At 45.1% G+C, this 57,671-nt stretch carries 48 protein-coding genes (2 of these 48 cut by a window edge); 17 read left to right on the top strand and 31 right to left on the bottom strand.

The window, feature by feature from the left end:
- From ACRD7P_RS00440 to ACRD7P_RS00350, 19 genes are all read right to left on the bottom strand, one after another.
- Positions 1 to 1,874, bottom strand: partial view of an Ig-like domain-containing protein gene (locus ACRD7P_RS00440; RefSeq protein ID WP_430905490.1) — the 5' portion only. It extends 1,975 nt beyond the left edge of the window; 1,874 of the gene's 3,849 nt are visible here — the first part of the coding sequence; the start codon lies at positions 1,872 to 1,874; its stop codon lies beyond the left edge, outside the window.
- Positions 1,875 to 2,056: 182 nt separating this feature from the next.
- Positions 2,057 to 6,379, bottom strand: coding sequence for a hybrid sensor histidine kinase/response regulator transcription factor (locus ACRD7P_RS00435; RefSeq protein ID WP_430905489.1), 4,323 nt, complete (start codon positions 6,377 to 6,379; stop codon positions 2,057 to 2,059).
- A 317-nt stretch (positions 6,380 to 6,696) separates the two neighbouring features.
- On the bottom strand, positions 6,697 to 7,719 hold the full coding sequence (locus tag ACRD7P_RS00430; protein ID WP_430905488.1) for a GntR family transcriptional regulator: 1,023 nt from the start codon (positions 7,717 to 7,719) through the stop codon (positions 6,697 to 6,699).
- A gap of 140 nt (positions 7,720 to 7,859) precedes the next feature.
- Positions 7,860 to 8,321 (bottom strand): monoheme cytochrome C, encoded by a 462-nt coding sequence (locus tag ACRD7P_RS00425; protein ID WP_430905487.1) that lies wholly within the window; start codon positions 8,319 to 8,321, stop codon positions 7,860 to 7,862.
- A gap of 229 nt (positions 8,322 to 8,550) precedes the next feature.
- Positions 8,551 to 9,774 carry a sulfite oxidase gene (locus ACRD7P_RS00420; protein ID WP_430905486.1) on the bottom strand — a complete coding sequence of 408 codons (1,224 nt, stop codon included), beginning with the start codon at positions 9,772 to 9,774 and terminating at the stop codon, positions 8,551 to 8,553.
- The gene (locus tag ACRD7P_RS00415) at positions 9,761 to 12,091 is read right to left on the bottom strand and encodes a DUF349 domain-containing protein (protein ID WP_430905485.1); all 2,331 of its coding nucleotides are present in this window, start codon (positions 12,089 to 12,091) and stop codon (positions 9,761 to 9,763) included. The genes ACRD7P_RS00420 and ACRD7P_RS00415 overlap by 14 nt, the downstream gene beginning before the upstream one ends.
- Positions 12,092 to 12,477: 386 nt before the next feature.
- Positions 12,478 to 13,248 carry a shikimate dehydrogenase family protein gene (locus ACRD7P_RS00410; protein WP_430905484.1) on the bottom strand — a complete coding sequence of 257 codons (771 nt, stop codon included), beginning with the start codon at positions 13,246 to 13,248 and terminating at the stop codon, positions 12,478 to 12,480.
- The gene (locus tag ACRD7P_RS00405) at positions 13,220 to 14,239 is read right to left on the bottom strand and encodes a DUF368 domain-containing protein (RefSeq protein ID WP_430905483.1); all 1,020 of its coding nucleotides are present in this window, start codon (positions 14,237 to 14,239) and stop codon (positions 13,220 to 13,222) included. The genes ACRD7P_RS00410 and ACRD7P_RS00405 overlap by 29 nt, the downstream gene beginning before the upstream one ends.
- A gap of 4 nt (positions 14,240 to 14,243) precedes the next feature.
- Positions 14,244 to 15,161 carry a DUF368 domain-containing protein gene (locus ACRD7P_RS00400; RefSeq protein ID WP_430905482.1) on the bottom strand — a complete coding sequence of 306 codons (918 nt, stop codon included), beginning with the start codon at positions 15,159 to 15,161 and terminating at the stop codon, positions 14,244 to 14,246.
- 100 nt (positions 15,162 to 15,261) lie between these two features.
- Positions 15,262 to 16,659, bottom strand: coding sequence for a tetratricopeptide repeat protein (locus ACRD7P_RS00395; protein WP_430905481.1), 1,398 nt, complete (start codon positions 16,657 to 16,659; stop codon positions 15,262 to 15,264).
- A 97-nt stretch (positions 16,660 to 16,756) separates the two neighbouring features.
- Positions 16,757 to 17,938 (bottom strand): aspartate aminotransferase family protein, encoded by a 1,182-nt coding sequence (locus tag ACRD7P_RS00390; protein ID WP_430905480.1) that lies wholly within the window; start codon positions 17,936 to 17,938, stop codon positions 16,757 to 16,759.
- 482 nt (positions 17,939 to 18,420) lie between these two features.
- Positions 18,421 to 20,136 carry an OstA-like protein gene (locus ACRD7P_RS00385; protein ID WP_430905681.1) on the bottom strand — a complete coding sequence of 572 codons (1,716 nt, stop codon included), beginning with the start codon at positions 20,134 to 20,136 and terminating at the stop codon, positions 18,421 to 18,423.
- A gap of 423 nt (positions 20,137 to 20,559) precedes the next feature.
- The gene (locus ACRD7P_RS00380; protein ID WP_430905479.1) at positions 20,560 to 21,138 is read right to left on the bottom strand and encodes a hypothetical protein; all 579 of its coding nucleotides are present in this window, start codon (positions 21,136 to 21,138) and stop codon (positions 20,560 to 20,562) included.
- Positions 21,139 to 21,264: 126 nt separating this feature from the next.
- Positions 21,265 to 24,414 carry a PVC-type heme-binding CxxCH protein gene (locus ACRD7P_RS00375; RefSeq protein WP_430905478.1) on the bottom strand — a complete coding sequence of 1,050 codons (3,150 nt, stop codon included), beginning with the start codon at positions 24,412 to 24,414 and terminating at the stop codon, positions 21,265 to 21,267.
- Between the two features lie 61 nt (positions 24,415 to 24,475).
- The gene (locus ACRD7P_RS00370; protein WP_430905477.1) at positions 24,476 to 25,747 is read right to left on the bottom strand and encodes an adenylosuccinate synthase; all 1,272 of its coding nucleotides are present in this window, start codon (positions 25,745 to 25,747) and stop codon (positions 24,476 to 24,478) included.
- Positions 25,748 to 25,782: 35 nt separating this feature from the next.
- Complete coding sequence (locus tag ACRD7P_RS00365) at positions 25,783 to 26,232, bottom strand: Fur family transcriptional regulator (protein WP_430905476.1); 450 nt, start codon at positions 26,230 to 26,232, stop codon at positions 25,783 to 25,785.
- A 217-nt stretch (positions 26,233 to 26,449) separates the two neighbouring features.
- Positions 26,450 to 28,654 carry a RelA/SpoT family protein gene (locus ACRD7P_RS00360; protein WP_430905475.1) on the bottom strand — a complete coding sequence of 735 codons (2,205 nt, stop codon included), beginning with the start codon at positions 28,652 to 28,654 and terminating at the stop codon, positions 26,450 to 26,452.
- A gap of 121 nt (positions 28,655 to 28,775) precedes the next feature.
- Positions 28,776 to 30,044, bottom strand: a complete 1,269-nt coding sequence (locus ACRD7P_RS00355; protein WP_430905680.1) for a M48 family metallopeptidase — start codon at positions 30,042 to 30,044, stop codon at positions 28,776 to 28,778.
- Between the two features lie 102 nt (positions 30,045 to 30,146).
- Positions 30,147 to 30,962, bottom strand: coding sequence for a TrmH family RNA methyltransferase (locus ACRD7P_RS00350; RefSeq protein WP_430905474.1), 816 nt, complete (start codon positions 30,960 to 30,962; stop codon positions 30,147 to 30,149).
- A 67-nt stretch (positions 30,963 to 31,029) separates the two neighbouring features.
- On the opposite strand from ACRD7P_RS00350, the gene ACRD7P_RS00345 reads away from it, so the two are divergent.
- The 7 genes from ACRD7P_RS00345 to ACRD7P_RS00315 are packed head-to-tail and all read left to right on the top strand — an operon-like array spanning position 31,030 to position 35,470.
- Positions 31,030 to 31,848: a DUF6503 family protein gene (locus ACRD7P_RS00345; RefSeq protein WP_430905473.1), complete on the top strand. Its 819-nt coding sequence runs from the start codon at positions 31,030 to 31,032 to the stop codon at positions 31,846 to 31,848.
- A gap of 36 nt (positions 31,849 to 31,884) precedes the next feature.
- Entirely contained in the window at positions 31,885 to 32,127 is a 243-nt protein-coding gene (locus ACRD7P_RS00340; RefSeq protein WP_430905472.1) for a MoaD/ThiS family protein, read from the top strand.
- A complete protein-coding gene (locus ACRD7P_RS00335) occupies positions 32,127 to 32,546 on the top strand; it encodes a molybdenum cofactor biosynthesis protein MoaE (RefSeq protein ID WP_430905471.1) in 420 nt (139 codons plus the stop codon). Before ACRD7P_RS00340 ends, ACRD7P_RS00335 begins: the two co-directional genes overlap by 1 nt.
- Positions 32,547 to 32,562: 16 nt before the next feature.
- A complete protein-coding gene (moaC, locus tag ACRD7P_RS00330) occupies positions 32,563 to 33,036 on the top strand; it encodes a cyclic pyranopterin monophosphate synthase MoaC (RefSeq protein WP_430905470.1) in 474 nt (157 codons plus the stop codon).
- A complete protein-coding gene (locus ACRD7P_RS00325) occupies positions 33,020 to 33,625 on the top strand; it encodes an NTP transferase domain-containing protein (RefSeq protein ID WP_430905469.1) in 606 nt (201 codons plus the stop codon). The genes moaC and ACRD7P_RS00325 overlap by 17 nt, the downstream gene beginning before the upstream one ends.
- An 8-nt stretch (positions 33,626 to 33,633) precedes the next feature.
- Positions 33,634 to 34,710: a ThiF family adenylyltransferase gene (locus ACRD7P_RS00320; protein ID WP_430905468.1), complete on the top strand. Its 1,077-nt coding sequence runs from the start codon at positions 33,634 to 33,636 to the stop codon at positions 34,708 to 34,710.
- Positions 34,694 to 35,470, top strand: a complete 777-nt coding sequence (locus tag ACRD7P_RS00315) for a sulfite exporter TauE/SafE family protein (protein WP_430905467.1) — start codon at positions 34,694 to 34,696, stop codon at positions 35,468 to 35,470. Before ACRD7P_RS00320 ends, ACRD7P_RS00315 begins: the two co-directional genes overlap by 17 nt.
- Positions 35,471 to 35,682: 212 nt before the next feature.
- Here ACRD7P_RS00315 and ACRD7P_RS00310 read toward each other — a convergent pair whose 3' ends face one another.
- The 3 genes from ACRD7P_RS00310 to ACRD7P_RS00300 form a co-directional block, all read right to left on the bottom strand.
- Positions 35,683 to 36,969, bottom strand: a complete 1,287-nt coding sequence (locus ACRD7P_RS00310) for an amidohydrolase family protein (protein WP_430905466.1) — start codon at positions 36,967 to 36,969, stop codon at positions 35,683 to 35,685.
- 31 nt (positions 36,970 to 37,000) lie between these two features.
- Complete coding sequence (locus ACRD7P_RS00305; protein ID WP_430905465.1) at positions 37,001 to 39,952, bottom strand: amidohydrolase family protein; 2,952 nt, start codon at positions 39,950 to 39,952, stop codon at positions 37,001 to 37,003.
- Positions 39,953 to 40,256: 304 nt separating this feature from the next.
- Entirely contained in the window at positions 40,257 to 41,324 is a 1,068-nt protein-coding gene (locus ACRD7P_RS00300) for a DUF3810 domain-containing protein (protein ID WP_430905464.1), read from the bottom strand.
- A gap of 96 nt (positions 41,325 to 41,420) precedes the next feature.
- Here ACRD7P_RS00300 and ACRD7P_RS00295 point away from each other — a divergent pair, with 96 nt between their 5' ends.
- The 3 genes from ACRD7P_RS00295 (at position 41,421) to ACRD7P_RS00285 (ending at position 44,906) form a co-directional block, all read left to right on the top strand.
- Positions 41,421 to 42,884 carry an aminoacyl-histidine dipeptidase gene (locus ACRD7P_RS00295; protein ID WP_430905463.1) on the top strand — a complete coding sequence of 488 codons (1,464 nt, stop codon included), beginning with the start codon at positions 41,421 to 41,423 and terminating at the stop codon, positions 42,882 to 42,884.
- A 1-nt stretch (position 42,885) separates the two neighbouring features.
- Positions 42,886 to 44,052, top strand: coding sequence for a hypothetical protein (locus tag ACRD7P_RS00290; protein ID WP_430905462.1), 1,167 nt, complete (start codon positions 42,886 to 42,888; stop codon positions 44,050 to 44,052).
- Positions 44,053 to 44,138: 86 nt separating this feature from the next.
- Entirely contained in the window at positions 44,139 to 44,906 is a 768-nt protein-coding gene (locus ACRD7P_RS00285; protein ID WP_430905461.1) for a M48 family metallopeptidase, read from the top strand.
- Positions 44,907 to 45,060: 154 nt separating this feature from the next.
- Here ACRD7P_RS00285 and ACRD7P_RS00280 read toward each other — a convergent pair whose 3' ends face one another.
- The 3 genes from ACRD7P_RS00280 to ACRD7P_RS00270 are packed head-to-tail and all read right to left on the bottom strand — an operon-like array spanning position 45,061 to position 47,873.
- Positions 45,061 to 46,176, bottom strand: coding sequence for a peptidylprolyl isomerase (locus ACRD7P_RS00280; protein WP_430905460.1), 1,116 nt, complete (start codon positions 46,174 to 46,176; stop codon positions 45,061 to 45,063).
- A 30-nt stretch (positions 46,177 to 46,206) separates the two neighbouring features.
- On the bottom strand, positions 46,207 to 46,800 hold the full coding sequence (gldI, locus tag ACRD7P_RS00275; protein WP_430905459.1) for a gliding motility-associated peptidyl-prolyl isomerase GldI: 594 nt from the start codon (positions 46,798 to 46,800) through the stop codon (positions 46,207 to 46,209).
- Positions 46,801 to 46,850: 50 nt separating this feature from the next.
- Positions 46,851 to 47,873: a DHH family phosphoesterase gene (locus tag ACRD7P_RS00270; protein WP_430905679.1), complete on the bottom strand. Its 1,023-nt coding sequence runs from the start codon at positions 47,871 to 47,873 to the stop codon at positions 46,851 to 46,853.
- A 293-nt stretch (positions 47,874 to 48,166) separates the two neighbouring features.
- On the opposite strand from ACRD7P_RS00270, the gene ACRD7P_RS00265 reads away from it, so the two are divergent.
- Positions 48,167 to 49,231, top strand: coding sequence for an alkaline phosphatase D family protein (locus ACRD7P_RS00265; RefSeq protein ID WP_430905458.1), 1,065 nt, complete (start codon positions 48,167 to 48,169; stop codon positions 49,229 to 49,231).
- Positions 49,232 to 49,427: 196 nt separating this feature from the next.
- On the top strand, positions 49,428 to 49,847 hold the full coding sequence (locus ACRD7P_RS00260; RefSeq protein ID WP_430905457.1) for a nucleoside-diphosphate kinase: 420 nt from the start codon (positions 49,428 to 49,430) through the stop codon (positions 49,845 to 49,847).
- 202 nt (positions 49,848 to 50,049) lie between these two features.
- On the opposite strand, the gene ACRD7P_RS00255 is transcribed toward ACRD7P_RS00260, so the two are convergent.
- The 5 genes from ACRD7P_RS00255 to recF all read right to left on the bottom strand — a co-directional run bounded on the left by ACRD7P_RS00255 (position 50,050) and on the right by recF (position 53,058).
- On the bottom strand, positions 50,050 to 50,475 hold the full coding sequence (locus ACRD7P_RS00255) for an SRPBCC family protein (protein ID WP_430905456.1): 426 nt from the start codon (positions 50,473 to 50,475) through the stop codon (positions 50,050 to 50,052).
- 87 nt (positions 50,476 to 50,562) lie between these two features.
- Positions 50,563 to 51,132: a Crp/Fnr family transcriptional regulator gene (locus tag ACRD7P_RS00250; RefSeq protein WP_430905455.1), complete on the bottom strand. Its 570-nt coding sequence runs from the start codon at positions 51,130 to 51,132 to the stop codon at positions 50,563 to 50,565.
- Positions 51,133 to 51,137: 5 nt separating this feature from the next.
- The gene (locus ACRD7P_RS00245) at positions 51,138 to 51,434 is read right to left on the bottom strand and encodes a DUF721 domain-containing protein (protein WP_430905454.1); all 297 of its coding nucleotides are present in this window, start codon (positions 51,432 to 51,434) and stop codon (positions 51,138 to 51,140) included.
- Positions 51,434 to 51,979, bottom strand: coding sequence for a hypothetical protein (locus tag ACRD7P_RS00240; RefSeq protein ID WP_430905453.1), 546 nt, complete (start codon positions 51,977 to 51,979; stop codon positions 51,434 to 51,436). The genes ACRD7P_RS00245 and ACRD7P_RS00240 overlap by 1 nt, the downstream gene beginning before the upstream one ends.
- Positions 51,979 to 53,058 carry a DNA replication/repair protein RecF gene (recF, locus tag ACRD7P_RS00235; RefSeq protein WP_430905452.1) on the bottom strand — a complete coding sequence of 360 codons (1,080 nt, stop codon included), beginning with the start codon at positions 53,056 to 53,058 and terminating at the stop codon, positions 51,979 to 51,981. Before recF ends, ACRD7P_RS00240 begins: the two co-directional genes overlap by 1 nt.
- Positions 53,059 to 53,186: 128 nt before the next feature.
- Between recF and ACRD7P_RS00230 the strand changes: the two genes are divergently transcribed.
- Positions 53,187 to 53,954, top strand: coding sequence for a tetratricopeptide repeat protein (locus ACRD7P_RS00230; protein ID WP_430905451.1), 768 nt, complete (start codon positions 53,187 to 53,189; stop codon positions 53,952 to 53,954).
- Positions 53,954 to 54,436: a 6,7-dimethyl-8-ribityllumazine synthase gene (gene ribH / locus ACRD7P_RS00225; RefSeq protein ID WP_430905450.1), complete on the top strand. Its 483-nt coding sequence runs from the start codon at positions 53,954 to 53,956 to the stop codon at positions 54,434 to 54,436. Before ACRD7P_RS00230 ends, ribH begins: the two co-directional genes overlap by 1 nt.
- Positions 54,437 to 54,514: 78 nt before the next feature.
- Here the strand turns inward: ribH and ACRD7P_RS00220 are convergent, their stop codons facing one another.
- Positions 54,515 to 54,733 (bottom strand): hypothetical protein, encoded by a 219-nt coding sequence (locus ACRD7P_RS00220; protein WP_430905449.1) that lies wholly within the window; start codon positions 54,731 to 54,733, stop codon positions 54,515 to 54,517.
- A 170-nt stretch (positions 54,734 to 54,903) separates the two neighbouring features.
- Here ACRD7P_RS00220 and ACRD7P_RS00215 point away from each other — a divergent pair, with 170 nt between their 5' ends.
- The 3 genes in view from ACRD7P_RS00215 to ACRD7P_RS00205 are tightly spaced (each overlapping or abutting the next) and all read left to right on the top strand, a layout consistent with a single transcriptional unit that may run on beyond the window.
- Entirely contained in the window at positions 54,904 to 55,203 is a 300-nt protein-coding gene (locus ACRD7P_RS00215; RefSeq protein ID WP_430905448.1) for a riboflavin synthase subunit beta, read from the top strand.
- A complete protein-coding gene (mutL, locus tag ACRD7P_RS00210) occupies positions 55,203 to 57,071 on the top strand; it encodes a DNA mismatch repair endonuclease MutL (protein ID WP_430905447.1) in 1,869 nt (622 codons plus the stop codon). The genes ACRD7P_RS00215 and mutL overlap by 1 nt, the downstream gene beginning before the upstream one ends.
- Positions 57,072 to 57,671, top strand: the 5' portion of a protein-coding gene (locus ACRD7P_RS00205; protein ID WP_430905446.1) for a rhomboid family intramembrane serine protease. 147 nt of this gene lie beyond the right edge of the window; the window shows 600 of its 747 coding nt (coding positions 1–600); it begins with the start codon at positions 57,072 to 57,074; its stop codon lies beyond the right edge, outside the window.

The raw sequence follows: 57,671 nt of genomic DNA, 5'->3' as shown, positions 1-57,671 counted from the left end.
TTTCCCAATACAGGTTTCAATACCAAGTGAACGGCAGAGGCCGGCAAAGTACTGTTTACCTTGGTAAAGGATTGTCCCTTATCGGTAGATTTGAACAAGCCGCCTTCGATCCAGTGGTAAAAATAAAAGGTACTTGGCGAAATGGCATCGGCGCAAATATTTTTTCGATTATGATAACGAACCGGGTGTCCGTTCCGTTCCGGAATACCCTGCGATTTTTGCCAGCTGACACCTCGGTTGGCGGTGTAATACAGGTTTGTCAGATTTTCTTCCGAGGGTGCCACACCGGTAAAAAGTCCGGTGTTGTTCATTAGGATGTTATTTGGGTCCGTACTCGAAACGGCAATGGAACCATAACCTTGTTCCAACTTGTTCTGTTCTTTTTTGCCGGGCCAATCGGGCATGGATGCAAAACGGGTCCAGGTACGGCCACCATCGTCCGACCATCCGCTTGTTTCATGCTCTTTAAAGAAATTTTCATTGGACATGATGACGGCCATAAACTGGGGTGTTCCGGCACAATAATCGCCGTCCCAAGCCGATTGAAATTGATCGTCCGGAAAATGCCTATTCGGAAACTCATCTTCGTCCTCGATAACAAAAATGGGTCGGTCCATACTCAGTTGTACCAATTTTTGCCCTGGTGCTTTTATAACGTCTTTACAGATCAGTTCCTCAATCCCCACGTTTCTTGAAATCCAGTTTACTTCACCGGCCGTCATCCCGTAGTCGGCATAGTATACCCCTGTTCCGTTGGACATCCATAGCCTTCCGTTGACTTTTGGATCATGGACCACTTCGCCAACGGATAGAAAATTTTCTTCATCTGCCCAGGCCAACCAAGGAATGTCATTTGCGGTAATACTCTTCTCGTCATCGGTCGCTATCCATCCGCCATCACCTTGATTCTTGGAAGCATATAAGGTACCGGAAATGTTGGTGATCACTACATTATTGGTATCGAATGGATCGACGGAGACATCGATGAGGAAGTTCGAAGGAGAGGGTAGGGTAGACCAGTTGCCATTTTTAAAACGAAACACCCCGCCATTGTAAGTGGTATAATAAAACGTTCCGTCGGCGTCTATTGCGGTATCGGTTATTTGATAACTGCTACTCGGTGCCGACATTTTTCCCCAATTGGAACCCCCATTGGTACTGCGGTAAATACCGAGGTCGCGCACCGCTACATAAATGGTCGTTTTTTTTCCATTGGTGGTTGGGCTGGAAGCATCGATTTCGATACCGGTTATACCAAAAGGTGCCGTTCCGTCGGGAATAGCATTGATCTTGGTCCAATCGTTCCCGGCATTGGAAGTGAGGTAAAGGCCGTTTTCATTGGAACCATAATATACTACGTCCTTGTTTACGGGGTCTACGGTTATACGCTCCCCGACAAGCTTGGAATCTTGACCGCTTTCATTGGAGAGGGTTTTTACATTAAGTGTGGTAGGGGTCCATGTATCACCTTTATTGTTGCTGCGGTACATAATGTCGTTATACATCATATACACTCGATTCTCGTCCGAAGTAGCAGGGCGGATACTTGCCACCCCTTTAAACGTTTTCGATTCGTCCGGTTCAAAAGCCCGGCCCAAGCCTACTTTTGAAGCGGGCATGGAGGTAACCGATAATAGCTGTTTCCATTCGGTGGAATTGCCCTGTAAGTCCAATCGGTAGGCACCGCCCACATCGGTCCGGCAATAGGCATAACGCCCATTTTTTTGAATGTCCATTCCGGTAACCCAGCCACCGGCACCAATTTTTACCCGTTTCCAGGTATAGTCCTGTGCGGTTGCCGAAAATGCCATTAGAAACAGAAGGATCCATGAGCATTGTACCGTTTTAAGAAGAAAGCTTTTTTTTGTTTTCATTGGGGTGAATTTTAGGTTTTCTACAAGTATTGCTGTTTCGAAAACCAATGTAGTGGATGCCCCCGTACAAGCAGGACAATTTTAAAACGGAATAGGACAATTTTGGAAAGAAGGTGTTGTAAGCCCTTGTTTATAGGGTAGTTCGGGGCCAAAATACATCCTTTTGTAAACTGTTTGATCCCTTAGCCCAATGTAGGGTCTGCATATTCCGTGGGGTTCACCCCGAACGTTTCCTTGAATACTTTTGCAAAATATGAAGAGTTGGAAAAACCGGTTTCATACATGATTTCGCGAATGGTACCCTGGTTGTTTTTGAGCAGAACGGCGGCACGTTTCAAACGTACATGCCGTATAAATTTACTGGGAACCAGATCTGTCAACGCGTTTAATTTTCGATTCAACACCGGTTTGCTCATTCCCATTGTCTTACAAAATTGAACTACGTTAAAAGTACTGTCCGAAATATTGGCCTCCACTGCCGAAATTGCCTTTTTTAAGAACATGGCATCTTTTTCATGTAGCGCAATTTCCGACGGCAGGGTAAGCACCTCTCGCCTCAATCGTTGTTTGAGTTTGTTCCGGGTGTTTAGGATGTTACCGATTTTAAGCAGTAACATATCGGCATGGAATGGCTTGGTCAGGTAATCATCGGCCCCTGCACTCAAACCTTTAAGTTTGGCCGTATTGGCGGTTTTTGCAGTCAAAAGGAGTATGGGTATATGGCAGGTGTCCATACTGGACTTTAGTTTTTCGCACAATTGAAGGCCCGTCATATTGGGCATCATAACATCGCTAATAACAAGGGCTACGTTCGTTTTTTTTAATTTTTCCATAGCCTGAAAGCCATCTGCCGCAACCATCACCTTATAGGTCTTGGTTAGGAGGGAGGCAATGTAATTGCGCATGTCCTCATTGTCCTCGACCAGTAAAATATTGGCCTGGGAAAGCTTTGATGTGGTGATGTCCGTAGCGGTTGGAATATTTGTCCCGTAACTAGTAGTAGGACCATTTAATATCGTTTTCGTTTCCGTGACAGGCATTTCCCCTTCGGTATAGGCAGCTTGGTCGATCGGGATGCGTACGCTAAACGTGGTGCCCTTTCCCAGGCAGCTTTCAAGTGCAATAGTCCCCTTGTGCAGTTCCACCAACTCCTTGGTCAAAGCCAGTCCGATTCCGGCCCCGTCCGGATTTTTGGAAGCAGCGTTTTGCGCTCTATAATACCGGTCGAACAGCTTGGGTATGTTTTCCGTGGCGATACCGATTCCCGTATCCGTTACATTGATATGGAGCTTGCCTCGCGTTTGGGATACCAACAGTTTTACCGTTCCTCCAGGCCTGGTGTATTTTATGGCGTTGGATAAAAGGTTGTTCAGTATTTTATGCAATTTTTCAACATCGATAAAACCGAAGGTCACGGAAGCGTCGATACTAATATCGAAAGCGATTTGGTTTTTTGTTGCTAAAGGACGAAAACTGGTGCTAATTGTTTTTATGGTCAAAGGGAGGTTACAGTGTGTAATCTGTAACCGTACGATTCCCGACTCCAACTTTCGGATGTAGAGCAGTTCATTGGTTAGGCTGAGCAAGCGATTGGCGTTACGTTGTACGATCGAAAGTTGATTTCGAATATTCGAGGAAAGGGCACCGTTTTTTAACAGTGTGGTCACAGGGCCTAAGATAAGAGTTAACGGCGTTCTTAGTTCATGCGAGATGTTTGTGAAAAAATGCAATCGGCTTTCATTGGCCTGTTGTAGGTCGGCAGCAAGTTGTGAAATTTCCTCTTTTTGCTGAAACAGGGTTTCGGTTTTGGCCTCTAGTTGTTCGGTACGCATGGCAACCTCTCGTTGCAACAGTAGTTTTTGGTCGCGAAGGGCCCTTGTCCTATGTTTAAACCAAAGATACCCTAGGGCAAGTGCACCGGCGAGAAGAAGAAAACGAAACCAAAGGGTACTCCAAAACGGGGGACGAACATGAAGATGGAAAGCGATGTTTTCCGAAGAAGCTTCTGCATCACCATTTTCGCCAATGATCTCAAACGTATAGTCGCCAGGGTTCAAGTTGGTGTATTCTACGAATTGTTGCCCCGAAAAGGCCGTTTTCCATGTGTTTTCAAAACCGACAAGACGGTATTTTAAAACGTTTTTTTCGGGGGCCGCATGGTGTATTATAGTAAACCGAAAAGTAACATCGTTTTGGTCATGGGCGAGTTCTAAAGTCCGCTTTACGGCAAGGGTGTCCGGCAAAATGGTCAACACCCCGTTCTTATCGGTCGGAGCGGTTCTATTTCCGGAAACAGAAATCGCATTTAATATGACCCTTGGCTTGTAGGGATTGCTTTCGATGCCGTTGGGATGAAAATGTGTTACCCCTTCCGGTCCACCAAAAAACAAGCTGCCGTTTTTTGCTTTATAGCTGGCGCCCCGGTTAAATTCATCATCGGCAAGTCCATCCTCAAAGGTGAACACCCTTTTGGCACCGGTTTTAGGATGAAACCGGATGAGCCCCTCGTTGGTTCCCAGCCAAAGAAATCCCTTGTCGTCCTCCTCAATGGTGTTTATGGTATAATAGCTACCTGGGCCGTTCAGGTGGAAGTGCTCAAAAGTATTGTCTTTACTATTGAAGCGATCCAAGCTGCCCCCTTCGGTGCCTATCCATAATTGATTTTCAGTGTCTAAGTGAAGAGCGTTCACCAAGTTCGACGAAATACTTGAAGAACGGTTTTCTTTATGTAGAAACTGTTGCACCTTACCGGTTTTCGGGTGATAGGCTACCAAGCCTTCCTGATTGGTAGCGATATATAGCGTACCATCTTCTCCTTCTTCCAGGGCATTGCCAAAACCGTTGAATAGGGTTTCAAACCCCGTAGGTACTATTTTTTCGAAACCATCCGTTTCTGGCTTGTACAGGGCCAACAACCCGCTGGTAGCGGTAAACCAAAGACTTCGGTCTTTCCCTTGTATCATATCCCGGACCGACCAAAGTGGAAAGGCCGTGGAATCGTTCAAACGATACCGATAATGTTTGAACCGGTTCGTTTGCGGATGAAGGTAACTCACCTTATAGTCATAATATCCCACCCAAAGTCGTTTTTCGCTATCCTCCAGAAGACTCCCGATAATGTTACCGGTCAAGGTTTCCGTACGCTTTTTATCGAACAAACGGGTGTTGGCTTTGGAAGGGTGCTTGCGTACCAATCCTGTATTGGTACCGACCCATAACGTACCGTCCTCCGTTTGATGTATTGCATAAATGTCCTTCCCGGGAGTGGGGGCAGTGCCATCGTTTCCCAAAGAAAGTTTGCGAAATGGCTTTGCGTTTAAATCGCATTTTAGCATGCCGTCCTTGATGGTTCCCAACCAAAGAAAATCATTGGAATCGATGTAAACGGCAGAAATTTGATTCCCCTTCAAGCCAATTTGGTCTGGGCTATTTTCGTCATAAACCTTCATTTGATCGGTTAGGGGATGGTAGACAAAAAGACTGGTAGGGGCCGCTCGATTGATAAAATAGACCCTTCCCCAGCGATCTTCAACGATTGTATTTATAAAATTGTGACCGGTAACGTCCAAAAAGCTATCGGAATCCAAAAAACAGCGGATGCCCTCTTTTGAAATTTTGGCAACACCTTTTTCATATCCTACCCATACCGTACGATTGGCACTGCATTTAATTTTTTGGATACCGGTCGCCGTTCTGTTTTTAGCAAATTTTAGCGTGCGTTTGAACCACAGTTTTTTGCCATCGGAACCTTTGGGTATTTTGGTAATTTGATTGAGTCCGAAACCCGTACCGATAAAAATTTGACCATCGGTTGATTGCGCAATTGCGGTAATCTTGTTGTTTGATAGTGAATGATCGTTGTGCTGATGGTTGTAATACTGTTCGAAACGACCCGATTTTTTTCTGAGCAGGTTCAGCCCATTTTCCGTGCCGATCCAAAGGTTTCCCGATGAATCAAGGAGCAATGCGTTTACTTCGGAACTCGAGATGCCCATGGCCTTGTTCGGTGTCACGGGTACTTGTGTTACATGCCTATGGTCTTCTTTGTCGATTTTAAAAAGGCCATCGGAGGTGCCAATCCAGATATCTTCGGAGTCCTCGGTAATTGCTTGTACTATAGCTGCCTTTGCGTCTATGGTTTTGGCATCCCCATCCATGTTGGTAAGCCGTTTGGCCTTTGTACGGTATAGCGAAAAACCGCCATAGGCATAGGAAATGACCAGGTCTCCGTCCGATGTTTTATAGAGTCCCGAAACATCCGCTTTCAACAACGCATTTTCCACGGTCCGATCCGGTAAAAAGGTATCGAAATAAAGACCGTCAAAAGTGTTCAGACCGTACTCGGTACCGATCCACAAATACCCATTGTCATCTTCTTGAAAACATTTTACCAAGCTGTGGGACAGGCCGTCTTTAGTCCCATAAGGTTTGAATACAAAATCTTGTGCCATTCCTTGCTGAAGGAAAAACAAAAAGACAACCAAATAAAAAAGAGATTTTCTCATTTGCGATATCAACTTTTCACGAAAAATTGAATTGGAGTAGTATACATACGTTAAAAACCGTTAAAAGGTTCGTTCGTATCGTTAATGATGGCATTGTTCGGTAGTGTTTGAAACCCTTTCCTACATTGACCAGTATGGATAATTTCTATTTCGTAATGGTGAGAAATCCCCATTACCGCAAAATCAACTTGTGTGGAGAAAACGGAGGCTTTACAAATCGGAAAAAGACGATATCCTTTCCGTCCAAGTATTGCTTCAAGATCGATAAGCTTGCGTATTTGCTTATGGAATGCCTTTACATGCGCTAACAGGTACTTTTACAAGGACTTCCGGGGAATTACATAAAAAGGGTTTTTATATTGCTCTTTCTTATTGTCGAGTATGAGTTGAGCGGCCTGCTGGCCCAACTTTTCAAAATCGGTAGAAATTACTGTAATACCGTCCAACAATACCTCTTTTATGGGGGTGTCGTTATAGGAAATGATGCCGACATCCTTACCGAGCCGATAATCGGTAGCCTTTATTTTTTTGATAAGGGTTACCAAATCTTTTTCCCTTAGATTAATGTAAACGGTGTGTTTTTCTATAATCTCGTCAGCAATGGCATCAATAATTTTAAAATCATAGGCGTAGGTTCCGCAGAATTTAAAAAACCCCTTTTTGATCTCAACGGGATGATAGGTTTTTTTGGGAACCAACAGTTTTAGTTGTTGGTATTTCTTTAGCTGGGGGTTCAATTGCTCCAAGGCGGCGTAAATATCGTGTTCAAAATCTTGGTAAACACTTGCGGGAACGGACTTGAACGCGGCAATATGTTTATCCAAAATCAACAGTTTTTCCTCGGGGATCTCATTGCGAACAAAATCCAGCACATCTTCACCACCCTCTTCAAAATGGCAAATGATGGCGTAATGCGAATAATTACGGGTCTTACTGGCGGTTATTAAGTTTTTGAACTGTCTGTAGTTGTTGTCATAAATAAAGAAGTCTATCGTAGCTTGGTCGCCGAGCGCTTTTGAAAATGCATCGTAGATGATTTTTTTATGTGCGCTGAGTTTATTGAACAGCAAAAACACCTTGGCTTGTAACTTTAAATCGTCATTGGTCACGTAGTATCCTTTTCCGGGAACCGAATCGATAAGCTTCATGGTTTTTAAATGGTCATAAGCCTTTACAATGGTATCGCGGGAAATATCGAACTCCAACCATAGGTCGTTGACCGAGGGCAGTTTATCGTTTACCTTCATTTGCCCGTTCCCCAAGGCAGATAGGACCGAGTTTACGATCTGTTGATACTTGGGTATTTTGGAATTTTCGTTTATTTCAATGAGGTGTAACATGTTCAGCGTTCGATTGCATTTCGAATATACTCATATTGCGGCAGTAACGTACTGCTGTAATAGCTTTAGATGATCGTATTTTGGCAACAGGCTACTATTTCCAAAGACGAAATGATACAAATACTCGGTTCAAAATAAGGTCATTCCAACGGATACCATTCCTCCTGTTGTAGCGGTTGCCTGCGGGCGGTTTTTTTGGGAGGATAATTAGCGGTCAAATAGGAAAGGATGATTTCTTCTTGCGCACCCAGGTCCCAAAGGTTTTGGGTTTCCTGCATCCATCGTATCGTTGAAACCCATGCCTCGCGTCCCATCCGGTTTTGGATGATCAATTGTGCCGAATGGCAGGTAGTACAGTTATTGACTACCTCGGTAAATCCGTCGGCCACTATGAGACCGGTGGGCGTATGAATACCGTCCACAATGTTCGTATCCTGATCTAAGGTCGGGGGCAGTTCTTCAGTACGCGAAACAAAGGTGTTTTTTTGATGGATGACCAGGCCGATGGTAAGCAATAGGAATACAAGGGCGATCCATCGGAACGGAAAACCGTTTGTCCCCTTTTCTTTGGAATCCCCTCCTTTATTTTTTTGGCCGTTCATTAATAACGATCGTTGGTTAAAAAAATACACTGTAGTACTAGCCTTTGCCCCGAGTGGTTGGAGCTATAAATTTTCAACAAGTCGGCGGTCGCAGGTTACAGTCAGTAGTTTAACGGATTACAAATCGTATTACCGGCAACTATGTACCGCTACTTTAATGCCATGTGGAAAAAACGTTTTCTTCTTTTCCCATAAGTCGATACCTTTTAAATGCATCGTAGTGGTTTGGTCAAGCGGTTACTTTTACGGCAATTCGGTGACAGGCGTTGTTGAGGTACCCCTTGGGATTCCAGCCCGGAACCACCATGGGTTGGCTATTTCCCTTGGCGTCCGTAGCCCGCGCCCATACTTCATAATAGCCTTTTTTAGGGAAGCTGACAGCGGCCGAAAATTGTTGCCAAGCCAAACGATTGACGGGTTTTTCCAACATGCACTCTTGCCAATTGGCCCCAAAGTCAATGGAGTATTCCATTTTTGAAACCTGAAGTTCCCCTGCCCATGCATGCCCTCGAATGCTGAATTTTTTATCCATAGGAAACATGGCCCCGGTTTTTGGATAGGTGATCAATGATTTCACCGGCATCGATTCGATAATACAAAGGTCCTTGTCCGCTACTTTTGCTCCCGGCGCAACAGGTTCGCAGGGCACCCGATAAGAGGCGCCCGTCATTTTGGCCCCGTCATGTACTTGATCTCGTATACGTAACTTTTGGATCCATTTTCCGGATGCGGATGCCGGCCAACCACCGGCAACAAGGCGCAACGGATATCCATGGACGTTCGGGATCGGTCCACCATTCATTTCATAAGCGAGCAAGGTTTCTTTTTGAAGTGCTTTTGCCAAAGGGATACCGCGGGAAATGGGTTCTTTGTCGGGGTCTCGGCTCAAATGGATGTCAGCGGCATGGTAGGCGATGTAGACCGCATTCTCTTTAAACCCGACATCATCAAGGATGTCGCTCAAGCGAACCCCCGACCATTGTGCACAGGAAACGGCACCTACCGTCCATTGGTTTCCTTTTGCCGGAGGGGAGAATTCACTTCTGCCGTTGCCGCCGCACTCCAAAGTAAGTTGATAGGTATGTTTGGTAAAGCGCGACTTCAAGTCTTTTATGGTATAGTGTTTTGGCCGTATTGCTGCGGCACCCGTCACCTGTAGTTCCCATTTTTCAGGTACTATCGTTTCGGGAAGTAGCCCGTTGTTCCGAATGAACATTTTTGAATTTGGAGTGATCTTATTGTCCAACAGATGCGCCTGGGCTTCCATATTAAGTGGCCTTTCGTTCAATACCGTCATCTCCGAATGTTTTTCGAACAATTTAAAAGGATCGGTGGTCCGAAGTGCTATCGGGACATAATCCGCAGGCATGTGCGCTCCGAATACGATTTCGGTACCTATCGCAGCGGCCATGGTACCCAGCAACACATCCGATACAAAACTACGCCTCTTCATTGGTGTCTTCCGGGGCGGTATCCGCTTCGTTTGTCCCCTCTTCTTCGGTTTTGTGCAACTGATGCACCATGATGTTCAATTTTTTGAGTTTCCCTTGCCAGGTTTCCAACGCCTTTTTATGACGGTCGATATTTTTGATGACATCTTTTACCAAAGGATTGTCTTCCGAGGCATTGGAGAAGAATTGAAGGTTGTTTTCCAGCTGTCGAATTTCGTTTTTGCTCTCCGTAATCTTTTTACGGACAAATTGGCGTTCGTTTCCAAGGGCCCGCTCTTGATCTTCGGAAGTGGACAGTTGATTGATCTTATTCCCATATTGCAACAGTTCGGCCTCTTGTTTGCTCAATCCGATTTTTCTAAAAAGTGCATCCAAGATTTTCTGGAATTTTTGATCAATGTTCTTTTGTTTGTAAGGTACCCTGCCCAGACCTTTCCATTCGGAAACGAATCCCTTGATACGTTCCAGGTCTTTTTCCTTTTCCCCTCCGAGTTCGAATGCGCGTAAATTTTCGAGAAAAGCCAGTTTTTTCTTTAGGTTTTCTTCCTCCTGTTGGTGCGCGCTGTTTTTTCGAGCATGTAGCCGGTCAAAATAGTGGTTACAGGCATTTTTGAAATCTTTCCAAATGCTATCGGAGTACTTTCGGGGAACATGCCCTATTTGTTTCCATTCGTTCTGGATGCGCTTCATTTCTTGGGTAGCGGTATCCCATTCATCGCTATCCTTGAGTTCATTGGCAATGGCCAGTAACGCCCGCTTTTTGTCCAGATTCTGTTGTTGTTCCTTTTTTAGGCTCTTGTAAAAGGTGTTTTTATTATGGTTGAAGGTCCGTACCGCGTCCTTAAAGGCGGCCCAAGTTGCTTCGTTCGCATGTTGGGGTACTTTTCCCGCAGCAAAAAACTGTTCCCGTAATTGAGCGACCTCTTTAATTTGCTGTTGTAGTCCACGATGGTTGGTAGCGGCATTGGACCCGATTTCCTGTATTTTAGAAATGAGTTCGTTTTTAAGAATCAGGTTATCCCCGTAACTGGCTTCCAGTACCTTATGATATTCCTGTCGGCGTTGGTGGAGAACCTTGGTAGCATTGCTGAAACGATCCCAAATGGCATCTCTATGGTCCCTATCGACCGGGCCGATATCTTCTTTCCAAACTTTATGGAGCATTTGGAGCTCTCGAAAGGCCTTTCCTAAATTTTCCTCCGTTGCCAGGGCTTCCGCCTTTTCGACCAACTTGGTTTTTTCTTCCAAATTGTGCTTGAAATCCAAATCGCGCAATTCCCGGTTCAAATGCAGAAAATCATAAAAGATCTCCATATGATGCCGGTAGGTACGCCACACATCATTATACTGGGTTCGTGGGACCGGCCCGGCATTTCTCCAGCGCTCCTGTATACTTTTGAAGTTGGCGTAGGTAGTATTGATATCTTCCTCAACGTTTACCAACCCCTTCAGCTCCTCAATGATCTCCAGTCTTTTGGAAAGGTTTTCCTTGAGAGTGTTTTCCAGGTTTTTGTAATACTGGTTTCGTTTTTCACGGTAATCCGAAAATACTTCGTTGAATTGCCTTTTGGTGACCGAATTGTAATGAAAGTCGATTTCGTTCCCACCATTGGCCACAAAATCCTGTTTTTTACCGTCTATGAACTCTTGGAATTTCTGATCGAATTCATATTTAATGCCGTCCACATGCTTTTTTATTGCCTGGACTTTTTCGTTTCGGACTAATCGCTGTAGTTCTCCCACCAAATTTTCCATGGACATGGAATGGTAGTCCAAAATGGGGATTTGATGCCGTTGTTGGTTTTCCGCATCTTCGGCGTCCTCGGCGTTTTCCTCATCTATCTCTGCAAGTACGGCCTCTTCTTCCTCGGGTTTTTTCTTTTCCGTTGGTGCTATGGCCGTTTCGGAAATTTCGGCATCACTCGTTTCTGCGGATCGGGTAGCGTCAGGTTCGGGAGCAGCTTCCTTTTTCACTTCGGTTTCAACCTCTTGGGAAACGACCGGATCACTAGTGGTTTCCGTAGGGTTTTCGACCGTTACCTCTTGGTCCTTGGCGGTATCCGCGGAGGGCGTTTCCTGGGAATCATTTGTAGCCGTTGCCGCCTCTGAGGAATCGACATCGTTAGAATTTTCGGCGTTCTCCGGTAGCGTCGTTGTCTCTGTTGCCACTGTGGGTTCGGAGGTTGCCGATCCTTCGGAAGGTTCGGTCAGTTCCTTATCGGAATTCCCCCCTTCTTTTACTATATTTTCCGGTAGCTCGTTGCTTTCGTTTGCTCCATCGGAGGCATGTTGTACCTCTTGCTCTTTATCTTCTGGCATTTTAGTTGTATTTACCGGTTGTTGTTTGTGCCTGTTGCCGTAATGTCCCGTTCGTTACCTGTGCGTTCTATTTGAGCATAATGGGCTTCATGCGCAGTATTCATTAGCGTTACCGCTGAAATGAATTCGTTCAGATCGGAACAAAAACGAACGTTGATACGTTTGTTTAACCCAAGATAGTAACAACCCTGCTAATGGCAAAGTGATTGTAAAAGTCTTTTTTCTTTTGTATATCCGGTAGGGGAGCCCTAGAAGCGACCGGTATGGAAATCTACCGACCGGGTCAACACTTCATGAAAGCTATGGGCGGGTCAACGGCGCTGTTTTGGTAGCGTTTCCAAAAGGTATTTCCTATTGAGATGGTAGGAAGGTTAACGAAGTATTTTTTATCGATTTTCATCGAATCGTTCGGTCCATATCTCCCAGGCTTTTTCGGCCTGTAGTTCCAACATACGAAGTCCGTTGCTAATAGTGGCGCCGCGTTGTTCCCCTTCTTGTAAAAAAGCCGTTTTCTCGGGGTTGTAAATCAAATCGAACAAGAGGTGGTCTTCAGTGATGTCGTCATACGGTAGGGGCGGTTTTTCGGTTACGTTCGGTTGTGTGCCCAATGGTGTTGCATTGATGAGTACCAGATGTTCTTTAATGACATCGGAATTCAGCTGTCCATAACCAAATTGTCCGGGTTTTGGATTTCTGGATACGAACGAAAAGGAAATGCCCAAATGGTCCAATACGTAGGCAACGGCCTTTGAAGCCCCTCCGGTGCCTAAGATCAATGCTTTTTGATGATGTTTTTTAAGCTTTGGTTCCAGTGCTTTTTGAAACCCATAAGCATCGGTGTTGTAGCCAAGCAATGTGGTTCCTGCTACTTTTATGGTATTGACCGCCCCGATCTGCAGCGCTTTTTCATCGATTTCGGTAAGGTAGGGGAATATGGCCTCCTTATAGGGAATGGTGACGTTGAACCCCTGAATGTCACCTAAATCGTGCTTTAGACGCTCAAAATCGGAGATATCCGGGAGGTCAAAGTTTTCGTAGGAGTGCCCGTCCAGACCCAGTTCCTGAAATTTTTTCGTGAAATGACCTCGGGAAAAGGAATATCCGATGTTCTTCCCGATCAAACCGTACCTATGGCGTGCTGCTTCTTTTTTTTCCATACCAATCCAAAACTAATAAGATTCCTATTCCAATACCCACGCAAACAAAGGCCCACCAGGTTTCACTTGTGGTAAAGTCGGGCAGGTATCGTTCGTAATTCAATATCACCGCTTTGCCATTGGTGTCCACCTGCATCGCTCCGTTTTCCGCTGTTTTGTATATGGTTTTTTTCCAAGGCCAAACCACGCCCAAGGATCCTGTGATAAAACCAAGTATGGTAATGGTCGTCAGGTGTTTGTAGCGCTTCAGTACAAAGGACAGTAGATGCGATAAACTAACGAGACCGGTAGCGGATCCGGCCGTGAACACGGCCAATATGGTAAGGGTATTCAAGCGCGTTTCATTGGAAACATAACTAAAATCGCCCCGAAACACTTCCGAAAAGGTATCGTAAAGCGCGTTTACGGAATCCACCAACAGCAGTACATAATTACCCAACAGAATCAAGATAAACGAACCGGACAGTCCCGGAAGGGTCATTCCAGAAACGCTGATCATGCCGCAAAGAAATACGAACCATAAATTATCATTTTCAGTGGCCGGACTCAAAAAACTTATGGATACTCCCACCAAAAGCCCTATCAACCCTGCGGGTATGGTACGTTTGTTCCAATGTTCAAAATCCTTTCCGATATAATAGATGGAGCCTAAGATCATACCAAAAAAGGCGGACCATACGAAGAGCTCTTTTTTTGCCAAAAAATAATCCAAGAGTTTGGAAACACTGAAATAGCTGACCAGCATCCCAAAGATGAGTAGGGTGAGAAACGTGCCGTTCACGTAACGGTAAAAACTTCTTAAGCGACCGTTGGCAAGAAGCTTGAACGCTTTTAGGTTGATGCGCTGCAAGGAGTAAATGAACTCCTCATAAAAACCACCGACAAAGGCAACGATTCCCCCGGATACTCCGGGCACCTTGTTCGCGGCGCCCATGCACAATCCTTTCAGGACAAGAAAGCACTTGTCCATAATGCTCCTTGGTTCGTTCATAGAGTTACTTTTTGGAAGCCAAACGTTCCAGCATAAAAATAAGGGAAAAACCAAAGAGGGCCGCAATAACGGCAAAGAGTATTTTAGGCTCGCCGTCAAAAGCGGTGGGCAGAATGTTCTGTTCCCGAATGACGATTACTTTATCCCCGTAGGTACGGGTTTCCAGTACTTGTTTCCAAGGCCAAATTTTATTTAGTGAACCAAAAATAAAACCGGTCAACATAGCCAAGGTGATATTTTTATAATGCTTGAACATCCATTTTAGCAGTCGGGCAAAGCTTAAAAGCCCAAAAATAGCCCCTGCAGCGACCACGGCAACGGTTTTCAGCTCATATTCGTGAACGGCATCCAAAATTGTTTTGTACGAACCCAAGAGCACCAGTATAAAGGCACCCGAGATTCCGGGCAGTATCATGGCACAAACGGCGAGGGCCCCGGAAAGAAACAAATAAGGTAGGCTATCAGCATTTTCGTTCGCGGGCAGGGTAGTTATGTAGTATGCGGCGAGTGCCCCCAAAAGGAGTACGACAATGGTGGCGATATTCCATTTTTTCACTTCTTTCCCGACAAAAAAAATACTCGCCAAAACAAGTCCGAAAAAGAAGGACCAGAGGAGGATCGCCTCATGCTCTAAAAGCCAGCTGACCAAAGTTGCCAAGGAAAAAAGGCTTAGGAAAATACCCGCAAAGAGCGCTACCAGAAAATTACCGTTCAACTGTTTCCATGCCGCTTTTAAACCATCGTTCTGCAATACTTTAAAGGTATCCAGGTTGATTTGGTTGATAGCGGAAATTAGTTCTTCGTAAATACCGGAGATAAAGGCTATGGTTCCACCGGAGACCCCCGGAACAACATCGGCCGCGCCCATTGCCATGCCCTTAAGTGCAATAAAAATATAATCAATCGGTTTGCGCGTTGCCATAATACAGGTTGTTTACAAAAAGTTGGTTGGTACGGTGCCCTATGGAGCGCTGCAAATATCTTTATTTTAGAAATAAAACCGTATCGAAACCCCCATAAAGTTACGAGGCTCTTTTTGATGCGGAATGCAACTCTAGCACCCAACTTTCTGTAGCAAATTGCGGAAACGCTTGATGAAACCCTTCAAATTTTTCAAGGTTTTGTTTTAACGCTTTCATCAAATGGATACGGCCGTTTATACGATCGTCCTGCAAGAGATGGATTCCTGCCATTTGATAGGAAAGTTCCGCCCGGTCGGGATAAAACTGTTGCCCTTGGAGCAATATCTCCAGTGCATCGGAATGCCTTCGGTCCAACACCGTAACGTCGGCCCATGAAAGCCAAGTGTCCAGCTCGTAATTGCCAAGGTCTACCGCATGCTTATATGAAAAATCGGCATTGTCGTAGTCCTTGAGCGCCGTATGGATCTTTCCGCATTTTTTCCAGTAGTTCGGATTGTCACCATCGATATTTAGGGCCTTGTTAATGTAGTATATGGCTTTCTTATAGTTCTTTTTTTTGTAGTAAAACTCGGTGATGACCAACCACCCCTTATCCAGTAAGGGATCCTCATGAACGGTTTTGTAATAGTGGTATTTGGCCATTTCATCATTTCCCTCCTTTTCATAGCATCGCCCGATGCGCAAATAGGCATGGGAAGTGGGGTCTTCCAGTTTTAAGGTCGTTTCATAGTTTTCGATCGCCTCTGCAAATTTTCCTTGTTTTTCGAGCACCTTTCCCTTTTCAAAATAGGCGCCGATAAAGGTATCGTCGGATATGATGGCAAAATCAAAGGACGTTAAGGCTTCGGGGTACATTTTTTTGGAATAGTACTGCTTTCCCAATTGGTGCCAAGCGACTTCGCAATACGGATTTTTATCCAAATAGTCGTTAAGATAGGTGATGGCGCCATCAAAATCCTCTAAAAATTCAAAACAGTAAATGACGTTGTAGAGGGATGAATAGTCCTGTTGGTCAAAGGCGACACATTTCATAAAGTTGTCCTTGGCGAGTTTAAAGTCGTCCATGAACAAGTACTCCATGCCAAGCAAGGAGTGAATATCGAAGCTGTCCGTGGTAAGTTCCAATGCTTCTTCCAATAAGGCTACCGCAGCTTCGTGGTTGTCCTTTTTAGAGTAAATATTGGCACGCTGAATGTAAATTTCCTCGTTATTGCTATCCAATACTTGCAATTCGTCCAACAGGCGTTCCGCCAACTCCAGATTGTTCTCGAAGACCAACACTTCAACGTCCAACAATTTTAAGGCAATGGAAGCCGGGTGCTGCTGAAGTCCGATTTTAATGGCTTTTTTGGCCAGGGCGATTTTCCCATGGTTGAGGTAATAATGGATAATTTCTTCAAAATCTTCCGCATCAAAAAAATAGACATCGTCTGTTTTGAGCATCGATTCGAATTTGGTAACAGATTCACCAGGTCTCTCTTCGGATTGGAATGCCATAGGAACGTTTTGGTTAAACTATAGAATTAAAAGTAGTCTATTACGCCTATTTTCAATGGCTGATAAGGGCTATATTATTAACAAATTAGTTAACAGTTTATTGCTCATATGCTGTTAAAACCGTTGTTATAATACGACACCCTTTTTCAATTTCTTCCTGGGAAACGGTTAGGGGAGGAGAGATGCGTACCGCTCTTTTTTCAAAGAGCAGCCAAAACAAAAGCACCCCTTTTTTTGCACATTCCAAAACAACATAATCCGCCATTTCTGGAGTTTTCATGATCAGTGCCAGCATGAGCCCTTTACCCCGTATTTCTAGGATGGATGGGTGTTGCAACAGTTCCCGAAATTGCTTTTCTTTTTCGAGGGTATCCGAAATGAGGTTTGACTCGGTTATGGTTTTTAGGGTGGCAAGACTGGCCGCGGCGATAACCGGATTGCCGCCAAAAGTGGTGATATGTCCCAATTTTGGATGGTCTTTTAAACTATCCATGATCTCTTTGGAAGAGGTGAACGCCCCTACGGGCATGCCGGAGGCCATTCCTTTTCCCATGACCAATATATCGGGTACACAGCCGTAGTGTTCAAATGCAAAAAGGTTTCCCGTTCTACCGAATCCCGGTTGAATTTCATCAAGGATGAGCAGGGCACCCGTTTCGTCGCAACGTTTTCGGACTTTTTGAAGGTAATCGGCCTCGGGACAGATAAAGCCGGCACCGCCTTGAATGGTCTCCAAAATAACGGCCGCCGTTTTTTCGGTAATGTTTTCCAGTGCGATAGGGGCATTGAAGTGGATATAACGGACATCGGGAATCAGCGGGCGAAAAGGGCTTTTTCTTGGTTCGTAATCACTTACGCTCAAGCTTCCCATAGTATTGCCGTGATATGCCCGGTGTGCGGCAATGAGTTCAGAACGCCCCGTATAGCGCCGTGCCAGCTTTAAGGCGCCCTCGATCGCCTCTGTACCGGAATTTACCAGATAAGTCGTTTCCAAAGGTTCGGGAAGCAGGGAAGCCAGTAATTCCGCATAGCGAACGGCAGGTTCCTGAACGTATTCCCCATATACCATAACATGCAAATAGGTTTCCGCTTGTTCTTGAATGGCTTTTACAACATTCGGATGGCAATGGCCTAAACTACAGGCAGATACTCCGGCGACAAAATCGAGATGTGCCTTGCCATCGGTATCGTAAATATAACTTCCGGAAGCATGGGATATCTCCATCGCTAAGGGATGGGGGGTCGTTTGTGCCTGATGGGCAAAGAACTCTTTTTTCATCGAACAACTTTTGGTTCCAAAAGGGTCGCTTTCATTGGTCACGATCGTTAGTTGAAAGGTTGCACCTTGGTACTAATACTATTTTAACTTTGAAATAGCACTAATAAAAGGTTTCTTTTTCAGCTGTACTTCGTTAAAAAGCCGGGGACGGGCTTTTTGCCTTGAACAACTAAAAAATAATTCAATTTCTATACATGCCATTTCAAAGTTAAAATGGTATACGCTTTCCCGTTTGCTCTGGGCAATTGCTTTTTATAACAAGTTCTCCGTCGCAAATGCCATACAAACCAGCCTATCGCCGACAGGTAATCGGTATTTTGGTACGTTACGGAAAAGAATTTCATTCTTTGGTTGTATGCCTTTTAAATACAAAACAGTTTCGTACTGCAAAGCGGATAATTGGTACCGTTATCCGTTCCCTTTTTGTATGATTTTAAGTCATAACGCTTCGCGGCTTTCTTAATCGTCATGCTAATAGTTGCCTAGGGACTTGGGGCTTGCACCGATTTTTTTATGTTCTTCTTTTTTCTGATGCCGCTAGGCTTTCTTGTTTTCTCCCGAATATCGGAATCTCTTGGTTTAATATTGTTTACCGGGTCTATGGGGTTCAGCGCACGTTGGTCTTCCTCTGCGTCGGTGTCTATCGGATTGTTAACGCCTTTGATGACTACCAGTTCGATGTTGTTATCGTCCTCGTCAAAAATATCGTCCTTCGTTAATATACGTTCATCGCCACGCCAGATAAATCCTTTGAGTTTCGGATTTTCTTCTTCCAAGAGGTCCTGTGGGGTGATGTCCCCATCGGGATTGGTGAAAAATGTGAGGTCTTCCACATCGTTATTGGCCATGATGATGTTGATTTTACTACACACCGTTTGGTCTACGCCGATAAGATCTAGTTCATCGTACATATAATAAATGACCTCTGTATTCTTTATCAGGTCGATGTACTTGAGTTCGTTGTCGATGAATTTTCCAAAAAGGTCTTTTCCCTTGGCTTGGTTGAAACCGATTTTTCCAATGGTATCTTGGGATATGATAAACGCATTTTCCAACACTTTTAAGGAATCGAGTTTTTCTGTTTTTAAATCGGACAAGAGGTGAATACTATCCCCGGTCATTTGGTTTTCGCCGTTCCATAAAATGGGGTTTCTGACCAATTGGGTAATTCCCGTGCGTTGTTCGGAATGAATGGAATCGCATTTACCGCTGAGGTCCGTCTTATAAAATTTTGCGTTGCGGAACGCCCTTAGAATACGAAGCTCGGGCGGACCGGTCACCATTAGCGTATCGCCATGCATATAGAGCGAATCCAATTCGACAAGGTTTATTGATACGGCCCGTTTCGTTGCAAAAACGGAGTCCTTGGCCTTGTACACTTCGGCGTAATGCGCGCGAATGATACCTTTGTTCACCGTGTCGGTGACTACTATATTGTTCGTAGCGGAAGCGAACTCGGTAATTTTATCAAAATAAACGCTATCCCCTTCAATGATGCGGTTGTTGTAATCGATACGGGTGTTTTTAATGCCATAACCGCTTTCAATATTGGTGTCGTAAAAACCACGCTCGCAATACATCCGGTACGTTTGCCCGATAATGGTCGAAGGCCCGTACATATAGGCATTTTTCGAATTGGTATAATAATCGAGCTGTTCCGAATCCAGGGTAAATTCAGGATTGTCGATATGGACGCTGTCCAGAAATTGCGCCTTTTTAATTTCCATAAAATACCTTCCGATCTCGCTGGTAAGCGTGTTGGTCGAGTCGACTACCGTACCGAAATCCTGATAGTACGATTCTTGCTTTTCCCGATCAAAGTATAGGGTATCCGTGGTTATCGTAGTGGTCTTGTTTTCCAAGATTACATCTTCGTATGCCTTTGCGAGTTGGATTTCGCCATCGTAATCGATTTTGCCGCTGGTCAATTCTACGGAGTCTCCCTGCTGCAAACGCACATTGCCAATGGCCCGTAAGCGATTTTCTTTTTGATAGTGTATGGCAATATCGCACCAAAGATCCGCGCCCTGATGGCGGAATTGTACCTGTTTTTGGTCCTTACTGAAGATAAAAGCTCCGGGAAACCGTATTTCGTCCTTGGTGAAATTGGCACCGTACACCACGCGTATTTGTGTGGTATCCACCTCTTGTTCCGAAGTTTCTTGTGCCCATCCCAAGTGGGCGGTGAGCAATAGCATTAGAAAAACATACCCGGTTCTCAACGTCTGGATTTTGTTCAAAAATACCACTTTTGACGGCAGAACCTATTCATTTTTGGATAGAATTGGCAATCGGGGTATGGTATATGCGGCAAAGAATGGTACCGATTTATGGAGGTGTTTCGTGTAAGGTAATTTAAAAATCAGTGGTCGTTCTTTAGGGTAAAAAAAACCATGAACCCATTTAGACTTTTTGGATTGAAGCGAAAATTAGTGATTTAAAGGCCTGTTAAAGACTTTTTTGAGTTTCATAGCAGGGCTACGAGAGGAAAAAAGGTAAAAACAGGGTTGTAAAGGACAATTTTTTAGCCAATTAAAAAAGTCTAAATGAGTTCCATTTAAGATAAAACGTCTTCCTTGCGGTGAAGCAGGGAAGACGTTCTTTAGGAATTTACAAAACGATTAATCCATTGTGGCATACTTGCTAATGGTTTCCAGCAGTTCCATATCTACTGGTTCATTGAGCAAAAACGGATGGATTTCTTTTGGATTTATAGCAATATGAGGAAAGAAAGAAATAATCTTTCCCTTTTCTACTATAAAGATTCCGTTGGTTTTATTTTTCCCATTGTTTACTCCGTAATATACGTTTTCCATGTGCCCATAACTCACGGGTAGTCTTTTTTCATTTTCGAAAAGCTCCGGATGTAGGGCGAATAAATCATTATGCGAGATAAAAAAGTTTATCTCGTATTTGTCCGGGTCTAATCCTATAGACTCTTTTGTAGACTTTTTGATATACAATAGAAGATTTTCGAAATACGGATTTCCTTTCAGGGATTTATGGATATTTACGTATTTATGAAAAACATCCATCGGTAAAGAGTCGCTTTCGCTAAGAATAAACTCATTTCTAAAGTTACGCAGCAACAGCGTATCGTTGGTAACAACTTCTTCCTGACCACTTACCGTTGCAAAAGCGAACAGCAACAGGATACCGAGATACCTTAGGAATTTTGGAAAATTAATTGCTTTTTTCACAGGTATAGATTGACCTCTGTTAGTTGTGGTCCCCTCATTTTACCAGGCGAGGGTTGATGACATTTCCTTTTAAGAGTGCTGATTATTTTCAGTGATAACGTTTCATATCGATATGCTATTCGGTCGTTATTCCATAGGATGCAGTTCCAAAAGTTCGTCCGGGGTCCAAAATCCTTTTTTATCCTTTGTAGCATCCCGTACGGTTTTTACGGTTTCGGGGGTAACCACAGTGGCCTTATTGCCAAAGGCATTTCGCACGTAGGTCAATACGGCGGCAATTTCCTCGTCCTTTAAAATATCCCGAAAGGCCAGCATGGGTACTTGTCCTTCATAATGGTTGCCGAATACCTTCATTGGGCCATATAGTCCGTTCAAGGTTAGCTTGATCAATCGTTCCTGGCTGCCGACCACCCATTTTTGGTTTACCAAGGTGGGATACCCGCCGGCTTGAAGCCCCCCGCCATTCTCTTGGTGACAGGTAACGCAGTAGCCTTCCGTTTCGTAGATTTCCTTTCCCTTTTTAAACTGTTCAAAGTCGTCTCCCTTCAAGTGGGATGCCAGAACCACGGCGGCATCTTTTTCCTTAAAGGTACCGGATAGTGTCGCATGGGCAAATTCATAGGAGGCTTTCATCCAATCGTCAAGGGGGTGCGCCGCTGCGGACTCCAAAATATTCAGTCCGGTTTCCGAGGGCAACCATGATGCGGCTGCGATTACTTCCAATCGCACACGGCCATGGGGGTCGTTCGCCGCTTTTTTCATCAAGGTATTACGCTCCGCGATGTCGTGGCCGGCATAACGCAATACCCGTACCGCTGCGGCGCGGGCCCTATGGTCTTTGGCGGAAAGCATTTCCTTTAAAACAGTAAGGTCGACCTCGTTCATCCCCCAGGATACCCATAAGGCCTCAAGAAGGTGGTGTTCGTATTCGGAGTCCGATTTGTCCAGAGTGGCGACCCATTCCCGCAGTTGTTGCATCACGGTTTTTTTGTCCTTTCCCCTCAGGGCCCTTCTACTACGGTAACGGCTGCGGTACTCCGGTAATTTCAGATTGTCCAACAGTTCCGGGATACTGGCACCCGCAACCTTCGGTGGGGTCACCAATGGCCTTGATGGATAAGTAACCCTGTAAATGCGGCCGTGTACGTGATCGCGTAACGGATCTCTGGCGTTATGTTGCATATGGCCGACCAGAACATTATGCCAATCGACAAGGTATAACGAACCGTCCGGTGCGAATTCGATATCCACGGGACGAAAGTTGGCGTCGGTACTGGTGAGCAGATCTTGACGGTGCTCGGTACGGTAACCGGTTCCGTTCTCCTGTACCCGATGTTGTTTGATACCTAAAAACCCAATGGTATTGCCCAAAAGGATATCGCCTTGTACGTTTTCGGGAAAATGCTGGCTCGAAACAAATTCAAGGCCCGATGTCGGCCGAACGCGGTGGGCTTCCTCAATAAGATCTTCCGTCATGGGAGACGAAACTCCGTAAACCGGGTTTAAGGTGCTGGGCATCATCCAACGCATTTTGGTGGTAGAGGTTTCCAAGAAAAAATCCTGCCCCCAATGGTCAAAAGCGATACCCCAGGGGTTCGGAATACTGATTTGGGCGTTGCGCTCCAATCGGTTGCTTTGGGGACTAAAACGATAAAAGCCTCCATTGGTCGCACGTACCGTTCCGTAGGGGGTTTCTACATTGGAATGTAAAAAGGTACCCTCCCCCATATAAATGGCCCCGGAAGGGTCTGCACAGAAGGCGGAAATCGCATGGTGGGTGTCATGGTCGTCAAAACCGCTCAATATAATTTCTTCCCTATCGGCTTTATCGTCCCCATCCGTATCGGTATATAACTTTAAATGGGTCCCTTGGCTTACATAAACGCCTTCCGGAGCAAATTCGAAACCGATCGGTAGGTGCAGGTTTTCGGCAAACACCGTCTGTTTGTTGGCCTTCCCGTCGCCATCGGTATCCTCCAGTATGAGTAATTTATCGTTTGGTCTAGGGTCTCCTGGCCGGTAGTGCGGGTATGATGGCATTACGGCCACCCAGGCCCTTCCCTTGTCGTCAAAAGCGATTTGTACCGGATTGGCCAAATCGGGAAACTCTTTTTCCGAAGCAAAAAGATCGATGTGGTACCCCTCCGCCATGGTAAACGTTTTTAGGGATTCCTCTCCGTAAAGGTAGCGTACGGCCTGATTGGGGTCGCCCATGGTAAAATTTGTTTCTACCGGTGGTAACGCTGTGGTATTTTTGTCGGCCGCGGCAACATCATAGGCGTTGTTTTGGGCAATAGACCAGATTGCGGTATCCCTAATTGCCGTCATTTCCCGTATTTTTTTGATTTCAAACGGGTAGTTGTCCGGACCGTAAGGAGCATGTCTGCGACCATAAACATGAACGCCGTTGGGCATTTTATAGTCGTTTTGCCAATAAAAATTCTTGTCGCTGACGGCTTTTGATAAGCGGTCGAGCGGTATCGAACTGCTTGTTTCACGTGCGCCAAAGATCACATCGGCCAATTGTTTGGCCAATTTTTGATAGCCCTTTGAATTCAATTGAAGACCATCGATCGTAAACGGACCATCTTTTTCGTACCATTCTTTGGAACTATGAAATACATCAACAAAAGGAACCTTATGGGTGTCACAGACCGCTGCCATTTTTTGGGTATAGCGTTCCAATTCCTTGTTGCGCGCAACACCGTCGGGCAGGTCCCTTACCGCGGAAAGATCTTCAAAGGCGGTCGGGGAAACGATTACCAATTCGGGCGGAACGGAGCCATTGTATTTTTGGGATCGGGTATGCACTATAAAAGCTTCCAGTTCTTTCCCAAAATTCTCCAGTCCGTCCGCACCGGCATACGGCGCATTGTTACCAAAAAAAGCGAGTACGATATCGGCGGAAAGTCGTTGCAACCATTCATCGGGTTTTTCGAACAGCCCTTCGCTACCGGAACTTATGGCCAGTTCGTTCTGGAAACTTTTAGCCCCTTCAAAGGCCCAGGCGTCCATACGCGCGGAATGTGGTCTAAAGCCGGGTGTATCCCCACCGTCGCACATGTTTCTTATAAAAAGATTATGGTTGGGATAACGAAGATGCAGTTCGGTCTCAAAATGACCGTAGTTCCCCATTCGGGAACCCAAATTATTTCCTAACAATACAATTCGACTGCCCTTTTCCAAAGGGACCATCTCTTTTTTAGAAGTATCACAACTCGCTAAAAGCACAAGCACCAATAGCTGTAAAATACAGTTGGGAAACGAAAATCTCATAAGGTATGGGTTTCAATGTTTTCTTTGGTTTCGAAGAACTTGAAAACCACCCATAGTTATTCTAACGGTGTATGGTCTGCGTACGGTCCGGACCTACGGAAACAATTTTTATGGGTACTTCCAATTCTTTTTCCAAGAAAGCAATATAGGCATTTAAACTATCTGGAAATTGGTCGATATGATCCATTTTTGTCAAATCCTGTTGCCATCCGTTCATTTCGGAATAAACCGCCGTTACATTTTCGGGTTCAATGTTATAGGGTAGGTGGGTAATCTCTTTTCCCTTGTAAACATAGGCGGTACATACCTTTATGGTGTCAAAGCCGCTCAACACATCGCCTTTCATCATCATCAAAGCGGTTACCCCGTTCACCTGCACGGCATATTTTAACGCTACCAGATCCAACCAGCCACAACGTCGCGGTCTACCTGTCGTTGCGCCGAACTCGTTACCGACGCGTCCCATGGTTTCCCCGTCCGAATCGAACAGTTCCGTGGGAAAAGGCCCGCTTCCCACTCGCGTGGTATAGGCTTTAAAAATACCGAATACTTCCCCGATTTGATTGGGGGCAATACCAAGGCCCGTGCATGCTCCTGCAGCGGTAGTGTTACTAGAGGTTACAAAGGGATAGGTCCCAAAATCGATATCCAAAAGGGACCCTTGGGCGCCTTCCGCAAGTATTTTTTTTCCGTTTTTACGCGCTTGGTATAGGTATTCCTCGCTATCGATGAACGTCAGTTTTTTCAAAACCTCCACGGCTTCAAAAAAGTCTTTCTCCAAATCTTCCAAGTCGTACTCAAGTTGTACATCATAATAGGCGATCATGGATTCGTGCTTGTCCGCCAAAGCGCGGTATTTTTCTTCCCAATCGCTCATCTCCAGATCACCGACCCGTATGCCGTTACGGCCGGTTTTGTCCATATAGGTAGGGCCGATACCCTTTAGCGTGGATCCGATTTTAGCCTTTCCCTTTGAAGCCTCGGAAGCGGCATCCAACAACCTATGGGTAGGCAATATCAAATGTGCTTTTCTGGATATCAAGAGCGTTTTGGTAATATCAAGCTGAAACTGTTCCAAATTATCCAGTTCCTTTTTAAAGATAACAGGGTCAATAACTACGCCATTGCCCACCACGTTAATGGCATTTTTATGAAAAATTCCCGAAGGTATGGTGTGGAGTACATGTTTGATCCCGTCGAATTCCAACGTGTGACCGGCATTGGGCCCGCCCTGAAAACGTGCGATAATATCGTAGTTGTTGGTAAGTACATCAACTATTTTTCCTTTTCCTTCATCTCCCCATTGCAATCCTAAAAGTAGATCAACTGCCATGTTATTAAACGTATTTTTGTGGTTATTGGTTGTATTTATGATTCTTTTTCCTCATTCCGTGTGCCGTAGAAATAAAGGGAATGGTTGTTGATTTTGATATCGAATACCTCCTCGATGGTCTTTTTGATGGATTGGATACGTGGATCACAGAATTCGATGACCTCTCCTGTATCGGTAAGGATAACGTGGTCGTGTTGCCGGTCAAAATAGGACTTTTCGTATTGCGCCTGATTTTTGCCGAATTGGTGTTTGCGGACCAACTTGCATTCCAATAAAAGTTCAATGGTATTGTAAAGGGTCGCACGACTTACCCGGTAATTTTTAACCTTCATGTTTATGTAAAGTGATTCAATGTCAAAATGGTCGTCACTTTCATAGATTTCCTGCAGGATCGCGTAGCGTTCCGGAGTTTTTCGGTGCCCGTTATCCTCTAGAAATGAGGTGAACACGTTTTTTACGATTTCTTGGTCCTTGTTTGTTGCCATAGTGTTGATATCGCTGCATCAATTCGCAAATGTACAGTTAAATTTTGATTGATGAAACCTTTAAAAGGGGCAATTATCCAAAGATATTCCCATTTGGGAAATGCATGATCCACGGTGCAAAAAATATCGGATAAAGGCTATTGTTTTGAACGGTTTTCGGAACTGGCGCGAAGGTGTTCCGTTATGTGACCGATGGTTGGACCAATTGAAGCCTAGGTTAGATACGGCTCACTTTTTCGATTCCATTGATCTGTTTCAAACGTTCCATTACTTTTTTGAGGATGCCCTTGTTTTTTACCACCACCGTTATGGTTCCCGTAAATGTGCCGCCATCGGTGCTGAAATTGATGTTCCGCATGTTCACGTGCATGTTGTCGGAGATGACCGCTGTAATTTCACTGACCAAACCGAGGTTATCGATTCCGGTGAGTCGAATTTCGGAACGAAACTCTTCTTTTGACGAGTCTACCCATTTTGCCGAAATAATTCGGTAGGCATAATTGCTCTGTAACGAAATAGCGTTCGGGCAATTCTTTTTATGCACTTTGATCCCTTCCGAAACGCTCACAAAACCGAATACGTCATCTCCGGGTATGGGGTTGCAACATTGGGATAAGGTGTAATCCAGTTTTTCTTCTTCCTTGCCAAATACCAAGAGGTCATATTTGGAGGTGATTTCCTCTTTATTGACGTCTTCCGGAATAGGGTTGCGACGCATCTTGTTTTTAAAAAAACTGATAAAGGCATTGCTGTACGAGGAAGCAAAATCCTTGATCATGAGGTTGTCGATAGCGCCCATGCCTACGCGATAAAACAAGTCCAAGCTGGTCTTTAACTTAAAATGGGCCACCATTTTGTTTACCGTATCCTCGTTCAAGGTAATTTTTTGGGTCTTTAGCTTGCGCCGCAACACTTCTTTGCCTTCAAGGGCGATGGCTTTTTGCTCTTCCCGGAGGGACGATTTGATTTTTGACCGTGCCCGTGCCGTGGTGGCGTAGTCCAGCCAGTTTTGATTGGGTTTGGCCTGGTCGGAGGTAATGATCTCTACCTGATCGCCACTGTTTAAAACGGTACTGAGCGGTACCAATTTTCCATTTACCTTGGCCCCCCTTGTGTGCATGCCGACCTCGGTATGGATAGTAAAGGCAAAGTCCAACGGAGTGGCGCCCTTTGGTAGGGATTTTAACTCGCCATTGGGGGTAAAAACGAATATTTCCTTGGCGTACAGGTTGAGTTTGAACTCTTCCACGAAGTCCACGGCGTTCGTGTCCGGATTTTCTAAGGCTTCCTGCAAGCGGTTGAGCCAAATTTCAATACCCTGTTCCTTTTGATCACCGTGTTTGTATTTAAAATGAGCCGCATAGCCCTTTTCGGCAATTTCATGCATGCGGTAGCTCCGTATCTGTACTTCTACCCATTTCCCCCCAGGTCCCATTACGGTGATATGCAACGCTTCATACCCGGTAGATTTGGGCGATGATATCCAGTCCCTCAAACGCACCGGGTTCGGCGTAAAGTGATCGGTAACGATGGAGTAGATTTTCCATGCCAAAAACTTCTCGTTCTGTCGGTCCGAGGCGTATATGATCCGAATGGCGAACTTGTCGTAAATTTCATCAAAGGAAACGTTTTGCGCCTTCATTTTTCGGCGCATCGAGAAAATCGATTTCATACGGCCCTTAATGCTGTAATTTAACCCTTCCTTGTCCAGAGAATTTTCGATAACCTTTTTAAAGGAGTCGATGTATTCCTGCTGTTCTTCCTTGGATTCCTCTATTTTCCCCTGAATATCGGCATAGACTTCCGGTTCGGTGTATTTTAAGCTCAGGTCCTCCAGTTCGGTCTTTATATTGTAAAGCCCGATACGATGTGCGAGCGGTGCGTAGATGTATAAGGTTTCCGATGCAATTCTCACCTGTTTGTGCTCCGGCATGGCATCCATGGTAAGCATATTGTGAAAACGATCGGCTATTTTTATGATAATGACACGAACATCGTCGTTCAGGGTAAGCAGCATCTTTCGAAAGTTCTCCGCCTGTTGGGAGATGTTCATGTCCTTTTTTAAATGCGCGATCTTGGTGAGCCCGTCAACGATGCGCGCAACGGTTTCCCCGAACATCTGTTCGATGTCGTCCAGGGTATATTCGGTATCCTCCACCACGTCGTGCAATAGCGCCGATGCAATCGATACCGCATCCAATCCGATTTCGGAAGCGACGATCTTAGCTACCGCAATGGGATGAAAGATATAGGCTTCGCCGGACTTTCGTCGTTGGTCCTTATGCGCGTCCAGGGCAACCTCGAAAGCCGAACGGATCAGTTTTTTATCCGTTGGGGTCAAGGTCTGATAGCTGATACGAAGCAGTTCTTTATACTGCCTGGTAATCTCCTTGTTTTCTATTTCTAATGCCGCCTCGGTCATACAATATTAAAATTACCATAATCTGTTTGACTACACAACAAAAATGATGCCTGTTTATCGGGTTTACGGGCCATTCATCCCTAATTGTCAGTGATGCGCGCGGTCTTTCCCATTGTTGGTTTTATGAAGTCGGGATACGGGTATCGGTCGTTTTTTTCGACCGTTGTAGGTTTCGGATCCTATCGATCAGCGGAGGATGGGAGTAGTAAGCGAACACATAGGCGGGATGCGGGGTAAGGTTGCTCAAATTGTTTTTGGAGAGTTTTTTGAGCGAGCTTACCAAGGCATCGGCACCGTGGGTATCCTTGGCATAGGTATCGGCCTGGTATTCAAAAGTTCTGGAAAGATGGTTCATGAACAGTCCCGTTAACTCGGAAATGGGACTATACAAAATTGCAAAACCGACCAATGCCGCATGAAAACTCGGTCGGGTGACCCCAATGGCAAGGGATACTTGTGGGTTGTTGATGAAGAGGGATAGAACGAACAAGGTAAGAGCCGTCAAAACAAGTGATAACAGCATATTGAAAACGATATGCTTACGCTTGTAATGTCCTACCTCGTGCGCCAAAACGGCCACGATTTCTTTTTCCTCCAAATCCGAGATCAAGGTGTCATACAAGGTTACTCTTTTTTCCTTTCCAAAACCGGAAAAATAGGCGTTTGCCTTGGTCGACCTTTTGGAGCCGTCGATAACGAAAATATTCTTAAGATCGAATCCTACCTTTTGTGCATAATGTTCAATATCGTTTTTTAACGTTCCTTCCCCTAGCGGAGATTGTTTATTGAAAAGGGGGACGATCAATTTGCTGTAAAACAGGTTCATTAAAATACTGAATACGGCGATCAACGACCAGGCGTATATCCAAAAATGTTGTCCGGCCCACCGATAAAACAACATCACAAGGGGCAAAATGGCCGCACCGATAATGAGGCTCATGATCCATGTCTTTAATTGGTCGATAAAAAATAAGCTTTTGGTGGCCTTGTTAAAACCAAATTTATCCTCAATATAAAAGGTTGCATAATAGGAGAACGGAAGGGTCAACAGACTGCTGCCCAACAATATGGTGCCAAAAAACAGTAACGCCATTCCTATGGGTGCTTCGGTGACCTGCCGTACGAGCCGGTCTACCCATTCAAATCCACCGAAAATCAAAAAAACAAGTGTCAATACCAACGAAAACGAGCTGCGCAATATGCCAAAACGATGGTTTGTTTTTTTGTACTCCTGCGCTTTTTGATAGGCTTCCTTATCGAAAACATCGTCGAGTTCTTCCGGTATGGGGTCGTTATAGCGCTTTGCGTTCAAGCTTTTTAATAGCGTTTCCAATAGAAATTGAAGCAGAAGAATACCGATAATGGTGTAGAAAAGGGTGTTCAAAACAATGTTGGATGTTGGTGTGGTGGAATTTTAATCATTTAAATATAAACCATGGTAACAGCAAAAGATAGCATAAACGCTTTTGCTTGGTTATCGATACCCATTCGTTTATACCTGTTTCTCTCGTTGACGCTTTCCCTCAAAGATAAGGATTGCGGCGGACACCGATACGTTCATGGAGTCTATTTCCCCGTTCATGGGAATGATAATATTCTGATCGGATCCGGTCAACCAAGCATCGGAAAGTCCGGTTGCTTCCGTTCCCATGACTATGGCGGTGGCACCGGTGAAGTCGATCGAGGTATAGGGTTTGGAGGCGCTCAGGGCCGCAGCATAAATTTTGATTCCTTTCTTGGTCAGGTATTGGATAATTTCCGAACTGCTACCAGTGGCAATAGCGTTGGTAAACAGGCCGCCAACGCTCGAACGAACGATATTGGGGTTGTACAGATCGGTTTTGGGATCGGCAATAATAACGGCATCGAGCCCGGCGGCATCGGCGGTACGTAACAACGCCCCAATATTCCCGGGTTTCTCGGGAGCTTCGGCAACCAAAACGAACGGATTCTTTTCCGGTAATTCTAGACCGTCCAAATGATGTGGTTTGCTTTGGCCCAAGGCAACCACACCTTCAGTACTTTCCCTATAGGCAATTTTACGGTACACCTCCTTGCTGACCTGTATCATTTCAACGGTTTTGGGGTATGGTTTCAGGATTTCGTTCAATTCTCGTTCAGAAATAAGATCGGCAGAAAACAACAGGTTCTCGATGACGTAACCCCCTTTGATCGCGAGCCCTAGTTCGAGCAGTCCTTCCAAAACAAATAGCCCACTTTTTTTCCGTTCCTTGGACTTTTCTCGCAGCAACCCTATTTTCTTTACCAAGGGGTTTTGGAGACTGGTTATTTGCTTAATTTCGTTCATTCGGACAAATGTAAATAAAAGTGGTCGGATCGGATTCCCTCCACACAAATTAAAGGCCCAAAAACGAATGAAAAAGAAAATACAATGGCTACTGGTTTGGTGTTGCACCGCTGTTTTTTTGAATTGTAAAGAGCAACCAAGTAAGCGGAAAGAAGAAACGAAGACCGTAGCGGAAACCGAAGTTGTCAAAAGTAGGTTTCCGGAAGCTTTGGTAAACGTGTTGAACGGGCACGGGGGGCTTGAGGCCTGGAACAAAAAAAGGACCCTGCAGTTCGAACTTCCCAATGATAAGGGCGGTGAGGTGCATACGATAGACCTGCGCACGAGAAAGGATAAAGTGACGATGCGGGACGTGAGCATGGGTTTCGATGGTACGGATGTTTGGGTGTTGGACGAGAAAAACAATTTTAAGGGCGACGCGGTGTTTTACCACAACCTAATGTTTTATTTTTATGCCATGCCCTTTGTATTGGCCGATGAAGGAATCCAATACGATTCTGCCAAGCCTATCATTTTCGAAGATTACACTTATCCCGGTATCCGCATTGCTTATAACAATGGGGTAGGTACATCGCCAAAGGACGAATATTTTTTGCACTACGATCCCAAAACGTTTCAAATGGAATGGTTGGGATACACCGTCACCTACGGAACCGGGGAAAAGTCGGATACCGTAAAATGGATCCGTTATGAGGATTGGATGGAAGTTTCCGGATTGAGACTCCCTAAAAAGTTAACATGGTATTCCAATACGGGGCAAACCATGGAAACGGCAAAAAGCAGCCGTATTTTTGAAAATGTTCGGTTGGATACTACGGAAAAACCGGACACATTTTACGCACTTCCCAAAGGAGGAACGGTAGTGGACGATGTGGAAGGATTGTGAATTTTTAAGTACCTTGTACCATAAAAGAAACGGATAATGGAGGTGTTGTTGTTTGGTATTGCAAAAGACATTGTCGGCGCTTCGGTATTGGCAATGGAAAGCTTTGAAAAGCGGCCACATACCGTAAAGGACCTGAAACGGGAGTTGGAACGTTCCTTTCCCGATTTTGGGAAACTTTCGTCCTTGGCCATAGCCGTAAATAGCGAATATGCGGAGGAAGGCACCCAATTGCGTTCTGGTGATGAAATTGCAATCATCCCTCCGGTAAGTGGTGGTTAATGAAGGAAATGAACGTCGAAATTGTGCCCCAGATCGAGCTGGGTAAGGTATACGAAACCCTTTCGCACCCAATGAGTGGGGGCATATGTGTATTTGTCGGTACCGTACGGGAGTTTACAAAAGGCGAACAAGTGGTATCCCTTGAATTTGAGGCTTACGAACAAATGGCCCTTAAGGAAATGCAAAAGATCGCCGATACGGCATCGGAAAAATGGGAGCTCGATCGGGTACTGTTACAACATGCCGTTGGTGTAAAATCGGTCGCGGAACCGGTAGTCGTCGTAGGGGCGTCTTCGGCGCATCGAGAGGCCTGTTTTGCGGCATGCCGTTTTTTGATCGATACCTTAAAAGAAAAAGTGCCGATCTGGAAAAAAGAATTTTTTAAGAACAAGTCCGTCTGGGTGTCCGCCCATCCATAAGATAAAAATGGTAAGAATGAAGAAAGCGTTGTCCCATATCGATACTTCCGGCCGGGCCAATATGGTCGATGTTTCCTCCAAAAACATTTCGGTGCGAACGGCAACCGCAACGGGTAGGGTCACGTTTCCGAAATCGGTATTCGATACCCTTGCCGATCAGAACTTTTTGGGAACCAAGGGGAGTATCGTACAAACGGCGGTCATCGCCGGAATACAGGCCGTTAAAAAAACATCCGATTTGATTCCGCTATGCCATCAACTAAACCTGTCAAAAGTCCATATCGAAATTTTACCCGATGCCCATCATTTGGAAATCAGTTGTACGGTCAAATGTAACGAACGTACAGGTGTTGAAATGGAAGCATTGACGGGTGTTTCGGTAAGTGCCCTTACCATTTATGATATGTGCAAGGCACTTTCCCATGATATTACGATTACCGACATTCGGCTCGAACAAAAAACTGGAGGTAAAAATGACTTCAACCGCTAAACTATATGGCTTGGTCCTTTCCGGAGGAAAAAGCACCCGAATGGGAACCGATAAAGGGTTGATCACCTACCACGATAGCCCTCAAAGAGACCATTTGTATCGGCTGCTCCAGCAGGTCTGTGAAGCGACCTATATCAGCGTACGTTCGGACCAGTTGCCCGACTTGCCCAAAACCATGACCTCGATTACCGATAGCGACCGATATAAGGGGCCCTATAACGGATTGTTATCCGCCCATGAAGCATTTCCCGATGTGGCCTGGTTGGTTTTGGCCTGCGATCTTCCGTTAATGGATGTAGAGGCATTGGAACAACTCGTTTCCGAGAGGGATGATAGTAAAATGGCCACTGCATTTGCACAAAGGGAAGATCCTTTACCAGAGCCATTATGCGCAATATGGGAGCCCAACGCCTTACGCGCTTCCATGGACTATTTGGAAACAGGGCAGGGCAGTTGCCCAAGAAAGTTCCTGATCCATAACGATGTGAAATTGGTATTTCCCAAAAACGAAAATGTATTGTTGAACGCAAATTCAAAGGAGGACTATAACGCTGCATTGTCCAAAATGGGCGGATCTATTTCTTCTTAAAGCACTCCATGGACAACGAAAGGTATAAACGGCAGCTTATTTTAAAAGGCTTTGGTGCAACGGCACAGCAGAAACTGGCAAATGCCAGTGTTTTGGTCGTTGGAGCGGGCGGACTCGGTGTACCGGTGCTAACCTATTTGAACGCCATGGGGGTCGGGCGCATCGGAATTTTGGATGGTGATACGGTTTCGTTTTCAAACCTTCATCGGCAGGTCTTATACGTGGAGTCCGATGTCGGCCTTTCGAAGGTGGATGTTGCCAAGGAAAAGCTTTCCGCACAAAATTCAAATACCGTTTTAGAAGGGTACAACTACTTTCTGACAAAGGACAATGCATTGGAAACAATAGCGCAGTTCGATATTGTCGTAGACGCATCCGATAACTTTCCCACACGTTACCTGGTAAACGATGCCTGTGTACTACTCAAAAAACCATTTGTCTATGGAGCGTTGCATGCATTTGAAGGGCAGGTGAGCGTATTCAATTACCAAAAAGGCCCTACCTATCGTTGTTTGTTTCCGAACATGCCCAAACCCGATGAGGTACCCGATTGCAACGAAAATGGGGTATTGGGCATTCTTCCGGGCATTGTGGGTAATTTACAGGCTTTGGAGACGATTAAATTGATCACCGGGGTAGGGGAAGTGTTATCTGGACAATTGGCCCTGTTCGATGGATTGGGTACCGTACTGCGTAAAATTCGGTTTTCCGCGATACCGGAGAACCTCCAAATAACGGCTTTACGGGACAATTATGAGTTAGAATGTGCCGTGGCGCCCGTTACTTCGGTTACTGCACTGGAATTTCAGGAACTTCTGGAGTTGGGGAACCCGCAGGTAATCGATGTACGTACCTTATCGGAATATGAAGGACAACGGCTTTCGGTGGCCCGCCATATTCCTTTGACCGAGCTGGAGCAGCGTAAGGATGAGATCGATGTTAAGCGTCCCGTTTATTTCCTTTGCCAATCGGGTATCCGTAGTGCCAAAGGCATTTCGCTATTGGCGTCCTATTTTCCGAAAGCAACATTGATCAATGTTACCGGTGGCATGAACCAACTTCGTTCCTATGCTGCTACCCATTGAGCACCTTGTACTGCTGTGCCTTGGTTTTTTTATTGTTGCGGCCTTATATGCTTCTGTAGGGTTCGGTGGGGGATCTAGTTACTTGGCACTATTGTCCTTAACCGTAATCGGCTTTTTTGGCATTCGCTCTTTGGCCTTGGTCTGTAATCTGATGGTGGTTTCCACGAGTACTTTTTTATACTTTAAAAATCGCCATGCCAATTTAAAGGACTTTTTGCCTTTTGTGGTCGCCAGCGTTCCATTGGCGTTTATTGGGGCCTCTTTTCGATTGAAAGAGGAGGTATTCTTTATTATTTTGGGCGGCGCTTTGGTTGTCTCATCGATTGCCTTGGCCTGGCAGACTTTTCATACGGCTTCAAAAAAGGATTTTAGCCGAAGGTATCCCAAATGGGTTTCTTATGGTTTGGGAGCATCCATTGGATTGTTATCGGGTTTGGTGGGTATTGGTGGCGGTATTTTTCTAGCGCCCGTATTGAACCACTTGCGCTGGGCATCTTCCTTAAAAATTGCCGCCTTGGCCAGTTTTTTTATTTTGGTGAATTCCCTTTCAAGTTTGGCGGGACTTGCTGCCGCAGAAACCCTTGCCTTGCCTTTTGTGGAAACTGTAGCATTGATGGCGACCGTTTTTTTGGGAGGCCAACTTGGCATTCGTATCGGTCTTAAGAAAATGACCCCAAGAGCGATAAAAACGGTCACCGCACTTTTGGTATTTATAGTAGGTATCCGGGTATTGGTAAAGAATGGTCTAGGCGTTTTTTAAGGCAGCGTTGTACTGCGATAGGCAAAGCTTGATAACGATCAAATTCAAATGTCAAACACAAATTCAAAATCGTGTTTTTTTTGACTACTTACCACTTCTTACTTTATACTCACTACTCACTACTCACTACTCACTACTCACTACTCACTACTCACCACTAACCACTAACCACTCACCACTGAATACTAAACTACTAAACCCTGAAAAGGGCATCACTTCCCTTCGTACTTCTTCATATACCGTTTCCAAAGTTTCGTTTGGTGTGTTTCCAGAGATATGGCACGTCCGTCAATAAAAGCGTGCGTCAGCTGGTTGCTGCGCATATCGAGCGCATCGCCTTCCGAAACGAAGAGGGTCGCACTTTTTCCTATGGCTAGCGTTCCATACGTATCGTCTATTCCTAAGATTTTTGCCGAGTTTCCGGTAATCAATTGAACCGCTTGCTCCTTATCCAAGCCTTGTCCCGCTACCTGTCCCGCATAAAAAGGGAGGTTCCTTGTTTGAAAATTACTGGCTTCCCCATTTTGAAGGGCCACCAGAATACCGGCATCCAACAATAGCTTCGGTAATTTGTAGGGCAGGTCATAATCCTCATGATCGAAAACGGGCAATTGGTGGGTAAACTGCACCAGCACGGGAATACTGTTTTCTTTTAAGAAGTCTACCACTTTATGGGCATGGTATCCACCGACCAAAACGATCTGGGAAACCCCCTGGTTTTTTGCCATTTGGATGCCATCGATGATCTGACGTTCATTGTCCGCATAAAGGTATAGTTTCTGACTCCCGTCAAAAACGCCTTTCATGGCCGCGAACGCAGGATTCATTTCTTTTGAGGCGCCTTTTCCATACGCCTTGGCACCGGTCAAAAAGGTAGTAATTTCGGTCACTTGTTCCTCGTACTTGTCGTTGGGTTTATATCCGGGGTCTTCGCCCATCCACCACCGACCGGCCCTAAAGGTACTCGGCCAGCGCAAATGTATGCCGTCGTCCACTTTTATCGCGGCATCTTCCCAGTTCCATGCATCGAACTGTACAATGGAAGAGGTGCCCGATATGCGTCCTCCCTGCGGCGTGATCTGTCCGATCAACACACCGTTCGGTCGCATACTTTCCACTACTTTGGATTCCGCATTATAGGCGATGAGGCTTCGGACATGTGGAATGATATCACCAATTTCATCCTGGTCGTTACTGGCCCTTACGGCATTGACCTCAATAAGGCCCAAAGACTTGTTAGGGGCAATAAACCCGGGATAAACGTGTTTTCCGGAAGCATCGATTTCGGTTCCTTTAACGGTCGCATCGGCGGCAATAGCGGTTATTTTTCCGTTTTCGAACACTATTGTGGCATTTTCGATAAGGGTGCCATCACCTAAATGTGCCGTAGCCCCGGTAATGCTAATTGCCCCGTCCTGCGCCGGAGCGGGTGTTTGTTGTGCATTGTGCTGCAGGCACACGCCTAAAAGGACAATCAGCGCTATAACTACTTTTTTCATGGGATATCGGTATAATTGGTATAGTGACATATTATCGGGATTGGCAGTGCATTTGTTCTTTCTTGTTCATTTTCGGAGGTTGCGTTTTACCGCCTTTGTCTTTTTCCGTCAACATTTTTCCGATGAGGCGGTTGCGCTCCTCGCGGACCGATTTTCGCAGTTCCCCATCTTTTTGCAGATCAAAGAAAATTGCGCCGTCGATCATCGTTTTTTCAGCCTTGGTGTAAACGGACATAGGGTGCCCGCTCCACAGGACCAAATCGGCATCTTTTCCGTTTTTGATGCTTCCGGTACGCTCCTCCAGATGTAATAATTTTGCTGGGTTTATGGTCACCATTTTCCAAGCCTCCTCTTCGCTAAGGCCCCCGTATTTGACAATTTTAGCGGCCTCTTGGTTCAATCTCCGGATCATTTCGGCATCATCGCTATTGATGGCTACCGTAACCCCTTGGCTTTGCATGATGGCCGCGTTGTAGGGAATGGCATCGTTCACCTCATATTTATAGGCCCACCAGTCGCTAAAGGTACCGCCGCCCACACCGTGTTCGGCCATTTTATCGGCCACTTTGTACCCCTCTAGAATATGGGTAAAGGTGTTCATGCGAAATCCGAATTTTTCCGCAACTTTCATCATCATGTTTATTTCACTCTGTACATAGGAATGGCAACTGATAAAACGTTCCCCGTTTAAAATTTCTACCAAGGTCTCCATTTCCTCGTCCGTTCGGTACGGTTGACCGCTCTTCTTCCGTATTTCATACTCTTTGGCACGCTGAAAGTAATTGGTGAATACCTGTTCAACGCCCATCCGGGTCTGTGGAAATCGATTAAAACTGCCCCAATTGCTTTGTTTTACGTTTTCGCCCAATGCGAATTTGATGAACTTTGGCGTGTTCCCATAAATCATGTTATCGGCACTTTCGCCCCATTTAAGTTTCATAATGGCCGATCTTCCCCCTATGGGGTTTGCCGATCCGTGTAACAACTGCAAAGAGGTCACGCCACCGGCCAAAGCATGGTAGATGCCCTTGTCCTCGGGGTCGACCACGTCTTCCATTTTTACCTCTGCGGTGGAATTGTGACCGGCCTCGTTGACGGATAGTGCGGCAATATGGCTGTGTTCGTCTATAATACCCGCTGTCAGGTGTTTTCCGGTAGCATCGATGACCTGGGCGCCACCGGCATTTAAATCTTTACCGATTTTTACGATTTTTCCATTTTTGACCAAAACATCGGTATTTTCTAGGACACCTTCCGATTCTCCTGTCCATACCGTCGCATTCCTGAAAAGGGTGTTTTGCGGTTTCGGAATGGCATCATAGCCATAGGCGACATTGGGAAACTTGACCGAAATCGGGCCAGGCGTTTCCTGCGTTTTGGAATCTTCTTTTTTAGTATCCTCAAAGGCTTTTGTCCGGGTCACGGTGAACGAACGCTCCGCTCCCTTTGGCAAAACGGCCTTACCGCTTATATCAGTTGTATTTTCAAGGACGTTGGCCACAAGCCGGTAACTTTCCTTTTTCGCCTCATTGAAACTTAATTCGAACCAATTGCCCGCATGGTTAAATTTGGAAGTCAATACCAGGGTGTCTTTTTTTACCTCGGCCGTTTGTTTTGCAGCGGTTCCTTTGATCGCTAATGAAAAACGCTGATTCCCGATAGCGAGTGTATAGTCGCCCCTTAGGTCTTTTTTGGAAAAATCGTTGATTACGTTTTTACGTCCTTGTACCCAATTTTCGTAGAGTACCGTACCGGAGGCGAACAGATCACCTGAGGTAACGATAAAGTTGGCCTGACTACCTTTTTTCAACGACCCTATTTCGGCCGATTTTCCCAAAATTCTGGCGGGAACGGTGGTAAGGGCGGCCAAGGCCTCTTTTTTGGATAATCCTCGCGCCAAAGCTTTTTTTATTTTTGCGTCGAACGCTTTGGTAGACTTTAGTTTATGAAGCGTAAATGCGAACGGAACATTGTTTTCGGCAAGTATTTTTGGGTTTGATGGTGCTTGGTCCCAATGCCGCATGTCCGACAGCGACACATACTCCGAGTCGTAAGGGTTGGACACGTCGTAGGCCTCGGGAAAATTCAAGGGCAATACTAATGTGGCCTCCGTTGCCTTGATATCCGCTACCCGTTCGTACTCGTCCCCACCACCTACAATTACATATTGAATGCCAAATTGATCACCGATTCCATCGGCCCGGATCACATTGCCCTTGTCGCCGGCCTCAAAAATTTGTACCTGGCCCTTATTGGCGTTCAACGCCTCCAAAGAACGGTCCTTGGTGGTTACGTTGCCCTTGGCGTACCAATCGGCATCATAATACATTTGTCGCATCAAGGCCATGGCCCCCATTAAGGATGTTGGGTACGACTGTCGTTTGGCGATACTCTTTTTGAAAGAAAAATAATGGCCCGAGCGGTCTTCTAAAATACGGTCCGCTTCATTTCCATGGGGGTTGAGGGCGATCAACACCCCGGTACCTCTGGCAATTCCGTCCGGGATATGTGCGTTGACCACTCCAAAACCTAGGTTTCGAAGCGCTTTCGCTTTCTTATCGTCATAGGTGAATTTTGTGACCGCATCATTTTCGGGCATGATATGGTCGTTCCAATAAAAGCCCTCCCGCGACGGTTCGTAAACCGCGGACCGACCATCGCTCTTGGCTTTTTCGGGTTTTTCAATTCCAAAGTCGGAGTACAAATCGATAAACGAGGGATAAATCTGTTTTCCTTTTAAATCGATGGTTACCGTATTTTTTGGAATCGCTATCGCTTTTCCCGTAGCGACCACTTTTCCCTTTTGTATCAAAAGTGTTCCATTGTCGATGACCTCGTCCGGTGTCACATAGATCTTGGCGTTTGTAAAAGCGGTGTAGTTGTTGTCGTTAGCCTTTACGCCATCGTTTTTTGGAAAGTATTCTTGGGCAAAAACGGCCGTTGCGCACCAAAAAAAGGTTAGGGCAAACATTCTTTGTTTCATCTGGTAAGGTATCAGGTTATTAGTCCCGTTAAAAATAGGGGAAGTAGCGTAATTTTATCCTCTTGTCGGGATATTTTAACGTTTCAACGGTGATTTTATACCAATTTAGCTTTAAAATAACACGTATAGAAATTGAATTATTTTTTAGGTATTCAAGGCAAAAAACGGAAGCATAGCCGTAGCTATGGTTATTTTTTTTAACGAATAATAACTGAAAAAGAAACTATTTATTTGTGCTATTTCAAAGTTAAATTGGTATTCTACCATTTCTGATAAGCTATAGGATACTGGGGGTGCAACGGGGCTATATCGGATGCTTTTTATGGTAACCGACCATAAGACTGACCACCCTTCCATAGCTTTGTATGCCATCTGCCTGATTGTTGGCCTTTAAAAACGTACTGAAAACGGATTCAAAAATAGGCTCGAAAGGATTTTCATAACGCGTATAAAAATCACGGAGTTCTTGGTAGTTGGCCTTCACACCGTTGTTGAGGGTGCTGTACAATTGTTCGAATTCCGTTTCATTTTCCCTGGCGATGGCACTTAAGCAATGGCTGAGCGCGTAGGCATAGGCCGAATATTGAAAGTAAGGGTCTTTGTGGCGCACGGTTACCAAATAACCGATAAAATTGGTTTCATTTTCAGCGGCATACCCGATCTGGTGGCCAATTTCATGTCCACTGATTACGGGAAGTCTAAAAGCGGGCGTCAATGCATTTACTTGGGCCTCGTTGGTAAAAGGGTTCAAATAGCCCCCGATACCCAGATAACTCGATAAGGTGCTATAGCCCGAAGCCTTAATGCTCGGGTTGGTGTAGGTTAAAAAAGGAATTCTTTTTTTTATCTCTGCATATCCGTATACCGTTTTTTGAAAAATTTCCTCTTGGGGATAGGGAACGTTTACCATTTGGGTACTGTCGCCGGTCAAAGAAAATTGTAGGGTATTCGTTTTTTGGATCAATCGTTCGGTCAGTTTCAGTAATTCCGGCTTGGTAATGCTATCGGTTATCGCCAAGTTTTCGGCAATTGGGCGACGGTAGTAATTGAGGCCCCAGACCAAATGGAACGTGAAATAAAAAACGGACAGTACGGCCACGACATTGATCAGAAACCGAAAGGGTTTTCTTTTGATATGGCGCCACTTATGCACAAGGTACCACAGTATGCTGAGCAACAGCAGACTGTATACCAACTCCCCGATGGAAAAAGGGATCCACCCAAACGCCCAGCGAAACAGACCACTTATTTCCGGGTAAAGTCCCTTACTATAATACTGTTCTACCCATTCCGGGCGGTTTCCGAACCATTTAACGAACAAAATTTGAGGTAGTATGGCAAGCGCAATCCCTTTACGCAGGTTATCCTTCATATGAATTTTACAAACATGGATTCTAAAATATCAAATTTAGCTATTTAACCTACATGCCGATTTTTAAATCTTATTTTTGGGAAAACCTTCTTACTGATGAACCCTGATATACGATCCTTGGAGCCTCAAAGGCTATGGAACAAATTTGCCGATCTTAATGCCGTGCCCCGACCGTCGAAAAAAGAGGAGCGGGTAATCCGATTTATGGTCAACTTTGGAAAATCGCTGGGGTTGGAGACGTTTACCGATACCATAGGGAACGTTATCATCCGAAAACCGGCCAGTCCGGGAATGGAAAACCGTAAAATGATGACCTTGCAATCCCATTTGGATATGGTACACCAAAAAAATGCCGATACCAAATTTGATTTCGACACCCAAGGGATAGCGATGTATATCGACGGGGATTGGGTAAAGGCCAAAGGAACTACTTTGGGCGCCGATAATGGACTAGGAGTGGCTACGATAATGGCACTTTTAGAGGGTACCGAAATAGCGCACCCACCGTTGGAAGCCTTGTTTACCATCGATGAGGAAACGGGGATGACCGGAGCGTTGGGATTGGAGCCAAACGTGCTTCAAGGAACTATTCTACTGAATCTGGATACGGAAGAAGATGATGAACTGGATATCGGATGTGCAGGGGGAATAGATGTCACGGCCGAAGGTACCTACGAAAGCGATCTGCCGTTACGGGATCATGTGACGTATGAAATTACCGTAAAAGGGCTATCGGGCGGCCACAGTGGTATCGAGATACATAAAGGATTGGGAAATGCCAATACGATCATGAACGGCTTGTTGTTTGCGGAAAGTGGTCCCTCAGGTATGCGAATCATTCAAATAGAAGGCGGTGGCCTTAGAAATGCGATTCCAAGAGAGAGCAAAGCCCTTGTTGCGGTACCCAAAGACGGGGCAAGCGATTTTGAGGCAAGGATGCATCGGTCCGCCGAGACGATTGTGACCACCCATAAAAAATTAGACCCCGAAATGAATATCGGAACAATGCTGGTAACCGCTTCCGGTCCTCCAATGAAACAAGAAGCCCAAGCTGCGCTATTGGAAGCATTGAAAACGGCACATAATGGCGTATATGCCATGAGTGCCGAAATTCCTGATTTGGTGGAAACTTCGAACAATATTGCCAGGGTAACCGTTCGGGATGGCCGTATCCAAATAAGTTGTTTGACCCGCTCTTCGTTGGAGACGGGCAAAATGGAATTGGCCGGCAACTTGCGGGAAACGTTCGAAAAAGCGGGATACCAAGTAACCTTCAGCGGAGATTACCCGGGATGGAAACCCAATCCGAAATCGCCCATATTAAAAGTGCTGGAAGAAACCTACACGGAACGATTCGGAGAACGACCCAAGGTTGTGGCATGCCATGCCGGATTGGAATGTGGTATTCTGGGCAGGCATTATCCCGAAATGGATATGATCAGTTTTGGCCCCACCATTTTGGGAGCACATTCCCCTGACGAGCGTGTTCAAATTTCTTCGGTACAAAAGTTCTGGGGATTTTTATTGGACGTTTTGAAAAAGATACCTAAACTACATTAATATGAAACAAATCGCTTTTTTTTTACTGTTGACGGTCCTTGTTGGCTGTAAAACTACGAACGATACCGGAAACGTAATCGAAAGTACCGACGCCGCTACCTTCGTTCTTGAACTCGGGGAAGATGCTTTGGACCAGTCCATGATCGCCGATGGCACCCTATCCTGTTCAGGCTGTTCGGTTTCGTTGGAATCCATTGCGGGGAAGCCGGCAATCGGCATTACCACCGATCAAGAGTTTTCCGACGGTTTTATCGATCTCAAAAAATTATATGGGTATCCGATCAATTTTAGGGAAGCGGATTATTTGGAACTGGAACTCTACGTGCCCAAGGATAGTTGGATTACCGCTTTAAAGTTCAACTACAAGGATGATGAGGGGAATTTTGGAGGATGCCACGAAATCGCCAATAACTTTCACGGCAATTACGATCGGTGGATCAAGGTAAAAGTAGATTTAAAAGAAGCGTTGGCCGACTGCAAAAATTGGGTGGGCGACAAGAGCCCTATCCCGAATACTGCTAGCCTCTCTTTGAATCCCTATAATACCCATCAAGCGGATAGCTCGGCTATTTATGTACACCGGATCCGGGTGGGCAACGACCTCCCTGCCGGTGATTTTGTTGCGGCACTTTCCGCGAAACCCGATACCATCACCAGCCCATTTGTAATGGATTTTGAAGATACCCCGCATTTCCGACAAATATTGGCCTATCGGGGATTTGAGTCCTCAGGCCAGGCTTTTGGGAAAAATAAATTTGGAAATCCTACCAATGCCGTACGCTTAAAGAACAGTAATGATGTGAAACGAAAATTCACTTGTTTTCTTCCCATGTTCGATAAGGTGACGGGCAGTCCCGTAGATTTTACCAAAGTGAAAAAAATATATTTTGATTATTACCTTACCGAGGAAAGCGATGCTTTTGAAGATGCCACCCTTTTTCTTACCGGGCAGCATTGGGGCCAGATTTTAAAGGATTCCAGTGCTATTAAAGGTTTTAAAACGGGCTCTTGGGAAAGGGCGGAAATCTATATGGACAGTTTGGACCTTCGTTTGGTGAAAGGCGAGGTAAGCCCGATTTCGGAAGTGTATGAGCTGCGGTTGGATCTAAATTACCTTCCCGGCAAGAAAAATACCGAAATGTGGATGGACAATTTTGGATGGGAATAAACGTTATTTCCCTGAAAAGGGGGAATACCCGGCCTAGGGAAACTACTATCTTTAGCGCATTAACAAATATGAAGAAAACGTATCTTATGAAAAAAGTGATTACGCTCCTTGTTATCGTTATGGCAGGAGTATCTGTACAGGCACAGTTCGGAAAAAAATTATTGAAAAAGGGCAATGTGGATGCTGCCAAAAAGGTGACCAAGGCGGCTACGCTATCCGATGAGGACATGGCGGCCCTATCCTTACAATCCGTTGTATGGATGGATGAAAACAACCCCATAGCAGCGGTCGGAAGCCCTTACGGCGACCGTTTGGCAAAATTGGTGGAAGGATTGGAGACCGAGGACGGACTGGAATTGAACTTTAAGGTATACGAGGTGGTAGATGTTAACGCATTTGCTACACCTGATGGCAGTGTTAGGATAATGGCCGGACTCATGGACCTGATGACCGACGCCGAAATTTTGAGCGTAATCGGTCATGAAATCGGACATGTGAAACTGGGACATTCCAAAAAACGCTACCAATCCGCATACACCATTTCCGCTGCCAAAGATGTAGCGGTAGCCAATACCGGTGCCGGAAAAGTACTGGCCGACGATGAGGTGGGCGGTTTTGTCGAAAATGTGCTCAACGCCCAATTTTCACAGTCGAACGAGTCCGCTTCGGACGCGTACGGGTTTAAATTTTTGGTGGCGCATAACTATGATTACCATGCCATGGAAGGCGCTTTTCAAAAACTGGCCGACTTAAGCGGCGACGGTGGTAAGGGGTCTTTGACCTCCTCGCATCCAGGATCCGCAAAACGTGCGGAGCGGGCCAAAAAGTGGGCAGAAGAGCAAGACGCAAAATAACGGCATAACGGTCCTGCTATAAGGTAGTACCGTGATGTTCCTTATAAAAAAGACCCGATCCAGTTGTGGATAGGGTCTTTTTTTATGAACGCAGCAAATATCTGCCCGTAAGCGTATGCTTTATATCATTTCAAGGTTAAAATGGTAACGGCCGCTACTCTTCGGTTTCCGCCATACCGGTAATCTCGATATCAAAAACCAAATTGGAACCACCGGGAATCGGACCGTAATTTTGCTCGCCATAACCCAAATGTGGGGGGATGAACAGGCGCACTTTATCCCCGACTTTCATGGTCATCAAGCCTTCCTTGAAACCGGCGATCAAGCTGGCGTCAGGGCTGTAATCCATTGGGGTGGGCTCGTACCTACCGGCCGCTTTCATACGCTCGTCAAACTTATCGAATTTAACGAGTACATCTTCGTAATTGCTATCGAACAAAGTACCATCGCTCAGGTAACCTGCGTATTTCACCATTACCTTTTGGCCCACTGCAGGTTTGGTGCCCGTACCCTCCGTAAGGGTTAACGTTTTTAGCCCTGAAGGAAGTGAAGTAGCCTTTTCTTCATCTGTTTTGAAGGCTGCTGCCGTATCGGCCAGGAGCTTTTTCTTTGCGGCCAATATCCGTTCTTCCTCGGCAAAATAGGCAGTCAATACCTTGTCCGCCTTAAATTTTTTGGCATCCCGCCCGTTGCGTATGATTTCCACGGTATTCATGGTTACCGGCGATTCGGGTCGGTTTTGAGCTCCTACGGTGACATTGGCAATAGAATCGACTACGGCCATGCCTTCTACCACTTCCCCAAAAACGGAGTGCTTTCCATCGAGCCAAGGCGTTTCTTTATGCGTAATAAAAAATTGACTGCCATTGGTCTTAGGCCCTGAATTTGCCATGCTGAGAATTCCCGCCTTGTAGTGGGTCAACGAATCGTGGAATTCGTCCTTGAATTTATATCCCGGACTACCGCTTCCCGTTCCAGTGGGATCTCCCCCTTGGATCATAAAATCTTTCATGATCCTGTGGAAGGTAAGTCCATCATAGTATTTTTTACCTTTGAACTCTTCCGCAACAAAAGTATTTTTACCTTCTGCCAAGGAAACAAAGTTGGCAACGGTAACCGGCGTTTTTTCATATTCGAGTTTTACGACCACGTCGCCCATATTGGTTTTGATGTCGGCAAAAAGCCCATCGCCCAAATCCGCATATTTGCTCGATTTACAACTCGCTAGGGCAAAGGCCACCGTGAACAGTAATAGATATAGGTTTTTCATTTGTAAGGGTTTCATTTAATATTAAAATTGTTATTGAATTTGTTGTGTTTCTTCCGGAGCAGGTACTACTTTAAGAATGGATATGGTCGCCTTTAGCGGCATGTTAATTCCCACCTTATCCCCATCTCCGGGATATCCGTATGCGAGGGATGAGGGAAACAAAAATGTGGCGACTTCCCCTTCTTTTAAGATTTTTATACTATTTCGAAGTCCGGGAAAGAGTTCTTGCTTGTCCACTTTGTACACCTGTACTCCCTTGGACTCCATGCTGTATAGGGTGTCGTTTTCAAAACTAACGAGATTGTAGGCCATGGTCACTAAATCGTCCGGTTTTGGAAGGTATGTTGCCGTCTCGTTCTTGATATCATAGTAGTACCACGAACCGTTGGCACTTTGGCGGTATTTGTGCAGCGTATCGCTTTTGATAATTTCTTGCATTAGCGCTTCTTCCGCCGCTAAAATTTCCTTGCTCCTTGCTATGGACTCTTCGTAATAACTGCCGCTCTTAACGTCTTTTGGTCTTCTGGGTTCCGGTTGTCCGCAACTTACCGCTAAGAACATTAAAAGTAACGATAGACAAAAGTTGACTTTAAAAATAGTCGAAAAAATCGGTATTGCTTTCATACGGCTTTCCAAGCGCTTTTCGTTTATATGGTACGTAAACCAAAAGGGTTTTAGACGTTTTTTACAAGGGGTTTTCTGGTCGCTTTTACATAATCCAAAAAGCGCGTTATGGTCTCTTCCATAGAAAAATCGCTTTTTCCCCCCGCGGCGTTTTTATGCCCGCCCCCTTCAAAATAGGTCCTGGCAAATTCGTTCACGGAGAAATCCCCGCTGGAACGGAACGATATTTTTATAATGCCTTCCTCTTTGTTTTCAATAAAGATTACGGCGAAATTTATACCCTCTAAGGTAAGGCCATAGTTCACGATGCCCTCGGTATCGCCTTTTTTGTAATCGTACTGGTTCAACTCTTCTTGACTTAGGGTGATATAGGCGGTGGCATAGGCATCCAATATCACCATATTTTTGAGGGCACATCCCAAAATATGTAACCTGCTCGGGGCATTGGTATCGAACACCTGAGTGTGTATTTTGGTGTTGTCGGCACCCTTTTCGATCAAATCGGCGACGATTTGGTGTGTTTTTGCGGTAGTCGATGCGTATTTAAAGGAACCGGTGTCCGTCATAATGCCGGTGTAAAGGCAGTTGGCAATATCCGCGGTAATGGCTTGCCCGCCATCGAGCGACATGATGAAATTATAGACCATTTCGCAGGTGGAACTCATGGTGACATCGGAATACATGACCGCGGCATAATCCTCAGGACTTTGATGATGATCGATCATGATAAAGGGTACATCCAGCGTTTTTAAAAGCGGTTCCATTTGGCCGGCCCTTCCCAAATGGTTAAAATCCAAAGTGAATATCAAGCTGGCCTCGTTCAATTTTTCTTTGGCCTGTATGTTCTGTTTCTCAAAATTGATTACGCCCTCACTACCCGGAATCCATTTTAAGAATTTTGGAAAATCGTTAGGGGCCACCACAGCTGCGGATTGCCCCAGTGAATTTAGAAAATGGCACAGTCCCAAAGTAGAGCCGATAGCATCACCATCGGGGTTTTTATGGGGTACGATAACGATTTTTTGTGGTTGGGAGAGTAATTTTTGTACGGTCTTAATATCCTCAAAATTCATGGGCGCAAAGATACAATTTAATAACATAGTGGTATTGCTGAAAAGTGCTATTTTTAGGACAAAGAAATTGTATTGTTATGAAATGAGCCATAACAATACTTGATACCGACCGAAATGATTATTGGCGAATTACATCTGACCATTAAAAAACAATAAATATTAACAGATGAAATGGGCATAAACTTGTTTTAAGCATACTCTATCGAGATGATTAAAACAAGTTTATGCGAATTACTGAAAGTGCAGAAATTTTTAGTTTCTTCATTTTCAATAAACTACAAAATTTTAAACAGATGAAAGTAAATATATTGGTGTGGGTATTGGCGGTGGGTTGTATTTTGGGTAGCTGTAAGGCGAACCGTAATGCTACGGCAAAAAATGATTTGGAGGAAAAGGAAACTTCCGATGCCGAAGCTTTTACCATAGCATTTGGGTCCTGCAATAAAACCAGTATCAAAAACTTCCTTTGGGACGATATTATTGCATTGGAACCCGACCTATGGATATGGGGGGGCGACAATATTTATGCCGATACCGAGGATATTCAAAAACTACAACAACTATACGGGGCGCAAAAGGGATTGAAGGGGTACCGCGAATTGAGGGCCGCCATACCGGTAATCGGCACTTGGGATGACCATGACTACGGTGTGAACGATGGCGGGAGTGAGTTTCCGGTAAAGAAAGAGAGCCAACAGGCATTTTTAGATTTTATGGACGTACCCATGGACAGTCCCAGACGTACCCAAGAAGGTATTTATACCAGCCACGAGTATCGGTTGCCGGACGGAAGGGTAAAAGTAATCGTTTTGGATACACGGTATTTTAGAACGCCGTTGACCTTGGATACGGTTACCGTTAAGCGCACCAAATCGAATGCGTATGGGGATGGTACCATTTTAGGGGATAAACAATGGGAATGGCTCACCAAGGAGTTGAATGCCTCCGATGCCAATTTTAATGTTATCGTCAGCAGTATTCAAGTGCTTTCGAACGAACACGGTTGGGAGACATGGGGCAATTTTCCGCATGAGGTGGACCGTTTGAAAAAAACAATTGCTGACTCCGGGGCCGCTGGTGTCCTTATTCTTTCGGGAGACCGTCATATTTCGGAATTTTCACAGACCTCGGTCGCCGATTTGGATTATCCTTTGGTCGACTTCACGAGTAGTGGTCTTACCCATGCCGTTTCCAATTTCAAAGGGGAGCCGAACCCTTTCCGGGTCGGTAGCGTGGTATCGGACGAGAGTTTCGGGCTGTTGCGTTTCGATTTTTTAAACAATACCGTTTCTATGAAAATGATCGGGGACAATGGCCAAACGCTTCATGAGCTGGACCGATCTTATGGCGGTAAATGACGCTGGTAAACCCAACCCTTCCAAAATGTTGGCCAAAGCCTACTGTTCATTAAGAGGTAAGCACGACCATTTGATGATGGCCGCTAACGATTTAGGCAATTCCGTATTTCATGGTATAGATAAATTCATCTAAGGCAATCCCATAAATAGTTGTCCATTGTAAGGAAAAGCTTAATTTTGCGCAAAATTTTTAAGCATGACAACAAATAGAACGTTTACAATGATCAAGCCCGATGCCGTTGAAAATGGACATATCGGAGCAATTTTGGAAAAAATTAGCGGAGCCGGCTTTAAGATCGTTGCAATGAAATACACACAGTTGAGCAAGAGAGATGCCGAAGCATTCTATGCCATACATAAAGAACGTCCATTTTTTGGCGATTTGGTCAGTTTTATGACCAGAGGGCCTATCGTCTCGGCCATTTTGGAAAAGGACAATGCCGTTGAGGACTTTCGGGCCTTGATCGGGGCAACCAACCCTGCGGAAGCAGCGGAAGGAACCATTCGAAAACTTTTTGCGAAGGATATTGGTGAAAATGCCGTGCACGGATCGGATAGCGATGAGAATGCCGCCATTGAAGGTGCATTTCATTTTGCCGGTAGAGAAATTTATTAATACGGATTAAAGAACCAACAGCACAAAAGAAAGGCAGCGGAAACGCTGCCTTTTTTATGAATACCACTCGCGCTGTTCTTTGGAGTTTGGAAGAAAGTTGTTTTTTGCTTGCGTTGCCATTAACACTTATTGACTGCCAAAGCCTGTAATGTTCGAGCCAAGCTACAAAATGTGAATGTGAAGGTTTGGGTATCGGACCAGCTTAAGAAAACTGCTGTTCTTCGCATTGCAATTTGAGCGCCTTGTTCATGGCGATGAAACCATTTTTGGTATCGTGTTGCAATTTTCGTTTGAATAAAGGAACCGTAAGACCGGAAAACGTCTCTACTTGACGAAATGTTGTTTTTTCGGGGCCTTCGGGCCGTATCTCAAACAGATGTTCTCCATCAAAAATGCCTTTGAACCATAAACTTCCCAACCATTTTAAGGTTTTAGGGCTATTGCATTCCAACACTTGTGGCCGAAAGCGCATCGTGCCTATCTGAATACCTAAAACAGCACCTTTTTTGGGAGTTCCCGAAATATTCGTGATGAATGGGTTCCAGTTGGGGTAGTTGTCAAAGTCGATAAGCACGGCCCATACTTTCTCTGCAGGGGCTTCGATACTGATTTCTGTAGCTATTGTCATCCCAGTTTGTTTTTGTCATACCATTTCAAAGTTAAAATGGTATTATACAAAGATGCAATGGACAAAAACGGTATCGCTTGACAAATATCAAGAAGTTTTTTTTGCGCGTATGCGGCTTAGGGTTTCAGGGGTCATCCCTAGCATGGTGGCAATATATTGCAACGGAACATGGCGGAACATTTCCTTGTTCGCCTCAAAAAAGAGCCGGTAGCGTTCCGCGGCGGGTAGCGACAGTAGTTCAAACACCCTGTTCTCCAAGGTGACAAAGCATTTGGTCAAAAACATTTTTTCAAGCATCGGCCAGTCGTCAACGGTTTCCTGCAATTTTTGGTAGTCGGCCCTTTTTATGGTGAAGGTTTCACAGTCCGTAAGCGCCTGAATGCTGAACCGGGCTTTTTGGTGGAACATAAAACTGGACATATCGGTAACAAAATATCCTGAAGAAGCGATCCATTGGGTAACTTCCCGATGTTCCGTTTCGGCAAATATGCGTAGGTAGCCTTCTTTTACAAAGCTCAGGGTAGTGCAATAAGTGTCCTGTTTGGTATAAAAAGTACCCTTGGGAAGGGATTGTATTTCAAAAAAAGGCAGTATTTGATGGAGTGCATCGGACGAAACGCCAAAATAGGACCGTATATATTCCCCTAGTGCCTCCATACCGACTACCGTAGTACTAATTTTGCGATGACCTCTTCGCCCAGCTCGTTGTTCAACATGGTAATGATTTTTGATTTTCCATGGCTTAGCTCCTCTCTCAGGACCGACGAAGACAGCGATACGTACAAGGTGTCGTTACGAAGTTCTACCGCTGTAGTATAGTTGTTTACGCCGTTTCCCATTAAGGCGGCCCAGGCATCGCGCACAGCTACCTTGTTCATTCCTTTTTCCAGCTTATTCTCCTTTATAAAGGCCTTTAAGGCATCGCCCAATTGTAAATTGTCTTTTTTTCTTTTCGCCATTATGGTGTTATGGAAATTGGTTCGAATCTTTTGTAATCGTATCGAATTCCCTTTTCGTTCAGAAGCGAAAAAGCATCGTTATCGAGGGCGACCAGTTCCTCTTCCCAATTGCTGAGGTCGTTACGGTATGCTAAAAAGAAACGTCCGTCCCGTTCTTGTACCGTAAACATTTCCGCATCGTTGGAGGTGCCGTAGGTACCGTCCAATTTCGGTTGTACTTTTTTCCGGAATCCCTGTAATGCCTCAATATGGATAAAATCGATTACCGTGCTGGCAGTATAGGTTTTGCTTTCGCCGTTGGAAAAAATGACCTGTTCGATTTCCCAATATCCGCCCAGTTTGGAAAGATTGTCCGATGAAACGCTTTCTTTACAACCGCCCAGCAACAATACCAATACCGGCAGTAAAAGCTTCGCACCTAAACGGAGCAGTTGTGGGCGGGCAGAAATCTTTTTTGCGCCAACGGGCCGTGGTCCGGACAACGAAAAAGAATCGGTATGGAACGCCCATCGGTTAATGACGGGAAAAACTTCGGATGACATCATTACAATTTAAATATTTTATACGATTGGTGGATTTCCTTTACTACATTTTCGGTCCGTTCGGCATGGGTATCGCTAATAAAGATCTGGCCAAAGTTGGCATCGTTGACCAATGAGATGATATGGCCTACGCGATGTTCGTCCAATTTATCAAAAATATCGTCCAATAATAAAATCGGTGTCGTTTTTGCGCGGGCTTTGATAAACTGGAACTGGGCAAACTTTAAGGCGATCAAGAAAGACTTTTGTTGGCCTTGGCTACCAAATTTTTTTATGGGAAATCCTGAAATTTCAAACCCAAGATCGTCTTTATGGATGCCTACACTGGTATACTGCAGCGCACGGTCACGATCCTTATTTTGCTCTAGGAGTGCTGGAAAATCAACTTGGTTCAGTTTACTGTCATATGTGAGGGTCACGGTTTCGCGGCCTCCGGAAATACGAAGATATTGTTCTTGGAATATGGGGGCGAACTGTTCCAGGAACCCGGTTCTTTTTTCAAATATGGGGACGCCATATTGTTCCAGTTGCTTGTCATAGACCGATAGGGTTTCCCCGTCGAACGTTTGGTTGACATTAAAATACTTCAATAAGGAATTCCGTTGCGAAAGAATTTTATTGTAGCGCAGTAGGTCTTGCAGGTATTCTCTATCGGATAACGAAATGACGCCGTCGATAAATTTTCTTCGGGTATCACTGCCTTCTATGATCAAATCCCGATCGGAAGGCGAAATGATGACAAGGGGCAAAAAACCGATATGTTCGGATAGTTTATCGTATATTTTTCCGTTTCGTTTGATCAGTTTTTTACTGCCTTTTTTTAGGGTACAGGTAATTTTTTCGTTTCGTTCCGATTTCTCAAATTCTCCCTCGATGACAAAAAAGGCCTCCCCATGCTTAATATTTTGACTTGCGATGGGGTTGAAATAGCTTTTACCGAACGAGAGGTGGTAAATGGCGTCTAAAATATTGGTTTTCCCGATTCCGTTCGCACCTACAAAACAATTGATCTTGCTATCGAACTCAAATTCGCTCGAAGCAACGTTTTTGTAATTTACTAGCGATAACTTTTTTAGGAACATGGATACAAGGTCTGGTTTTCAAGTATTCGGAGGATACCGGGGTCGGTAAAATATCCAAAAATAACGAATAAATACCCTTTCGGTTTTGGATAAAAACTTTATTTTTGCGCGACCAATAAAATAATACGATGGCAACATATAAAAAGCGTGGGTACAAACCTAAAAACAAGGAAGAGGAACAGCAGTTCGATGAGCAGGAAAGTACGACCGCCGAAGTTTTTAGTAGTTTGGATGAAGGTGCTTCAAAAACAGAGGCTTGGGTATCTAAAAACCAGAGCTATATTTTAGGGGTCATCGGTGTTATCGCAGTAGGGCTTATCGGTTATTTGGCCTATACCCAATTCGTACAAAAACCGAAAGATGCCAACGCCGCCAACGAATTGTATTATCCGCAACAATATTTTGATCAGGCAATGACCAGTACCACCGAAAAGGATTCCCTTTTCAATCTTGCCTTGAACGGAGGAGAGGGAAAGTATGGTTTTCTTGATATCATCGCGGAATACCCCGGAACAAAAGCGGCCAACTTGGCCAATTATTCGGCCGGTATGGCATTTTTAAACTTACAACAGTATGACGATGCCATCAGTCATTTAAGTGATTTTTCTTCGGACGATGCCATTTTGGGCGCAATGGCGAAAGGCGGACTTGGTGATGCTTTTATGCAATTGAACCAGCCAACGGAGGCCTTGGGCTACTATGAAGGTGCCTTTGCCCATAGTACCAACGATTATACTACGCCAAGATTTTTGTATAAGGCCGGGGTAACGGCTATGGAACTGGACCAAAACGACAAGGCGCTCCAATACTTTGAGCGCATCAAGGAAGAGTTTTCCAGCGCCGACGAGGCACGTACCATAGATGCCTTTATCGGAATGGCCAAAAGTGTGGACTAATGGCTACCGTCCATAAAAATCTTTCTGTTTACGACAAGACCGAACTTCCCGATGCTTCAAAACTCCGCATCGGTGTGGTCGTTTCCGAATGGAACCATGAAATCACGGAAGGCCTTTACAACGGGGCAATAGAAGCATTGGTCGATTGTGGGGTGGCATCCGATAACGTAAGCCGTTGGAACGTACCCGGAAGTTTTGAGCTTACCTATGGTTGTAAGCGCATGATCATGGACATGAAAGTAGATGCCGTTATCGCCATAGGAAGCGTTATCCAGGGGGAGACAAAACATTTTGATTTTGTTTGCAGTGCTACGGCACAGGGAATAAAAGACCTGAACGTAAAATACGATACCCCGGTGATATTTTGTGTATTGACGGACAATACCTTACAGCAGGCTAAGGACCGCAGTGGTGGCAAACATGGCAACAAAGGTGCCGAGGCCGCTATCGCCGCAATAAAAATGGCGGTTTTAGGAAGTTGACCCATGGGCTAAGGAGGTACGTTATCCTCAATTTTTTGATTACTTTTTCAAAAAAACATATGTAATTCCTGGTGCGAATCAAACGCTACGGGACTTGTCTTTTTTTGCTTTTTTCTTTCTTTCCCAGTTCGTTTTATTGGGTTGTTCTGGCACACGCTTTTTCGATTTTTGATAGCCGATAAAAATGTCATGTTGGCCCTTGTTTGGTTGCCAGTTTTGAAATTGGGACAGATCGAAAAGGTGTTGAACTCGTCTTGAGTTTTTGTTTGGAACCGAGAATGAAGGCTTTTGTGTCATGATGAAGCCATTTTTAGATTGCATAGCCATAGCTACGGAAGCTAAAAATGTCGAAATTATGGCGCAAGATGCGAGGTTCGTAGGTAAAAGAAAAACTCAAGACGAGTTCATTAACAAATATTAGGAGTCATGTTACGGCATGTTTTTTGATTTTGAGTAACTTTGATATTATGGGTGTATTTGATAAAATAACGAAATTAAAGCGAAATCGTACCTATGATTACACCCCTCGTTACTATAAAAACGAGAGTGGGGAAAGTCCGTTTAAACTGGAACAACGTTTCGAGAAATATCGGACTACTGTGGGAAGCCAACGTGGTCTGAAACGAAAATTAGGTTCTGCCATGGCCGATTTGCGACGGGAAGGCGACCGCAATCTTAGAATTCGCTTCCTGATTATATTAGCAGTGCTTTTCCTTGTTTTTGCCTATATCATCGATTTCGATTTTTCAATCTTTCTTTCGAAATAATGGCAGATATCATTCAACTTTTGCCCGACCATGTCGCCAATCAGATTGCGGCAGGTGAAGTCGTACAACGGCCGGCATCCGTGGTCAAGGAGCTTTTGGAAAATGCCATCGATGCGGGGGCAAGCACCATCAAACTCATCATTAAGGATGGTGGCAAAACCCTGATTCAGTTGGTGGACAACGGTTCGGGGATGAGCGAGACCGACGCACGGCTGAGTTTTGAACGCCATGCCACTTCCAAAATTAAAAAGGCCGAAGATCTTTTTAAGCTTTCGACAAAGGGTTTTCGTGGGGAGGCATTGGCCTCCATTGCCGCGATCGCCCATGTAGAAATGCAGACCAAAACGGCAGCTGCCGAACTCGGCACCCATTTGAAAATAGAAGGTAGTAATTTGGCGTTCCAGGAAGTAAAGGTAGTACCGGAAGGAACCTCAATTTCGGTAAAACACTTGTTTTTTAATATCCCGGCACGACGCAATTTTTTAAAATCCAATACGGTAGAACTCCGCCATATTACCGATGAATTTCACCGGGTGGCCTTGGCACATCCCCATATCGGTTTTCAGTACTACGTAAACGGAAGCGAACTTTTTAATCTGCCGGAAGGGAATCTTCGGCAGCGTATCGTACATATATTCGGAAAAAAAACAAATCAGAAGTTGGTTCCGGTAACCGAGGAAACCCAGGTCGTAAAAGTCTCGGGCTTTGTAAACAAACCGGAATTTGCCCGGAAGAGCAGGGGAGAGCAGTTCTTTTTTGTAAACGACCGCTTTATTAAAAGTCCTTATTTGCACCATGCCGTACTATCCGCTTTTGAAGGTTTGGTAAAAACGGACTGTCATCCCGGATATTTTTTATATCTGGAAATCGATCCGGCAAGTATCGACATCAATATACACCCGACCAAGACCGAGGTCAAATTCGATGACGAACATACGCTCTATGCTATTTTACGGGCAACGGTAAAACACGCTTTGGGACAGTTTAATGTTGCGCCATCGTTGGATTTTGAAAAAGACCCCAACTTGGAAACGCCCTATGTTTTTAAAGATAAGGAAGCCCAGCATCCATCCGTGACGGTAGACCGAACCTTTAATCCGTTTGCAGAGCAGGCGCAAGGTGCCAGTGTTTCCCGTAAACATCGCGCAATGGTTTCAAAACCTTCGGAAACAGCTTCTTGGGAAGCGTTATACGTAGGTATGGAATCGGATATGGGTCAAGAAAAGGCTTTTGAGGGCATACAATTCGAATCGGATGCCATTACGGGCTCTATTTTTGAAAAAAGCGCGGAAGAAACGGTGCAATCCACCGCGACCACCTTTCAGTTACGACGAAAATACGTGGTGACCACGATCAAATCCGGTATGGTGATCATTGATCAGAGCAGGGCGCACCAGCGTGTATTGTACGAGAAGTTTTTAAGAAATAGTACCGTAAAGCAAGCGGTAAGCCAGCAGTTGCTCTTTCCGCTGTCGTTATCCTTTTCATCTTCCGATGTTAGGGTATTACAGGATATTAAGGAGACATTGGATGCCGTGGGTTTTGTGTTCGATAGCCTGGAGGGCGAAACCGTGCGCATTAGCGGTGTACCGCTTTTGGTACAGGAAAGCGAGGTAGGGATGGTTTTGGATCAGCTCATTGCCGATTGCCATCAAGAAGTGGCTACCGAGAGTTTTTCCCAGTCCGATGTACTATCGAAAACCTTGGCCAAAACCTTGGCCGTTAGAACGGGCGAAGTGTTGGAAGCGGCCTCGCAAATTGCCTTGGTCAATGATCTTTTTGCCTGCAAGGAACCCTTGATCAGTCCGTTCAATAAACCGGTTTACGTCACCATCGACGAAAACGAAATCGATAAAAAATTTATTTAGATGCTTAGAATATCCGATACGGTAAAACATTTGATCATCATTAACGCGCTGTTTTTTATCGCCACCAGTTTTGTTTTTGGCGAGGTAATGTACGATTGGTTCTCCTTATGGTTTCCTAAAAACGGGAATTTTCAGTTCTGGCAACTTCTGACCCATATGTTTATGCACGGTGGGCTGGCACACATCGGTTTTAACATGTTCGCACTTTGGATGTTCGGTACGCCCGTAGAACAACGTTTGGGGAGTAAAAAGTTTCTTTTTATCTATTTTTCCGCAGGCTTGGGTGCCTTGTTGTTTCAACTTGGCTTTTATTATTTTAATTACCTCCCCTTAATGGAAGAGCTATTGGGGTCGGGCCTTACGGAAAGTCAAATTTTACAAATGCTGAAGTCCAATCAAATTTCGATGGACCTGAGCGATGTACAACTGGCCAACCTAAAAGAAGCATTTCCAATTTATAATGCCTCAATGGTAGGGGCATCCGGCTGTATTATGGGAATTTTGGCTGCATTTGGTATGATGAACCCCAATGCCGAGTTAATGATGATCTTTCTCCCGATTCCGATCAAGGCGAAATATTTTATCCCCGGTATTATTTTG

This window comes from Maribacter sp. 2-571 (assembly GCF_050589625.1).
Taxonomy (GTDB): domain Bacteria; phylum Bacteroidota; class Bacteroidia; order Flavobacteriales; family Flavobacteriaceae; genus Pelagihabitans.
The sequence above is the reverse complement of the archived record's forward strand: the minus strand, read 5'-3'. Positions and strand labels throughout refer to the sequence as shown.

Excerpts from the sequence above, each read along its gene's own strand:
- ACRD7P_RS00435 (WP_430905489.1), bottom strand. The coding sequence starts at position 6,379 with ATGAGAAAATCTCTTTTTTATTTGGTTGTCTTTTTGTTTTTCCTTCAG.
- ACRD7P_RS00430 (WP_430905488.1), bottom strand. The coding sequence starts at position 7,719 with ATGTTACACCTCATTGAAATAAACGAAAATTCCAAAATACCCAAGTAT.
- ACRD7P_RS00425 (WP_430905487.1), bottom strand. The coding sequence starts at position 8,321 with ATGAACGGCCAAAAAAATAAAGGAGGGGATTCCAAAGAAAAGGGGACA.
- ACRD7P_RS00420 (WP_430905486.1), bottom strand. The coding sequence starts at position 9,774 with ATGAAGAGGCGTAGTTTTGTATCGGATGTGTTGCTGGGTACCATGGCC.
- ACRD7P_RS00415 (WP_430905485.1), bottom strand. The coding sequence starts at position 12,091 with ATGCCAGAAGATAAAGAGCAAGAGGTACAACATGCCTCCGATGGAGCA.
- ACRD7P_RS00410 (WP_430905484.1), bottom strand. The coding sequence starts at position 13,248 with ATGGAAAAAAAAGAAGCAGCACGCCATAGGTACGGTTTGATCGGGAAG.
- ACRD7P_RS00405 (WP_430905483.1), bottom strand. The coding sequence starts at position 14,239 with ATGAACGAACCAAGGAGCATTATGGACAAGTGCTTTCTTGTCCTGAAA.
- ACRD7P_RS00400 (WP_430905482.1), bottom strand. The coding sequence starts at position 15,161 with ATGGCAACGCGCAAACCGATTGATTATATTTTTATTGCACTTAAGGGC.
- ACRD7P_RS00395 (WP_430905481.1), bottom strand. The coding sequence starts at position 16,659 with ATGGCATTCCAATCCGAAGAGAGACCTGGTGAATCTGTTACCAAATTC.
- ACRD7P_RS00390 (WP_430905480.1), bottom strand. The coding sequence starts at position 17,938 with ATGAAAAAAGAGTTCTTTGCCCATCAGGCACAAACGACCCCCCATCCC.
- ACRD7P_RS00385 (WP_430905681.1), bottom strand. The coding sequence starts at position 20,136 with ATGCTATTGCTCACCGCCCACTTGGGATGGGCACAAGAAACTTCGGAA.
- ACRD7P_RS00375 (WP_430905478.1), bottom strand. The coding sequence starts at position 24,414 with ATGAGATTTTCGTTTCCCAACTGTATTTTACAGCTATTGGTGCTTGTG.
- ACRD7P_RS00370 (WP_430905477.1), bottom strand. The coding sequence starts at position 25,747 with ATGGCAGTTGATCTACTTTTAGGATTGCAATGGGGAGATGAAGGAAAA.
- ACRD7P_RS00365 (WP_430905476.1), bottom strand. The coding sequence starts at position 26,232 with ATGGCAACAAACAAGGACCAAGAAATCGTAAAAAACGTGTTCACCTCA.
- ACRD7P_RS00360 (WP_430905475.1), bottom strand. The coding sequence starts at position 28,654 with ATGACCGAGGCGGCATTAGAAATAGAAAACAAGGAGATTACCAGGCAG.
- ACRD7P_RS00350 (WP_430905474.1), bottom strand. The coding sequence starts at position 30,962 with ATGAACGAAATTAAGCAAATAACCAGTCTCCAAAACCCCTTGGTAAAG.
- ACRD7P_RS00345 (WP_430905473.1), top strand. The coding sequence starts at position 31,030 with ATGAAAAAGAAAATACAATGGCTACTGGTTTGGTGTTGCACCGCTGTT.
- ACRD7P_RS00340 (WP_430905472.1), top strand. The coding sequence starts at position 31,885 with ATGGAGGTGTTGTTGTTTGGTATTGCAAAAGACATTGTCGGCGCTTCG.
- ACRD7P_RS00335 (WP_430905471.1), top strand. The coding sequence starts at position 32,127 with ATGAAGGAAATGAACGTCGAAATTGTGCCCCAGATCGAGCTGGGTAAG.
- moaC (WP_430905470.1), top strand. The coding sequence starts at position 32,563 with ATGAAGAAAGCGTTGTCCCATATCGATACTTCCGGCCGGGCCAATATG.
- ACRD7P_RS00325 (WP_430905469.1), top strand. The coding sequence starts at position 33,020 with ATGACTTCAACCGCTAAACTATATGGCTTGGTCCTTTCCGGAGGAAAA.
- ACRD7P_RS00320 (WP_430905468.1), top strand. The coding sequence starts at position 33,634 with ATGGACAACGAAAGGTATAAACGGCAGCTTATTTTAAAAGGCTTTGGT.
- ACRD7P_RS00315 (WP_430905467.1), top strand. The coding sequence starts at position 34,694 with ATGCTGCTACCCATTGAGCACCTTGTACTGCTGTGCCTTGGTTTTTTT.
- ACRD7P_RS00310 (WP_430905466.1), bottom strand. The coding sequence starts at position 36,969 with ATGAAAAAAGTAGTTATAGCGCTGATTGTCCTTTTAGGCGTGTGCCTG.
- ACRD7P_RS00305 (WP_430905465.1), bottom strand. The coding sequence starts at position 39,952 with ATGAAACAAAGAATGTTTGCCCTAACCTTTTTTTGGTGCGCAACGGCC.
- ACRD7P_RS00300 (WP_430905464.1), bottom strand. The coding sequence starts at position 41,324 with ATGAAGGATAACCTGCGTAAAGGGATTGCGCTTGCCATACTACCTCAA.
- ACRD7P_RS00295 (WP_430905463.1), top strand. The coding sequence starts at position 41,421 with ATGAACCCTGATATACGATCCTTGGAGCCTCAAAGGCTATGGAACAAA.
- ACRD7P_RS00290 (WP_430905462.1), top strand. The coding sequence starts at position 42,886 with ATGAAACAAATCGCTTTTTTTTTACTGTTGACGGTCCTTGTTGGCTGT.
- ACRD7P_RS00285 (WP_430905461.1), top strand. The coding sequence starts at position 44,139 with ATGAAAAAAGTGATTACGCTCCTTGTTATCGTTATGGCAGGAGTATCT.
- ACRD7P_RS00280 (WP_430905460.1), bottom strand. The coding sequence starts at position 46,176 with ATGAAAAACCTATATCTATTACTGTTCACGGTGGCCTTTGCCCTAGCG.
- gldI (WP_430905459.1), bottom strand. The coding sequence starts at position 46,800 with ATGAAAGCAATACCGATTTTTTCGACTATTTTTAAAGTCAACTTTTGT.
- ACRD7P_RS00270 (WP_430905679.1), bottom strand. The coding sequence starts at position 47,873 with ATGAATTTTGAGGATATTAAGACCGTACAAAAATTACTCTCCCAACCA.
- ACRD7P_RS00265 (WP_430905458.1), top strand. The coding sequence starts at position 48,167 with ATGAAAGTAAATATATTGGTGTGGGTATTGGCGGTGGGTTGTATTTTG.
- ACRD7P_RS00260 (WP_430905457.1), top strand. The coding sequence starts at position 49,428 with ATGACAACAAATAGAACGTTTACAATGATCAAGCCCGATGCCGTTGAA.
- ACRD7P_RS00255 (WP_430905456.1), bottom strand. The coding sequence starts at position 50,475 with ATGACAATAGCTACAGAAATCAGTATCGAAGCCCCTGCAGAGAAAGTA.
- ACRD7P_RS00250 (WP_430905455.1), bottom strand. The coding sequence starts at position 51,132 with ATGGAGGCACTAGGGGAATATATACGGTCCTATTTTGGCGTTTCGTCC.
- ACRD7P_RS00245 (WP_430905454.1), bottom strand. The coding sequence starts at position 51,434 with ATGGCGAAAAGAAAAAAAGACAATTTACAATTGGGCGATGCCTTAAAG.
- ACRD7P_RS00240 (WP_430905453.1), bottom strand. The coding sequence starts at position 51,979 with ATGATGTCATCCGAAGTTTTTCCCGTCATTAACCGATGGGCGTTCCAT.
- recF (WP_430905452.1), bottom strand. The coding sequence starts at position 53,058 with ATGTTCCTAAAAAAGTTATCGCTAGTAAATTACAAAAACGTTGCTTCG.
- ACRD7P_RS00230 (WP_430905451.1), top strand. The coding sequence starts at position 53,187 with ATGGCAACATATAAAAAGCGTGGGTACAAACCTAAAAACAAGGAAGAG.
- ribH (WP_430905450.1), top strand. The coding sequence starts at position 53,954 with ATGGCTACCGTCCATAAAAATCTTTCTGTTTACGACAAGACCGAACTT.
- ACRD7P_RS00220 (WP_430905449.1), bottom strand. The coding sequence starts at position 54,733 with ATGACACAAAAGCCTTCATTCTCGGTTCCAAACAAAAACTCAAGACGA.
- ACRD7P_RS00215 (WP_430905448.1), top strand. The coding sequence starts at position 54,904 with ATGGGTGTATTTGATAAAATAACGAAATTAAAGCGAAATCGTACCTAT.
- mutL (WP_430905447.1), top strand. The coding sequence starts at position 55,203 with ATGGCAGATATCATTCAACTTTTGCCCGACCATGTCGCCAATCAGATT.